This window comes from Dysgonomonas sp. ZJ279, assembly GCF_011039205.1.
Classification (GTDB): Bacteria; Bacteroidota; Bacteroidia; order Bacteroidales; family Dysgonomonadaceae; genus Dysgonomonas.
This window is the reverse complement of sequence record NZ_JAAKEL010000017.1, coordinates 1-56,753: the sequence shown is the minus strand read 5'-3', so window position 1 is coordinate 56,753 and position 56,753 is coordinate 1. Positions and strand designations below refer to the sequence as shown.

Genomic DNA, 56,753 nt, shown 5'->3' with positions numbered 1-56,753 from the left:
ATAATCTCGGATGAAGCAGCAACTATCATTTTAGTTTTTTTGCTCGTATTTATTGCCTTATGCTGGCCAACAACACTATCGGGTATCATTCTGTTTGTAAAAGCCGAATTAAATTCCCCTTCCAGACTTACAGCCACCGGAATATACTGTTGATCGAAATAAGCGGACTGATTCTGTATTTTCTCAACATCAAAGTCTATCATTTCGGGTACTTTTACCAAATGAGTATTTGCTGAACTAGTCAACAATATAGTTTTTTGAATTTGTGGCAAGTTGTTTACAATATCCACCGAACTCGCAAAAGCTGTCTTTACATCCCTTATATTCTTTGTTATCGGATCATCGGGCGAAGGGATCAGTAATGGCATATAATAGAAAGGTAATAAAGTTGCGCTCTGGGTATCATCGCCAGTCATCAAATAAATAGAAGCAGACTGTTTATCCTGCACCAAATCGGAATTAATCCTTACACCATACGAAAACAGTAAATCATCGAGGCTAACATCATTTTTCATGCTTGGCGAAAAACCGTCTCTAGCCAAATCGCTTTGAGAATAGTAAACACCATCGACCAGCCACAAAACTTTGCCTCCCGACATTATATACTGATCGATAATATATTTCTCTTCTTCTGTATATTTTTCAATCGGACCGGCTATAATTATAGCATCGAGTTCATTAAGAATCCCAATTTCTTTCCCTATCTCTCCCCTATTCACAAAATAATATTTAGATAGAGCTTCTTCGGCATCGTAGACATAAGCTCTGGGTAACTCTCCATGCCCTTCTATAAAAGCGATATTTTTAGGATTTTCCTGATTAAGTAAGCGTATAGCATCAATAAACTCAAATTCGAGGCTTTCTATCGAAGCATTCAGATTTTCATCAGCCGTATAGCCTGCAATATTCTTAAGTAAAGGCACTATAAGTGAGCCCTTCGATGTTGTAAGCTCCGCATAAGGATATATAACCTTCTGACTGGATTTACCCTCTCTATCTACCTCATTGAGAACAATACCCGGCATATCGTTTTCGGTCATTGCTTTATACATATCCTGAATAGAAGGATATAATTGATAGGGATTCTTATAAGCTACTTCGATCTTATTATCGGCATATCTGTTAAAATCAGTCAATAACTCGCTTACGGCATCTTGCAAATGCTGAAATCCGGCATTTAAATCTCCGGCTAAATACACATTCACTTTTACAGACTCTTGTTCTCCAACCTTTGCCAGTAAATTTTTAGAATAATCATTTAAAGTATATCTTTTGTCCGCTGTAAAATCAAGTCGCAGATTAGGAACAGATAGAAATACGACATTGAGAACAGCAGCTAAAATAATTAAGACCTTCACTATTCGCCCTTTGCTTCTACGCAAAACTACCAATGTAAAAATAGAGAATATAAATACATAATTGAAGACCACCAATAGGTCTTTAAGTTGTATTACCCCCCGTTGCATCAATTGGTAATGATGCACCAGACCAACAGAAGATATTATTGCCTGTATTTTGCCCGAAAGGAACATACCGGCTAATAATTCAAATCCGTAAAAAGAAAAGAGACTAAGAAACACAGCCAAAACCAACGCTACAATCTGATTTCGACTGATAGAAGATGCGAACAAACCTATACTTATAAATATCTTAATTAGTAAAAGCAATGAAATATATGAAGCAACAATACTTTCAATATCTATATTTCCGACAGGGTTAGCGAGTTGATATAACGAATATACATATATAGCTGTAGGAAGTAGGGTTATCAGAATAAACAGATAAGAAGCCAGAAATTTACTTAAATATATACTTAGTATGCTAACAGGTCTGGACAGAAGAATATCTAAAGTACCATTTCGTTTCTCCTCCGAAAATTGCCGCATTGTCAGTGCCGGAATCAAAATACAGAGTAGAATAGGAGATAAATCAAAGAAACGTCCCATATTTGCATAACCGCTGTCGATAAAGTTGTAACTTCCCCCGAAAGCCCACAGCATAATGCCCATCACAAGCAGAAATGCGAAAGAGAAAAAAGCGCCTGCGGAAGAACAAAAAACAGATTTGAGTTCTTTGATTACTAAAGCTTTCATATATCTTTGTAACAATTGATTAGATTATTTCATGCTGAATAAACGAAATATAAAGATAGTTATTTTATTGATTCTAATGCTTATCGTCATTGTTTGTGGATGGCATATGTATCAACGACTGAATCAAAACAAGCAGTTTTTCGATACAGATATTTACACATGTATCTCACCACAAGCACAAAAGGTGATCCATATTAGTAGAAATCATAGTTTCGATAAGCTGTATCAATACAATGCAGGCTTAAAAGCGATAATAGAACCACTGAAAGAATATATATCTTATCCCATCATAATATATGGAGACAAAACCGACAAAATATTATTGATGAAACTAAGTAAGGAGCAGGAAATAGATATAAAAAATATTTTGGAAACAAAAATAATCTCTGCACACCCTCCAAAAGAAATAAGATATAAAGATTCAATACTATTATTGTATAGTACTTCCGACAATCAGTTTTTAGTCTGTACTTATCATAAAGGTATTCTCGCACTAAGCAAAAACTACAAACTCGTAACCGATTTTATTGATATAGACCCTCAAAACACATTCTTCACCAATTATGAAGACGATAATACAATATATAAATTGAAGAAAAAATCGCCCATAAGCCTGTTTATCAAAGAAAATGACAACTTATTTGCTCTCGACTATACCACCGATAATGACACCATCAAACTAAATGGCTATTTATTTAACTATAAACAAGACATAGACCCTGATATTCCATACAAATTGTTACTACCTGATAGCTTATGCATCGAACAGATACAAATAGCAGATACTAACAGTATAAAAACCATAAAAATGATATTAAACAAAAACCTTTAATTGGTGTTTAAATAGATAGAATAATAATTTAATAGTAATTATAAAAAACAAATAGCATGTCTGTAATAAAAGAGTTGAAAGAGTTCATGATGCGTGGCAACGTAGTCGATTTAGCTGTCGGTGTTGTAGTCGGTGGAGCATTCGGTAAAATAGTTTCGTCGTTAGTGAGCGATATCATTATGCCTCCTATAGGAGTCCTATTGGGCGGTGTAGATTTTGCCGATCTTAAATTTACACTTCAGGATGCTACAGCCGATGTGGCTGCAGTCTCTATCAATTATGGAAGTTTCATCCAGACAGTTCTTGATTTTGTTATTATTTCAACAGCTATCTTCTTTGCCGTTAAAGCGATGAATTCATTGAAAAAAGCACCGGTGGAAGAAGCGCCTGCCGAAGCACCTGCACCAAGTAAAGAAGAAGTATTATTGGGGGAGATAAGAGATCTTTTAAAAGAGCAAAACAAAAAATAATACACCCAACATTATGCTTAAATATATATCCCTTCTTTTTATAGTTTCTGCAATCCTGTTTACCAGTTGCGGAAGCGTTCCTGTTACCGGACGTAAGCAAATGCTTTTAGTGTCCGATCAGGAAGTATTGACTTCGAGTCTAAAACAATATGGCGAGTTTATCCAATCTGCTCCTATATCAACTGATAAAAAAAATACAGAACTTGTAAATAAAGTAGGACGGAATATTGCAAATGCCGTAGAAGCATATCTCAAAAAGAATGGACTCGAAAAAGAGGTTTCACAATTCTCATGGGAATTTAATCTGGTAAAAAGTAATGAAGTGAACGCATTTTGTATGCCCGGTGGTAAGATCGTCGTATACGAAGGAATACTTCCTTACACGAAGGATGAAACAGGTCTGGCAGTTATTATAGGGCACGAAGTAGCGCACGCGGTAGCAAAACATGCCAATGAAAGAATGAGCCAGCAAACTGCTGCAAATTACGGCAGTACAGCTTTAAATGCAGTTTTGGGAGGTTCATCTGAAATCACAAAAACAGTTGCCTCAACGGCTTTTGGCTTAGGTACTCAATATGGGCTTTTGTTGCCATATTCACGCAAGCACGAACTGGAAGCAGATGAATTAGGACTTATATTCATGGCAATGGCAGGATACGATCCTCGCGCAGCTGTTGGATTCTGGGAACGGATGTCTGAAAAATCGGGTAGTAATACAAGTGAATTCTCCAGCACTCACCCTTCGGATGCTAAACGGATTAAAGAGATAAAAGAGGCTCTGCCCAACGCCCTGAAATATTATAATGGAGGAGTAGGAACTGGTACGACAAATACCAAGAACACTAAGGATGCCAAGACATCAGAAAAATGGAAATTCTGATAATTAAAATAATATAAATAGAAAAGAGGTTATTGAATAATAACCTCTTTTTATATAATATATCAACTGTAAAATTATAGTTTATATGTCAGTCCAAAAGTAAAATAGATATTGTACATATTAAACTCTACTGCTCTAAAATCGGAAGGAAAAATCGGTCTTAATCCCCAATCGAGATTACCATAAACACCAAAACGGTCATTTATCCTTCTTTCGGCACCAACTGTCAATCCAAAATCAAACGATCTTAAATCATCGTTAAAATCAAACGTAGCCTTCTCCGTAATTTCAACTTTTTCACCCGTAGGATCACCAAGTCGGATATAACCATCCGATACATGCCCTTTGAACTGTCCGCTAAACAAATAAGAAGCGTATCCACCCAAGCGCATTTCCCAGTTTTCACTAGCCTTATAAGTTGCATATAGAGGTATAGTTACGTAGGCAGTCTTTACAGTTGTTTCATTTTTACCAACGAAGTAACCTTTTAAGATACTATTGCTACCTTCTTGAGGAATCACCTCGGTATACATATATTTCACTCTATCTCGTATGCCCATGCCTTTATAATTGAGTAAGATACCGCTACCCAATCCCCATTTACTCTCTGTTCTATAGACGACATTGTACCCGAGTTGTGGTGTGAATTGAGGCCACCAAGCCTCAACGGACCGCACCTCGGCTGGAATAGACAAAGGAGTTGTAGCTCCAATATTAAAACCGGCTACAATTTTATGTTCAAAAGTACCATTCTTCCATATCTGAGCGAATGAAGGTAAAGTTATCAGTATAGATAAAAGCAGAAAAGCTATATATTTAATTGTTTTCATCTTTGTAGTTATAATTAATTTTCATCGAAAGGTTCGCATTCCACTTCTACTTCATCTACTATAAGAGTACTACCCACAGCCCCTTCGTAGAAATCACCATTTTTACTAGAAGCAAAAACAATAGCCAATTTATAGTCATTTTGAGAATAATCTATATCTCCTTTATAAATAAATGGAAGCTCGAATTTCGTATATTCCTTTTTCGCTGTTCTATCTTCTAATATAGCCGTAGCAACAACCTTGTCCGAAGTCAGTATATTAGTTCCATCCAGATATTCTTTCTGACCTTCGGCTCCTTTAGTTACCTTATACAAAACAGCATAAATGGAACATTCGTCTATCTGTCCCGCAACTTCACCTTGTTTGTTTATCAGTTTTTCACCCGGTGTATATTTATAGTAGCCAGTCATTTTTAGCGGTTTACCGTCCTCCTTAGGATGTATTTGTCCAAATAAAGGTGACTTTGCCGGATTAGACATTTGTAGTTTAAAATCGCCTCTGAAAAGAGATCCGGAAAAAACTGGAACATACCCTACAACAAAGAAATTTCCGCCTACTTGTGTTTCTAGCAAAGCCGCATACTTCCCCCTATAAGCATCAATAGTTGAACGTGTCGGGTATTCTGTTACATTCCCTGCCTTAGCAGTCATAACCCCTTGGTTTGCAGATTTCCAAGCAGGATCGCTCATTGCCGGATATTTCCAATATGCACCTTCCTCTGTCCAATTTTCAAAATCATATTTGAAACCCATTCTTGATGTAACACTTACAGTATATCTTTTACTATAATTTCCATCTTCCGACACAACAGTATAGACTACATCATTCGTGAAATCTTGTGCGACGCCCGATGCAGGAGAAATCGTTGCACCCAGAGATACCTCAATTTCAGGAATTAAATTTGTTTTATCTGCTGCTGATAGTACAAGCTGAACCCGATCTTCTGTCATCGAACTCGATATATAATCATCGCTCTTAATTGTAAACGAAACAATATCAGCCTCTCTGTATAGCGGCTCATCTTTGATACAAGAGGTCAGAAACAATGTCCCGATACTCAATAATATTAATATATACTTCATATTTTTTCTACTAAAAACAGCAACAAAGATAGCCATAATAAATATCTTATAATATTTAAAAAAATGAAAAAATGAATAGGAATCATGTCTCCGGTCGTAAATGTTAATGAACATACCAGAATAAGAACAGTATTAAACTTTTATATTTGAAAAAAAATAACGAAATTTGCAGACCTTAAAAACGATTAAATTATTCAATATAATAAACAACAAAAACGAATGAAAAAAAGCGCGTTACAACTAGCAAGAGCTGCTTACAAGCCTAAAATGCCTAAAGCATTATATGGTTCTGTGAAAATCGAAGAAGGTGCAGCAACACAATCTATCGCTGACCAGGACGAAGTAAAGAGATTATTCCCTAACACATACGGAATGCCTACTCTTAAGTTTGTTGAATCTGCTGAAAAAGCAAATCATCCGGCAATCAATGTCGGTGTTATTTTATCAGGCGGACAAGCTCCCGGTGGTCACAATGTGATTGCAGGTATCTTCGATGGTATGAAGTCTCTTAACGCTGACAGCCGTGTTTATGGTTTCCTTATGGGACCTGGTGGCTTGATCGACCATAAATATATGGAACTTACTTCTGGCATTATCGATGAATATCGTAATACAGGTGGTTTTGACATAATCGGATCCGGTCGTACAAAACTGGAAACAAAAGAACATTTCGATAAAGGTCTTGAGATCTTGAAAAAATTAGATATCAAAGCATTGGTGATTATCGGTGGTGACGATTCTAACACTAACGCTTGCGTGCTTGCCGAATACTACAAAGCTATCAATGCAGGTGTACAAGTAATCGGCTGTCCTAAAACGATCGATGGTGACTTGAAAAACGAAATGATCGAAACTTCATTCGGATTCGACACAGCTTGTAAGGTTTACTCTGAAGTTATCGGTAATATACAACGTGACTGTAACTCGGCTCGTAAATACTGGCATTTTATCAAACTAATGGGTCGTTCAGCTTCTCATATTGCTCTTGAGTGTGCTCTTCAAGTACAACCAAACGTTTGTATCATATCAGAAGAAGTAGAAGCTAAAGAGCTTTCGCTTGACGATATCGTAGCAAATATTGCTGACTCTGTTGCTAAGCGTGCTGCTAATGGCGACAACTTCGGTACTGTACTTATCCCTGAAGGACTTATTGAATTTATTCCTGCAATGAAAACTTTGATCTCTGAATTGAACGATTTCCTTGCACATCATCAAGATGAATTCAACGCTGTAGCTAAAGCTGAGCAATTAGCATATATCAAAAAGAATTTATCAGCAGCTAATGCTACTGTATTCGGAAGCCTTCCGGAAGGTGTTGCTCGTCAGTTAACTCTTGACCGTGACCCTCATGGTAATGTACAAGTATCACTTATAGAAACAGAAAAATTACTTGCCGAAATGGTAGGTAACAAACTTGCTGAAATGAAAAAAGCAGGTAAATATGAGGGTAAATTTGCTGCACAGGTACATTTCTTCGGATACGAAGGTCGTTGCGCTGCTCCTTCTAACTACGATGCTGACTACTGCTACTCGTTAGGATACACAGCATCAGCTCTCATCGGCGCAGGAAAAACAGGTTACATGTCATCGGTACGTAACACGACTGCTCCTGCTAGTGAGTGGATTGCAGGTGGTGTTCCTGTAACTATGATGATGAATATGGAACGTCGTCACGGCGAAATGAAACCGGTTATCCAAAAAGCACTAGTAAGACTTGATGGTGCTCCATTCAAATTCTTCGCTGCAAACCGCGAAGCTTGGGCTGTTGGTACAGAATATGTATATCCGGGTCCTATCCAATACTTCGGACCAACTGAAGTATGTGACCAACCGACTGTTACATTGAAACTGGAACAAGGTAAATAATCTACAATAGATTTTTAATGAAAGGGAGCTGATTTACATCAGCTCCCTTTTTGCTCTTAAAAAAACATATCCTACATTTAGATATATTATATAAACTATAAATAGCGACTAACCAACCCTAATAATACTCTTCTTATTATTATAAAAAATATTATCACTCGAAACACAAACCGAATCTTCAATATCCATCATTGCGTTAATCAAATATACTTTATCATAAAGAGGAATATCTTCTACCCTTATCCTTATTTCTTTTATTACTCCTTTTTGTAAAAGCAGTTGCCGTTTAGTACCATTCAAGAGATAACTATCTGGAGTATATAAACCAGATTCGTTTTCGAACACAACGTTTGAATATGATGTATCAGTAACCAATCCATTTTTTATTATCAGAACTTCGTCCATCTCCCCTTTCTTTAGTAATAATTTTTTTAAATTACCTCTGTCAGTAGACTTATAGCTATAATCGATCTGATCATCTTCAATTAAATATAAACTTCTTATATTCTGAAATATATAGGGTTCAAAAGAAATAATTGCAGTTTTATTTGAATAAACAATCCTGCATTTTACCAGTCCCTTTTGAAACTTAACCGGAACAGATAGAAAAAGCGAATTAATATCTGTAGTAATATTAAAGAAAAGCTGCATCGTCTGCCTTATCCGATCGATATGTGATGGCAAATTATAATAGACACCATCAAGCACCTTAATTGTTTCTATAAATGTCAATCTACTCATACAACGGTAAATATATTTTATTTAATACTTCCTGATACTCTTCTTCACATTTACTATAAGCAGTTATACCCCCACCACTTCTGAAAAATAATTGATCTCCATCTTTTTCTACAAAACGAATTAGTACTGCCGAATCGAGTTCTACACCATCAAAATATCCAAATACGCCTGTATAGTATCCCCGCTTCTCCCCTTCTGCCAATTTTATCAAATCGACAGTGGCTTGCTTAGGTGCGCCACAAATAGAACCTGCCGGCAACATACTAAAAAAGATATCTCCAATCTGCGCTCGATAGTTATGGGGCAGCTGACCTTCGATCATAGAACTTACTTGCAAAATATCAACATTGTTCGTTTTTATCTTATCTATATACCTATACTGCTCCACCTTTACATCATGTGCCGATATACTGAGGTCGTTACGAATAAGGTCTACAATGGTATTATGCTCGGCTGTTTCTTTAAAGTCTGAAAGAATAATGTTTTCCGCATCGGGTATATTCGCATTTATAGTACCCTTCATCGGATTAGAGGATATCCGCCCGTCTGCTATCTTTACAAATCTTTCGGGAGAGAAACAAACAAACCTATCAGGAATACATAGTGAATAAGGCACTTTGCTTTGTGCGAATATATCCTCGAGCGACAGATTGGTTTCAATAGGAGTTTTTATTGTCAGATTCGTTAAGAAAGAATCTCCGCGCCTTAATCCTTTATGAACAATATTAAACTTTTCTTTATAACTATCATAAGAAATAGGCTTCGTTCTGAAAGTGGTCTTCGGATATTCGTTTATTGAATTTAATTTATTGCTAACCGACTTTATTTGGAACAATATCTCATTTTGCTTTAGTGGATCTTCAATAAAAAAGCCCTCTGTCAACTCAAAATTGACACCAAACAAAAAAGGTCGACGGCTATTTGCCGATACGTTCATTTTTGTTCTGATTATATCGATATTGTTGTGAAATGTGGTACTCATTTATCTGTACAGTAAATCCGAGATCAAAATAAGACAAAAATATGCAACTTAGCAAGAATCATATTGTTAAATAAAAAAAGAGGTTGCTGAAACAAGATCAGCAACCTCTTTTATATAATGCAATAGAATATTATTTTATTTGGCAGCTACACACGTTACAACTACCTCGACTTTCTTTACTTCCACCGTAGCCGGATCAACATCAGTCACTTTTTGCTCATCTAAAACAGATTCAATTTTTGCCGGATCTTTATAGATATCTGTTAATGGCACTGTACCGGTAAACGATTGTTTTTCGGAAAGATTCGATATAATTATTTTAAAAGGAAGAAAACCGTTAGCCAATGCAGGAAGGTTTTGAATTACTTCTGGAGTTAATCCCTCAATTGACCCTGGGGGCAATGATCCAATAAGTTCTCCTAATGTTCCCAAATCAATAGATTCAATTTTATTAATAGATAAAACATCATTTTCAAATGTGTATTTTCCTTTAAGCGTTACAGGAGATTTATCTTCTTCTCCAGGATACATATCAAGAACCGCTTCAAAAGTATCACCTTCATTGAAAGTAAGATCAGCTAATTTCAAAAATTCTAAAAACTGAAATTCCTCAATACTTTTTTTGATAGCTGCCGTTGCTTTTTCATTATTAGTCTCAACCCCAGCTTCTAGTGTTGATATCTTCCAAGTACCAGCTATACTTTTTTTGATAACATCATCGTCATCATCACTGCTACACGATGAAAAACCTGGGAGTAACAATCCCACCACTGCGAATAAAATAAATAGATTTCTTAATCTCATAGTAAATTCTTTTAGTTTAAAATCTTAATATGTGCAAAGATAAGAAATACACCCTTAAGAAAACAGAAAATTCGTAAGTACACTTACGAATTTTATTAAATTTAACCTACAATTAACGATTATTTACAGTTTCTTATTTAAGATAAAGTCCTCCATTAAAAAACCATTACCAATATCAATATCTTCGTTTCCAATGACTTCAAATCCCATTCTCTTATAGAAATCAACAGCCTTATTGTATCGGTTTACATTGAGGGATAACTCCAAGTTGCCATATTCTTTAGCTATTTTACCGACAGCCTCTATAAACAAACGCCCCACACCTTTACCTTGAGTAGAAGGCAAAACATAGATTTTATGAACCTTAGTCCAAAGTTTCCCTTTATAATCTAATTCGTAAGATACATATCCCAGATATTCGCCCTGTTCTTCAACCAACAGATAATGATGACCGAGTTCCTTCATTTGCTTTTCGAGCGCCTGATCGGAGTACATCATATCCATCATGTATGCAATCTGCTGTTCGGACAAAATTTCTCTAAATGTATGAGGCCACACACGGCTCGATAATGATTGAATAATCCAGATATGCTCTGCTTTTGCTTCGTGTATTTTCATTATTTATCCATTGTGAATGATTTGGAACCGATACGGCTACCATCAGCAAATATGTCTATACGATATGTTCCCGGCATAAGATATTCTTCTACATTCCAGTACATAGTTACAGGAACTTCTTCACCTCCATACTCGATTATCTTCCTCATCGAGTAGTTGATTTCACCATTTTCGAAAGGGAAAACATTTGTCCTGCTCTTAACCAACACGTCATCATCCGGCTTCATTATTCGTATATAGATAGTACGTTCACCCGGTTCGGCTGTAATATTTTTTGTGATTGTGAAATTCACAATAAGCTGTTCAACCTTATCTATTTTCTTTTGAACTTTCCCTTTTTTATTTGTAGCAGAGACACTAATACCTGTCGCATCCAGCTTAGCAGCCAAAGTAACTTTCTCTGTCAGGTTATTTTTTTGTTGCGAAACCTCATTCAGAGTCCTGTTAGTTGCCTGATATTTATCAGTTATTTCTTTATTTTCCTGTCTCAATTGTGCATTTGCGCGATTCAGTGAATCTATCTGGGCAATATATGACTTAAGAATCTTACGTAAACTAGCCAATTCATTATTCAGACGACTGATTTCTGCCTTATTATCAGCTTTTACCGTTTTCAGCTCGTCCAATAAGCGTTGAACTTTAGCTTGTTCGTTATTTAATTGATGAAGTAAAGAATCGTTTTTCAGATTGATTTTAAATCCTTCATACTGCATCGTCATGCTCTCATACTCATCTTCGAGCTGCTGCTTAGTAAGTAAGCTTTCTTCCTGCATCTCATCCAGTTGAGTCTTCTGATGGAAAATAAAATAACCGGCTACAGCCATGCCTATTATTAGTACAACTATAATTCCTATTAATAATTTAGTATTACTTTTCGATTCTGTTTCCATATAATTTTCGACTATATAACTTTGGGTACAAATATATATGTTTTAAATAGATTGTACAAAATGATAAAACTCTTTCGTTTTTTTTAATACTTCAAAAGAATTTTACATTCAAATATCTTCATTATTTCAGAATAAGCATGTACATTTGTTAGAATAAAAAGCATCATAGATAGCATCTATATAACAGCTACAGCTATCTTAGTATACCAAAAAAGAAGAAATTATTATATTATATAAAAATCAAAAACTAAATTATTATGTCTAAAGTAACAGTTGTTGGTGCTGGTAATGTAGGAGCAACATGTGCAAACGTACTTGCATTAAACGAAGTAGCAGACGAAGTAGTAATGCTTGATGTAAAAGAAGGAGTATCGGAAGGTAAAGCTATGGATATGAATCAAACAGCTCAATTACTGGGTTTCGATTCTCGTATCGTAGGTGTTACAAACGATTATTCGGCAACAGCAAACTCTGATGTAGTTGTTATCACTTCGGGTATACCTCGTAAACCGGGTATGACTCGTGAAGAACTAATCGGTGTAAATGCAGGTATTGTTAAAACTGTATCTGAAAATATTCTAAAACATTCTCCGAATGCTATCCTTGTGATTATCTCTAATCCGATGGATACTATGACTTATCTGACATCTAAAGTTACAGGCCTTCCTAAACACCGTGTAATCGGTATGGGTGGAGCATTAGATAGCTCTCGTTTCAAATACTATTTGACTCAGGCTCTAGGTTGCAATCCTAACGAAGTTGAAGGAATGGTTATCGGTGGACACGGTGACACTACAATGATTCCTGTTACACGCCTTGCTACATATAAAGGTATTCCTGTATCTGAATTCTTATCTGAAGAAGTGCTTGATAAAGTAGTTGCTGATACTATGGTTGGTGGTGCTACCCTTACAGGTCTTCTTGGAACATCAGCTTGGTATGCACCCGGTGCTGCCGGCGCTTATGTAGTAGAATCTATTATTCACGACCAAAAGAAAGTAATCCCTTGCTGTGTTGCTCTTGAAGGAGAATACGGACAAAATGATATTTGTATTGGTGTACCTGTTGTTCTTGGTAAGAACGGATGGGAAAAAATCATCGATATCAAACTGACTGCTGACGAAAAAGAAAAATTCGAAGCGTCTGCCGCTGCTGTACACAAAACAAACGCTGTACTGAAAGAAACAGGAGCTATCTAAAACAGTTAGTATCTTAATAAAACTCAAAGCACATATTAATTATAATATGTGCTTTTTGCATTTATATGTTAATAAATTATTTTACTAACCTAAAGAATTATATATTTGCAAAAGCTAAATTAAAAACCTTTTTACGCCCATGAAAAAATTAATACCAATGGTTTCTATGGCATTAGCATTGCTAGTATCATCGTGTGGAAATAACGAGCCACTTGTGCAGAAACCTTACAATGAGGGTATAAACGTAACACCTACCCCACTGGAACTGACCCAAAATGAAGGAATTTTCAACTTATCGAAAGGTACAGTATTTGTATCAGGAGATGAAAACGTAAACAAAGTAGCTGCATTTTTTGCTGCTAAAATCAAAAATTCAACCGGCTTCGATCTTAAGATAGAAAAAGACAAGCCTGCGATGAACTACATCACTCTATCTATCGATGCCAATGCTCCTGTTAATAACGAAGGCTATTTGCTGGAAGTAACAGCTAACGGCATCGACATACAGGCCAAAACGCCACAAGGCATTTTCTATGGTATGCAAACTGTTCTGCAATTGCTCCCTGCCGAAATAGAAAGTCCTGTACGTATCAAAAACATTGCATGGAACATTCCTGCTGTAAAAATTAAAGACGAGCCCCGTTTCTCTTATCGCGGTATGCATTTAGACGTTTGCCGCCATTTTGCAGATATTGATTTCATCAAAAAGCAACTTGATGTGCTGGCAATGTTCAAAATTAACAAATTCCACTGGCATTTGACCGAAGACCAAGGCTGGAGAATAGAGATAAAAAAATATCCTAAGCTCACCGAAATCGGAGCAAAAAGAGTAGAAGGAGAAGGCAATACTGTAGGGCCTAACTTCTATACACAAGATGAAGTGAAAGATATTGTAGCTTATGCTAAAGAACGTTTTATTGAAGTTATACCCGAAATAGAATTACCCGGTCATGGTGTTGCCGCTATAAGTGCATATCCTGAACTTTCGTGCACAGGAAAACAAATAGATGTACGCAACTATTGGGGAGTAGCCACAGATGTATACTGTGCTGGCAACGATTCTGTATTTGCATTTCTTGAAGATGTACTGACAGAGGTTATTCCTTTGTTCGAAAGTGATTATTTCCACATCGGAGGCGATGAGTGTCCTAAAGATCGTTGGAAAGAATGCCCTAAATGTCAGGCACGTATTAAAGAACTGTGTTTAAAATCGGATAAAGATCATTCTGCTGAAGAAAGACTTCAAAGCTACTTTGTTCAACGTATCGAAAAATTCTTATTAACGCACAATAAAAAAATGATAGGTTGGGACGAAATTCTTGAAGGAGGATTAGCTCCTACAGCTACAGTTATGAGTTGGAGAGGTGAACAAGGCGGTATAGATGCAGGAAACATGGGGCATGATGTGATTATGACTCCGGGCGGTTGGTTGTATTTCGACCATTATCAAGGCGATTCTAAAGTACTTCCTGTTACAATCGGAGGACTTACTACCCTAGCTAAAACATACAGCTATGAGCCTATCCCTGATAAATTGGATGCTGATAAGACAAAACATATACTTGGTGCGCAAGCAAACATGTGGAACGAGTATAATTATACGCAGGATTATATGGAATTTGATATTTATCCACGTATTATAGCACTTGCCGAAGTAACATGGTCTGCTAAGGACAGAAAAGATTATAAGGACTTCGAGCGTCGTATCGAAAACCAACGTGTGCGCCTCGATATGCACAATATAAATTATTATATACCGATGCCTGAGCAAGTTGGAGCGCCTTCGAGCAACTTCGTAGCGTTTACCGACAGTGTTACACTTGAGTTTAAGACTACCGAGCCTGCAAGAATGGTATATACAACAGATGGCAGTGAACCGACTTTGGAATCGGCACCATACGAAAAACCTTTAGTATTTACTGAAAATACGACATTGAAGATACGTTCTGTTCTTCTATCTGATAAGATGAGCAAGACTCGTGCTATTACATTAGAAAAACAAACTTATGCTCCAGGTGTAGAAAAAGCTAAAGATGCCAAACCGGGTCTTGTTGTAGAATATTACAAAGGAAATGCATTAAAAGTTAGTGATCTGGATGGAAAAACTCCTGATGAGACTGGCGTTGTAGCTTCTCCTCAAGAATCTAAGTACCGTATTAAAGGCTATATGGAAGTATATCCTGAAGATTTATATTCAACTATATTGACAGGATATATCAATATTCCTGAAGATGGTGTATATTATTTCAGTACTGATGCAGAGATGTGGCTTGGTGACAAACAATTAATCACGAACGATGAAGGCACACCTACTGCCCGAAGATTTTCTCGCAACGATAAATCGATTGCTTTAGCAAAAGGTTACCATCCTGTGAAGATTGTAAGACTGGGTGCTGTACTAGGTGGATGGCCTACGCAATGGGATAACGTAAGTGTATCTATTCGCAAAGCCGACGAACCTGAATTTAAAATAATGGATGCTTCTTATTTTAAATAAGAACTAGATTATAAAAAGCAAAACGCGTATATCTCAAAAGATATACGCGTTTTTATTTACAAGTAATTTATTTTGTGCTACCTACTAACTCTTGCAGATGTTTAATTTGCTCCGATTGCACTTCTATTAATTTTCTCTGTTCTTTATTTTCCTTATCTTGCTCTATCATATACAATGTCAATTCTTCTATCTTTTGCAGTAATTTCGCTTGCATATCACCTAGGTCTACACCTTTCTCTTTTACCTCAGTTTCGGATGGAATATTAGGTAAATGATTATATTCTTTGATGTGTTCTTCCACCTCTTTCAAAGTCGGCAAATTATATTCTTTATTAAAAACATAATCAGGCCAGTTAGTTGCTTCTATTTTTACTTCTTTAGCACGAATAACACCATTAACTTCTAGATTCCCTCCTAAATCCTGCGATCCAACTGTCACTACTCCTGAGGTCTGCACAGTTAAGAAGCCCCTCCACTTACCATCTGTATGGTAACTATTACCTACTACAAATCTATCACTTTTGTCATCTCCAACATTTATCCTTAATTCTGATTCATCAGCCGCTAAATTATATCTGGAAATCCATATAGCATCATTATTATCATTAGATCCACTACCGAAATAGAGTTTTTTGCCGTATTCACCTAGTGGTGTGGAATTATTTACTCCTGTTTGTATTATAAAATCGTCCTGAACGACCAATCCTCCATTTATTATTTGTGTACCCTGATCATGTAGTACTTTTGCCCATAAACCTAATCCTTCTTTATTAGTACTTCGTATATACATGGATGGTAATCCCGCTGCATGCGAATTTATTCCCATTAGTATCTGAGCATTATAATAGTATGGTATCGTAGAAACACTTTTATCTATATTAACTGAATGCCCGATATTTAATCCCCAAAACCAATTAAAGTTCTTATTTGGTGCATTTGGCGTTTTGGTGACGTCACAATCGTAAAATCCCGATCTACGAAGTGTATTCCAATCTGTTATTTGACTGGTTTGAATAACAGGTGTTTCAGGTGCAGTTTGTGACTTGCCATCTATTGCAAAAAGGCTGATGAATATCAATATCAGGAAAGATGTCTTTTTCATAATATATTATTTAAGTAATTTTCTTATTTCTAAATTCTCTTCTTTCAATTCTTTTATTTGTTTATTTTGCTCTATCATATACAATGTCAATTCTTCTATCTTCTGCAATAGCTTTATTTGCATATCTGTTACATTTACGCCTTCTTCAATCATTTGCTTCTCGGATGGAATTTCGGGAAGATGTTTATTTGTCTTTACGAATTGTTCGACTTCTGATAAGGGTTTGAGATTATAATCGGGCTGAAAAACAAAGTCCGCTCCTGCATCTACTCTTATTTCAACTGATCTGGCAGTAATAGCTCCTCCCACATCAAGTCCTTTGGGTGAGAACTTGAACAATTCTTTACCATCAGATACAGATATAGTAATAAACCCTCCAGTTTTACTTGCTCCTCGATAAAAATTGATACTGCTGTTTATATCACCATAAAAAGCATGCTCAATTGCAAATGACTTCGCATATAGAGGCTGGCTGGCATATGATTTTACACCTAAATAAGTTCCGTCGCCCACATTATACCCCTCGGGTAATCTTGCTAAAACCGATTTTAGTGAATTAGGACTATAATCGTTAACATCAAAAATAGCTAGTGGAGCAGAGGCTCCCACACCAACTTTACCATCCGGCGCGATTGTCATCCTAACCGCACTAAAAGTTGCATTTTTTTGAGCTGTGAGAAATTGAAGATTTCCTCCAAGGGATGTATATTCACTTTTTATCATAGCCTTCTCTACACTATTATACCGGAAAGCAAGCTCTCCTAAAGCACCTTCTTCTTTCAATAAATGAAAATATAACTGACCCAGTTTAGTTTTATTCTCCGTCCCTAACAAAATATATCTATCACCTACAGTCAGATTTCCGGTAGTAGCATTATCTCCTGTATTGCTCCATTGGGCAGAAAGACTTAAGGAGAAAGAGAGTGAAATTAAAAATAATATTCTTTTCATATTTTATTTATTATTTAGTTGTTCTTTTAACTCTTCTATTTTCTTATCCTGTTCTATCATATACAGAGTCAATTCTTCTATCTTTTGCAATAGCTTTATTTGCATATCTGTTACATTTACGCCTTCTTCAATCATTTGCTTCTCGGATGGAATTTCGGGAAGATGTTTATTTGTCTTTACGAATTGTTCGACTTCTGATAAGGGTTTTAAATTGTATTCGGATTCGAAAACAAAATCTGCACCCGTATTTACTTTGATTTGTACTTCATCGGCGATAATTTTTCCTCGTACATCAAGTTTTGATTGTGGAGTTAATGTTCCGATACCAATATTACCAACTCCATCAATGGTAAGGTCATCTCCAAAATACCATTGGCTTCCAGAGTTATATTTATTAAACATCCTTCGGGTACCGAATACCATTTTTCCCGTGGCATTACGTGTATAAGTATTTCCAGGAACTGTCATTATTCTCCCAAAGCTCCAAAAATTACTACCATCAGTGTCTGCTGGTAATGCAAATTCTAATCCGACACCTTTATCCAAAAATTTCCCTCCAGTCGAACCTTTCAATAAAAATCCCGACATTTGAGAACTATTTCCCACAGATAGAGCACTACCTTCATTTAGAAATGTCAGACTATTTGTATTCATAGTTATAGTTCGATTTCCAATAAGAATACCATCTGTATTATAAATATTCTGAGCCTTGCCTGCTAGTGTGAAAAATATAATTGCAACAGCTATAATTAATATTTTCTTCATAATTCTTTATTTTTTAAGGTATAATTCTTTCTTTAATTCTTGAACTTGTTTGTTGAGATCTATAGTGTACAATGTCAATTCTTCTATCTTCTGCAATAGCTTTATCTGCATATCTGTTACATTTACGCCTTCTTCAATCATTTGCTTCTCGGATGGAATTTCGGGTAAGTGCTTATTTGTTTTTACAAATTGTTCGACTTCTGATAAGGGTTTGAGATTATAATCGGATTCAAAAACAAAATCGGCTCCTGCATTGATTTCTATTTTCACTTGACGAGCATTGATATCGCCGGCGACAGTTAGTTTATCAGCTTTTATCTCTCCTTTAACATCTAGTGCACAATTGGGATATGCAACACCTATTCCGACTGTTCCTGATGCTGTTACAATAAATCTCTCATACCATTTTCCATCACCATAATAACGCCCTCCAACAACAAATCTGTCACTATTTGCAATATCATCGGCAATATTCACTCGTAAATCAGTCTGATTAGTGGCAACATTATATTTTGCAATCCATATATCATCAGAGTTAAGTGCATTTCCTGCAAAATAAAGTCTAGTACCCCATCCTAAAGGTAATGACTCATCGTTCGTACCAACAAACTGATTTCCTTGTGCTAATATGTTTATGCAAGAAAAAATAAGCACAATTAATAAAAATGTCTTTCTCATACTATTTCAATTAAATTAATTTTTAAAACCAAAATGTAAAATTAAGTTAAATTAACTGACATTGCAATAGACCATCAGACATTATCCAAACAATAATAAATTAGAACAGAAAGAGACTAATCAAATGATTAATCTCTTTCCACATGTCTTTTGCTAGCAAAGACTTCATACAGGTAAGGTTGGTGTAGTGAATGTTTTGGCGATGCTTAATTAAAATTTCAACAAAGAAAAAAAGATTTTTTATTTAAGACTACCTATAAAGTATTGTAAAGTACCATGCAAGGCGTAGTAATTACTACGCCTTTAACTTTTTTGTTTACTTTTGCTATCAACTCAATATTTCATTTGTATATTTGTTATTATAAAAAAATTACACCAATGGAAACGAAAGACATAACAGGAAAGAAAGTACATCACGGTCATAATGTAAAACGACTGCGTCAGTCGCGTGGCATTAAACAACAAGCCATAGCTCACGAATTGGAATTAAGCCAACAGGTTATATCTAAGTATGAGCAAATGGAAGAACTGGATGAAGAGATTCTGCAAAAGTTTGCAAAGGCTCTGGATATTTCCGTAGATGTGATTAAGATGCTCGAAGAAGACCCTGTTGCTGTCTATATCGAAAATAATACATTCGAGAGTGTTAACGATAATGCTAAAATTAATGTTGCATCAGATGATTCCAGCACAAATACTTTTAATGAATTAGACAAAGTGATTGAACTTTACGAACGTTTATTAAAAACCGAACAGGAAAGAAATACAGCCTTAGAAGACAGGTTGTCTAAATTAGAAGAAAAACTAAACGGTAAAAAATAATAGCCAAAGCATATAAGAAAAACGCATATCTTTTAAGGATATGCGTTTTTTTATTTTAAGAATAGATCTCTCACTACGTTTCGGGATGACAAAGTAAAATTACAATGCAAGCCCTCAATGACAAGAGAGAGTGTGTGTGAATCTTACAGTGAATTCTCGGCATGATAAGAAGAACGTACAAGCGGACCACTCTCTACATGTTTAAAACCTTTGCTGTAAGCTACTTCTTTCAACTCTTTAAACGTATTCGGGTGTATATATTCTACTACCGGAAGATGCTGGCGTGATGGCTGAAGATATTGCCCCATAGTTAGTACCGAGCAATCGACAGCACGAAGATCGTCCATCAGTTGAAGTACCTCATCGATGGTCTCCCCCAGTCCGAGCATAACGCCCGATTTGGCTTTACATCCTCTCTCTGCTATTCGTTTCAATACTTTAAGGCTTACATCATACTTAGCTGCACTTCTCACCTGAGGTGTGAGGCGTCTTACGGTCTCCATATTGTGTGATATAATATTCGGAGCAGCGTCGCAAATCATATCAACAAGCTCAACCCTACCTTTAAAATCAGGAACAAGCACCTCTAATGTCGTATTCGGATTTTCTTCTTTAATCTTTTGGATGGTCTGCACCCAATGATCTGCACCCAAATCGCGAAGGTCGTCTCTGTCTACAGAAGTTACTACTGCATGGCGTAAACCCATCAATCGTATAGATTCGGCTACATTGGCAGGCTCGTTTTTGTCCAAAGCTAATGGTCTACCCGTTTTTGTATTACAAAATTTACACGAACGTGTACAGATATCGCCTGCAATCATAAAGGTTGCTGTACCACGTTCCCAGCATTCGCCCATATTAGGGCATCTGCCGCTGGTACAAATCGTATGTAATTTATGAGACTCTACAATATTTTTTGTTTGGGTGTATCGTTCGTTCCCACCCAGCTTTATTTTAAGCCAATCAGGTTTTTTTACGTGTTCCATTGATAATTATTTGTTACATATTTGTTTTGAGGAACTTAGTTACCTTTTCAAACAAATAAGTTCGATTGGCAGCTCCTCCTATAGAATGATCCTTGTCTGTAAAAACAAACATATCAAATTGTTTGTTCGCTTTAACAAGGGCATTAACATAGTCCATCGAATTCTGAAAATGCACATTATCGTCTGCCGAACCATGTATAAGTAATAGATTTCCTTGCAGTTGACTTGCCAATTTGATCGGAGAACCTGCATTATATCCGTCCATATTTTGTTGCGGTGTACGCATAAAACGTTCAGCATATACCGTATCATAAAATTTCCAGTCTGTAACAGGTGCGATAGCCACACCCGCCTTAAATACTCCATTGCCACGGCTCATACTCATCAGTACATTATATCCGCCATAACTCCATCCCCAGATGGCAATTTTATCTTTATCGATATACGACAGCGACCCGAAATACTGTGCGGCGGCAACCTGATCGTCAGATTCTTTAATACCCAGATTCAGATAAGTACACTTGCGGAAATCTTCGCCACGAGCACCTGTACCACGACCATCTACTGCTGCAACGATGAAACCTTGTGTTGTAAGATAATCCGTCCAGTCGATACCGAATTTGTCTTGTACTTCCTGCGAGTTAGGTCCGCTATATTGTACCATTACTAATGGATATTTGCGCGAAGCATTGAAATCGGCCGGCTTCACGATATAAGCATTCAGGTCTGTACCGTCAGTAGCCTTCACTGTTATAAATTCTTTTTTAGGTATACGAAGAGCTGCCAATGAATTCTGCAAATTGGTATTTGCTTCGAGAACCCGTAATTCTTTTCCTGCTGCATCATTCATCGTAATCTGTGCAGGTGTGGTAGTATTCGAATATCTGTTGATAAAATATTTCCCATTTTGACTGAAAGTAGCACTATTAGTTCCTTGCTTATTTGTCAGCTTTGTTTTGATTCCTTTCACCATATCAACTTTATATATCGAACGGTACAGAGCCCCTTCCTCTGCCGATTCGAAGAATACCGCTTTAGTTACAGGATCGACAGCCAGAAGTTTTGTCACATCGTAATTGCCTGAGGTCAGTGTTTTTTGCAACACACCAGTACTTTCGTATAAATAGATATGGCTATAACCACTCTTTTCGCTGATATAAGTAAACTGGTTACCAAAAAACTGTATCGTATTTAGCAGTTCAGAGTCGATATAACGATCGTTCTTCTCGTGTAGTATCTGACGGGCAACAGCCGAACGAGCATTCGCATAATACATGCTAAAATCGTTTTGTTCACGATTGAGAGTCATTACGGCCAATTCGTCTCCTGCGGGCAGAAATTCTATACGTGGAATGTATTCTACATTATTAGTAGGGAGATTCATTTTGCGAATAGTCTTTGCATCTATATCGAATACGTTACACGATATTTTAGAGTTTGCCTCACCTGCTTTTGGATATTTGAATGAGAATAAATCAGGGTATAGTCTATCTGCATACAATTGGAATGAAAATTCGGGAACTTCCGTTTCGTCGAAACGAACAAAAGCGAGCAAACGGCTGTCAGCAGAGAAATCCATCAGACATGTTGTCCCGAATTCTTCTTCATAAACCCAGTCAGTACCTCCATTAATGATTTTTCCTATTGCACCATCTTTTGTTACCTGCGATTCGGTATCGAAGTCAAATTTCGCCAGCCATATATTATTATCCGACATATAAGCCAGCATTCGCCCATCGCGCGAAAATGTAGGTATGGATTGCTTCGACGGATTTTGAGTCAATTTCCGTACCAGATTCCGACGAATATCATAGTAATAATAATTAGCCTTGAACGAATGTCGATAAAGAGATTCGTAATCGTTGTAAACAAGCAAGCGCTTTTCATCAGGACTCATCACAAAACCCTGAAAGGATTTGAACGTGCAATCGCGAGCCTTATTGACATCGAACACTGTGTCCGTAGGTAATCCGGTCTTGTAAGAATATTTTATAATCATCGTATTCTTACTATCTACCTGAAAATAGGATTCACCGTCAGCAGACGAGGTTACAGGCTGTACACTACGCTGGGCATATTTTCCGGCTGTTATATCTTTAAGTTCCAATCTCTGTGCACACAGGCTTGCTGTTAACAAACCAATAGCGAATAAACTGAATATCTTCTTCATAGGTTATAATTATATTTTATATGACAAATATACCTATTTTTTGATGATAGATTTTATCGGTTCTTAGAAGAAATAGGAAAAAGAGTAATTTTAGAATAATTAAATTTTGTACATTTACTCCATGTTTATACATAAAACTATGAGAATCATTACACTAAAATCACAAGAATGTTAATTAACAGAGACTACATTATCCAACGAATGACTCAGCTTATCGATGAGAAACAACTATTGAATCAACAAGCGAGAACATCGGCCGATAAGCTATATAAAATAAAACAATGTTTTCCTAAATGGATACGGCAGATAATATTCCACCCGTTCAATCCTGTATACTCCGTCTACATACAATATAAGCAGAATAAAAGAAAAAAAGGTAAGTTCCCTTTACAGCCTTTATACCCATTTGCCACAGATTTTGTAAAATACTGTACCGAAAACAGTATCGGTTTAGATACAAAACATTACTATCCGCAAGAGGATGAAAGCACAATTGTTTCATTTATTGATAACCGACTGAAATCTATTATTCCGGGATATGAGCAAACAGTTGCTACAAGTGAACAAACAGAAATGTTTAAAAGAAGGAATTATTTGTACCAATCCTCAACTAAAATAGCCGGTGGATATACTCTTTCGTTAGATGATAAGAATTATTTTTTACCTCATAATTCGTTTGAAGAACCGGTATTCATTCACGAATATGGGTTGAAATATTTGCCTGAAAGTGTAATCAGATATATTGCAGGAAAAGATTTTCTTGATGTGGGTGCCTTCATTGGGGATACTGCATTGTTGTTTGCCAAGAAATATAGTCCCAAACAAGTCTATGCTTATGAGCCTGTGAAAGAAAATATTGAATTGCTGGAAAAAACAATAGCAGGTAATAAATCGGAATTGATTGTTCCTGTAAAGAAGGGTTTGGGTGACAAGAACTCTTCTCTCGAAATATTTGTAGACATCGACCATCTGTCGGGCAGCTCTACAAACCAGACGACTATCAATAATCAACGGATGAAACAGACTATAGAAGTAACGACTATCGATAGTGAATGCAAATCGCGTACAGTGGGATTAATAAAAATGGATATTGAAGGAGCAGAATATTCAGCAATAACAGGTGGCTTAGAAACAATAAAAAGAGATAAACCTGTATTACTAATATCGATGTATCATACGGGGAAAGACTTTTTCGAAATACCACCGATACTAAAGGAGGCGGTTCCTGAGTACATTTTCAGATTTATGAATATTGAGATCGTCAATCCTTTTTCGGAAAAAATATTAATAGCATATCCTAATTTTACAGATAAGTAAGAGCCGATTGGAACCAATCGACTCTTGCTAAAATACACTTACCTACAAAAAAATAAAGGGTTTTATTTCTCAGGCTCTACCTCTTTATACCATTTGTTAAGAGAATTGTCTATAAAAGAAAAAAACCAGTGGTTCTTAAACATATCTTTATATTCGATAGTTTCATAATCTTTGTTCTCTACAGTTATCTTCTCAACTGTTGTATAGTCGTCACCCATCAGAGACACAACTTGTTCTTTCGTCATTCCCAACTCTATTTGTTTAAGAGCAGAATTATACCTTTTCAGATTCACTGATCCACAAGCCGAGAGCAAAGTGACAATAAGTACTGTAAAAATTACTTTTTTCATAATACAATTATTTTTATTCTATTTATTGAACGATTAAAGCGGTTGATTAGTTCAAAGCAATGCGCATATTAGTTATATTTGGAAATAAAGAAACAAGCATGAAATATTTATTCGCCATATTTATAGTATCCATAAATCAATTAAACCTCTTCGGACAAATTTACGATAAACCCATGAAGATGGAATACGAAGTTTATCATATTCTGGAAAATGATACCGTAAAAAGCAAATTACATCTCAATTGTAGTGGTAAACCATGGAAGATTCCTAATGGTAAGAATCAAAAATTCACACCACAATATCATTGGTCTATAACATGGACTTCAACAGATAAATCACACATTGAAACTACGGGAGTGAAAATAACATCGGAAGAAATATTTTTGCATCCACCACGCCTTCTCGAATATTCAATTTTAGAATTCTGTCCGTTTCCTCTCGTGCATTTTCCTTTAAAAGTTGGACATTCCTGGGAATGGGAGCTGAATAACATCGGCGATTATTATCATAGAGTGCTTAAATCTAAAACGAAAAGTAAAATTACTGTAAAAAATAAATATACAGTAAATAGAAAAATTTCATGGTTTTCGAAGGCTACAAACAAATATATTGAGTGTTTTGAGATTACTGCTATCGGTAAGACTGCTATTGGTGAAAGCAAATCAACCTTTTATTACTCGCCACCGTATGGTTTTGTTTATCTCAATTTTGAGACTTTAAATGGTGATAAATATGTAATGACTTTGACTAAACAGTCAATAAATTTTGAGGAGAAACGATTGTTATTACCTCAGCATTAGATTAATAAACTCTAAAGTATTTTAGTTGAGTCCCCAGATATATTTTTTAGTTGAAGTATTCATATTGGAATATTTTCCTCTATTATCAGGTTTGATAATTCATCATAATATGTACACTTTTTCGCAAAAGTATCTACAATTCCTGCTTCGGCTGCATCTTTGCAAAAAGTAAAATAATCGGTTTTTCCTTGTTGATGTATCTTTAAAGAATGTTTGAATCTTTCGATATCAACTTTCGGATTGATTTCCAACGCAAAATATTCTGCATCCGACACAACATGTGTATCAGCTCCAATATACTCGCTATGCCCATCTACTACATAAACAGTATATTTTCGAACACCCAGTTATATTAAATTTCTTATGTATTGAGGAAAATCAGCTCCGCTCTTTACTCTGGCATGAGAGCCCTGTATCTGAGTTAATGTAAACATCGTTTATACCAAATTAGTTAATAAGATATTAAAGAAACATTTGAAACATTGTAATGTTTAGCGGACTTAGTATAAAAGAGAAAAGCAATCGATTTCTAGATTGCTTTTCTTTAGTTGAACACTCTATCTAATTATTGAACGATTTTATAGAGGGTTGGAGGACGATAGTTATCTTTAATCGTCTTCTTTTATCTGACTTATATACCATTCTTCTTTCTTGACTCTAGCAGTAGATGCATTTCTAAGATTTGCATCTTTTACTTGACTTGTATACCATTCGTCATCTTTAACTTCAGCTAATATGGCATTTTGCAAATCCGTGTTCTCTATCTGACTTGCATACCACTCATCTTTCTTTATTTTTGCTAATGTTGCATATCTTAAGTCTTTATTTTCTATTTGACTTGCATACCACTCATCATTCTTTATTTGTGCTAGCGTTGCATACCTTAAGTCTTTATCCTCTATCTGACTTGCATACCATTCATCATTCTTTATTTTTGCTAATGTTGCATACCTTAAGTCTTTATCTTCTATTTGACTTGCATACCATTCATCACTCCTCATTTCGGCTAATGACGCATTTTGCAAATCTTTTGCTGAATAATTCTGTGCATTAATGCATATTGTTGAGAATGCACTACAACAAATAAATATTAATATAAATCTTTTCATGGCTTAAAAATTTAAAAAAGTTTATAATCTTACTTATTAGATATTAAAGTCTACAAAAGGTTTAATTTGCATATAAACAAAAAAGCAACCGATAATTCGATTGCTTTCCTTTCTTTAGTTGCGGAGGCTGGATTCGAACCAACGACCTTTGGGTTATGAGCCCAACGAGCTGCCACTGCTCCACCCCGCGATATTGTGAGTGCAAAGATATAGCTTTTTAATAACATTCCAAATAAAATAGGACTTAATTATCATTATTATTTTCATCTTCACACTTAGATTCTGACAACAAACCACTTAGGTATATAAAATAATTACCATTTATATTTCAATCCGAAACCTAGTCTATGGTTATATTGGAAATATCCCCAGCCATCAACTTTACTATCTACTCCGATTCCATCATCGAAGCGCATAAATAGATTTATGGAAGTTGTAAAATATCGGCTAACATCAAAACTCAACCTATTTTCCGATTCTGCTATAACCCTGTCATAAGTTGTAAAGTAGTTAAAGCGGGAGTAAAGCTTTGTGAATCGATTAAAACTATAATCCAATACAACATTAAACGTTGATCCGAACTCTGTATTAGCTTTCTTCCCTTCATCTATAGCGAACCTTGTTTCATCGACACCTTTGTCTCCAACAAAAGTATAATTGACTGCCAAAGGCGATATATCTGCTGATAATTTGGTTTTACGATGTTTATCCGTAGGCGATACTTTTTCCAGATTATAACTCATACCAATACCGGTTCTGATTATCAATGGAGAAAACAAAGCTTCTCTCTTATTCTCTGAGTTAAGTGGGTAATTATTAAATAAAGGAGTTCTAACTTCCAATTTCACAGTATAAGACCACTTCTTGAAGGCAGCATCTAGCCCTAGTACACTGTATACTCTCACCATATCCTCCAATACATTTATATTATGCATCGTATCAGCAGGAGTTTGTAGAAGACTAAGTCTCCATTCAAATGTATTATCGAATCGAATTTTACCTTTCTTATAATTGAGGTTTATTCTATGTTCATTTCTCAGACTTAAATTGTTGTCTCCACCAGTACCGTTCCAGTTATCGGTGAATTGATTTTGAGAAATTTCTACTGTATGTTCTCCATTTTTAATCCAGTAAACTTTTTTTATTTCGATTTTTTCGACCTCAGGAGTAACATAGTTTATAGCGTCATCTGTAGTTAACAATTCATTGAAAATATTCCTTTTTTCAACCACTTCCTTATTGATTACAGGAGCATCACTAAATGCAAATCTATTCAACTTTATTTTAAGCGGATAGTTCATATAATAGGCTCTTCGCATATTCTGTATTTTATCAATACGAGCCAATTGAGGAGCAAAAGTACTATCCGGATCGATCAAATGATAAGGTACTCGCTGATTAATAGTATCTTTCGATATAAAGTTAAGATCCTGAGGTAGTATTCTACCATCGAAAATAACAGGTAAAAAAGACGGGTCGAAAATAACGGTATCTTCAAACGAGACATTATCTTTGAAAGGCGACCATTGATTCTGAACAATCAACAAACCATTCGTATCTCTTTGCTCAAAATTAGGTTGAATATGTGTTCCGGGAACATAGGGCGTCACATTCTTTCCTTCTATCGAGTCAAGCAACTGACGAATAGAATAGCCACTAGTAGTATCCTTTACCGAATACTCTTTTAAACGTTTATTAATATCTGTTATTTCATTCAACAGACTATCTTTTCTAGGTAGGTTAGTCTCTGAATTTATCTGTGCAACGATAGTATTAGATAGCATAGATAAAGAAACAATCAGACTGAAACAGAAGCGATTAATCCTCATTTTTTATCTTATTCCGAAAAAAACATTATTACTTTTTTCCAATCAATTGGATTACAAAGTTAATAATTAAATCTTTATCTTTATTTTAATTTATATTAATATAGGGCGCATTCTGCAAATAGCCTGAATAAAATAATATTTTAGTTGAAACTTCTTAGCCAATAAACTATCTTTGTGTAAAATGTAAAATTGTACAAAACCTATATTAAATTATGAAACCGACACTTTTTATTTTGGCAGCCGGAATGGGCAGTCGTTATGGAAATCTAAAGCAAATCGACGGACTGGGTCCCAATGGGGAAACAATTATGGATTATTCGATCTATGATGCTCTCAGAGGTGGATTTGGCAAAGTAGTATTTGTTATCAGAAAATCTTTCGATAAAGAATTTCGTGAAAAAGTAATCTCTAAATATGAGAATCATATACCGGTAGAAGTTGTTTATCAAGAGCTGGATAATCTACCCGAAGGATTTGAATTACACCCCGATCGTGTAAAACCTTGGGGAACAAACCATGCCGTATTAATGGGGAAAGATGTTATTAAAGAACCTTTCGCTGTGATCAATGCGGACGATTTCTATGGAAGAGAAAGTTTTGGTATTCTGGCTGATAAGCTAAAAGAACTGGAAGGGAAAGAAAATCATTATTGCATGGTTGGTTACCGCTTGCACAATACCTTATCCGAAAGTGGAGCAGTAGCTCGCGGAGTTTGTGAAAAAGATGAGAACGACTACCTGACAAGTATAGTTGAACGGACACATATAGAACGTGTAGACGGTGTTATAAAATATAAGGATGCTGAAGATTATTGGTTCGAATTAGGCGAAAACACTCCTGTATCGATGAATATGTGGGGATTTACACCAGAATATTTTAACTATTCTGAAAAATATTTTGAGAAGTTTCTTGAACTGAATCAAGGGAATCTCAAAGCTGAATATTTCATACCATTAATGGTAGATCACCTTATATCGACCAAGACGGCCGATGTGAAAGTATTAGACACTCCGTCCAAGTGGTTTGGTGTAACATATGCCGAAGACAGAGCTTCCGTAGTCGACAAACTTCAAAAGCTGGTAGATACGGGAGAATACCCGACTCCTTTATGGCAATAAGAGCGGATAAGGCTATTTTATATTAAATTAAGCAACCTTATATCGTATAATTTTGTTATTTTTGTAGAGGATTTAAAGATTATCTAATTTTATTATAACTATTAATTATAAAAACAATGGTAAGTTACAAAGATTTAGGATTAGTAAACTCAAAAGAGTTATTCAAAAAAGCTATTGATGGCAAATACGCTATCGCTGCTTTCAATTTCAATAACCTAGAACAACTACAAGCTATCGTAGGTGCTGCAGCAGAATCAAAATCTCCTGTTATTCTTCAAGTATCTAGCGGTGCTCGTAAATATGCAAACCAAACACTTCTTCGCTACCTTGCACAAGGAGCTGTTGAGTATGCAAAAGAATTAACTGCAGGTGCCGGTGTGCCTATCGTACTTCACTTAGATCACGGTGATTCATTAGAGCTTTGCAAATCATGTATCGATATGGGATTCTCGTCTGTTATGATCGACGGATCTCACCTTCCATACGAAGAAAATATAGCTCTTACAAAAAGCGTTGTAGAATATGCTCACAAACATGATGTGACTGTAGAAGGCGAGCTTGGAGTATTAGCAGGTATCGAAGACGACGTAGTTGCAGAACACCACACTTATACTGAACCTGACGAAGTAGTTGATTTCGTTACAAGAACAGGTGTAGACTCTCTGGCTATTTCAATCGGTACTTCTCATGGTGCTAACAAATTTACACCTGAGCAATGTACAAGAGACGCAAACGGTGTACTAGTTCCACCTCCATTACGTTTCGACATCCTTGAAGAAATCGAAAAAAGAATCCCTGGATTCCCTATCGTACTTCACGGTTCTTCTTCTGTTCCTCAAGACCAAGTTGCTCTTATCAACAAATATGGTGGTAAATTAAATGATGCAATTGGCATCCCTGAAGAACAACTTCGTAAAGCTGCTGCTTCGGCTGTATGTAAAATCAACATCGATTCAGATGGTCGTTTAGCTATGACTGCTGCTATCCGTGAAGTATTTGCAAACAAACCTGAAGAGTTTGACCCTCGTAAATACTTAGGTCCTGCTCGTGATAGCCTAAAAGCTCTTTACAAACACAAAATTGAAACAGTATTAGGAAGCGCTGGAAAAGCATAATTCTGATATTAATCATAAAGAGAAAAGGCAGTCGATTGACTGCCTTTCTTATTTATAGTAAGTTGAGTGAGAAACTTAGTTAATTAAATCTCAGGAATATACTGTTCAGCTGTATTCATCAACTCCAATACCTCTTCCTTCGTTCCGTTAAATGGACCTGAAGCCTCTATCTTCATTGTAGCCATGGCAGCTGCAAATCTTGCAGAATCAGCTAAACTTGCACCTTTGGCACGCTGGTACAAATATCCTGTCATATATGTGTCACCACAACCCGTAGCATCTACAACTTCCTTAGGCTTGTAAGCAGGTATCTGATAGAAATCTTTACCATCATATATCACCGATCCCATACTTCCCAGAGTGATTAATACTTCCTTCACACCCCAGTTGTAAAGTTGCTGAGCTCCTTTTTTAATATCGGTGTGCCCTGTCAATACTTCCATTTCGTGCTCATTAGCTTTCAGTATATGGATATATTTTAATGCTTCTTCTTTATTAGCCCAATCTATAGCATATACATTCTCATCTCTCACTTCGCGTAGATAACCTTGTGAATCGACCGAGATAAGTCCCTTTTTCGATAATTTTTCAACAAGTTCGATAGAAAAATCATCTGCCAAAAGAGCTCCTAGATGAAATATTTTAGCTTCAATAGTATCCAAATAATCTATTGTAAAAGGATCAGCCTTTGCCAATACACGTTGTGTACGATTATCCTGATTTTCGCCATATATATTTTCGAAATAAACGGAATGTTTACTTGGCATTACATGTACATCGACTCCTTTGGAGCGTAAGTCATCCACTACAGACATTTCCGACTCTGCCAATGCTGTCACCAATACATAGTCTACGTCGTCGAAGTGGCGTAGTGCATGAGAGCAATAAAAAGAAGTACCTCCCGGCATGTGAACTGTGTTCTTTGGTGTTACTATTTTATCGAGTGTGATGTGCCCAACGCAACAAAGATCATGTTTCTGCATTATGTTTTATTTTCTTTAAAATGAAGTGCAAAGGTAATAAATCAATCATATAAATACCATAGTAAAAAGAAGTATTAGACGAAAAAGCAAACATTTATACCTAAATGCATTAAACAGTTAATATACACATACAGATTAATAGAAATTGTTAGCTTTGCATATCGTTTAGCTTAAAATAATCTATTCTATGAACTATCGAAATATCACATTACAAGAAATCGAGGTATTGACAAAACAAAATTGTTCGGCCGAAAGTTGGAGCAATATAACAGTACACAACAATTTTGAGCCGTCGCATATTAAAAACACCAATTTCTCGGGAAATATAAAACTAGGAGTTTTCGAAAAAGACTTTATCTTGCCGGGAGGATTGAAAAAACATTCGGGTATTAACAATGCTACACTACACAATTGTGAACTCGGTGACAACGTCTACGTTGCTAATGTGCAGAATTATATTGCTAATTATAAAATCGGAAACGATACATTTATCCAGAATATACATCAAATGCACGTGGAAGGAGAATCTTCTTTCGGTAACGGCGTAGAAATATCAGTGCTCAACGAAACGGGCGGTCGTGAAGTGATGATATATGACAAGCTAAATGCCCATTTCGCTTATATCTACTCTTTTTACCGACATCGACCCCTGCTTATAAGCAAAATGAAAGAGATGGTAATGCGCTACACCCAAAAACAAACTTCGGATATAGGTACAATCGGCAATAACGTAAAGATAGTAAATTGCGGAGCAATCAAAAATGTATATATTGGTGACTATGCGACAATAGAGGGTACTCGTCATTTAGAAAATGGAAGCATAAATAGTAATCAATACGACCCTGTACATATAGGATATAGTGTTATAGCCAACGACTTCATAATAAGTTCGGGCTCGAATGTCGAAGACGGTACGATGCTTACACGTTGCTTTGTAGGACAGGCTTGCCAACTCGGACATACCTATTCCGCCAGCGATTCTTTATTCTTTAGCAATTGTCAGGGTGAAAATGGTGAGGCATGCGCTATATTCGCCGGTCCATATACAGTTACGCATCATAAATCTACTTTACTGATTGCAGGAATGTTCTCGTTTATGAATGCCGGCTCAGGTTCAAATCAGAGCAATCATATGTATAAACTAGGCCCCATACATCAGGGAATAGTAGAAAGAGGCGGTAAAACAACCAGCGACTCGTACATCCTTTGGCCTGCTAAAATAGGTGCATTCTCATTAATTATGGGAAGACACTATCAGAATTCGGACACATCAAAGCTTCCTTTCTCATATCTGATCGAGGAAAACAGTGAGTCAGTACTTGTTCCCGGAATCAATCTCCGAAGTGTGGGAACAATAAGAGATGCCCAGAAATTCCCGAAACGTGATAAACGAAAAGATCCGAATAAAATGGATCACATCAATTTTAATCTATTGAGTCCCTATACTGTTCAGAAGATGTTTAAAGGCATCGAAATATTGAAGGAACTGCAACGTACATGTGGCGAGACTTCAGGCTGCTACACATATCAGAGTTGTAAAATAAAGAATAACTCGTTACGAAAAGGATTGAAGCTATATAACATGGCTATCAATAAATTTTTAGGCAATTCTATTATTTCCCGACTATCCGGATGCCCATGCAATAATGATGAAGAAATAAGGGGTTATTTAAAGCCTGATACATCGGTAGGATTATGTGAGTGGCGCGATCTGGCAGGATTGCTTGCTCCACGAACAGAAGTAGATAGATTAATCGAAAATATTGAATCGGGAAGAGTTACCCAAATAGAAGAAGCAAATATCATTTTCGAGAAACTGCACAACGATTACTATTCTCTAGAATGGACATGGGCTTGGGATAAGATAGAACAATACTACAATCTTTCGCTCGATACTATTACGGCAAACGATATAATCCGAATTGTGGAGCAATGGAAGGAGTCTGTCATCAATCTTGATAGAATGATTTATGAAGATGCCAAGAAAGAATTCTCGCTATCTTCACGTACAGGCTTTGGGCTCGATGGAAATAGGGAAGCACAAAAAGTTGATTTCGAACAAGTACGGGGTATATTCGAAGAGAATGCTTTCGTAAAAGCCGTCATTACACATATCGATGCAAAATCAAAACTCGGAGATGATTTAATATCAAGGCTTGAGAAAGTTAATAACTAGCGAATCATTTCTTTTTATCTTTAACTGACAAATTCGAAATAATTTCTTCGAGCATCTGAACCTGTATATTTTGTATTTCGAACAATTTTTGCTGTTGGGTGAGTATAAGGTGATCTATTTTTTCGTGTAACATCTGAATCTCTAACTCCGATTTTAGGTTTATCTTATAATCTTCTTTAGCTCTTTCTCTATCCTTCTCTTCTACCCTGTTTTGGCTCATCATAATTACAGGGGCTTGAAGTGCTGCGAGACACGACAAAAGCAGATTTAGCAATATAAACGGATATGGATCGAAGCTCTTGAAAAAGATTGAATAGACATTTAAGGCAATCCAACACAGAATAAATAATAAAAATATTATTATGAACCGCCAGCTCCCACCAAAAGATGCTACTTTATCAGCAATCTTTTGCCCGAAAGTGATGCGTTTATTCCAGTCCCTATCAACATTTGCAGATACTAATTCATTCTTTTTCAACTTATCGAGAACGTCTTCTTCCAACGAAGTCAGATCTTTAAATTCCTCCTTCAATGATTTCTCTATATACTTTTGTCTATATAAATCCAACTCCTCAATGGCAACACTACTCGTTTCGTCAATCGAAGGATAATCCTTCTTTATCAAATCTATTACTGATGCTCTTACTGAGTATAAAGGTATGCGTTGATTAACAGGGTACTCTTTACCCGACATATCACTTTTAAAATATTTCATAATTTATTGCTGTTTATGATTCTATAAAAGATAGGATTGTATTTGTTTTTAACAATTAATAGCTGATAATGTTTTATAAAGGAAAAGAGATCGACTTTTACAGTTGATCTCTTTTCCTTTATCTCATATACAAAATACATACTAGCCTAATGATAATATAACAACAAAAAAGCTAAACCGATCGGTTTAGCTTCCTTATATATATGTTTAATTAAATCTTCTTATAGAGACTTCAAGTGAGCAGCTAATTTAGATTTCAAGTTACCAGCTTTGTTTTTGTGGATAACATTCTTCTTAGCTAGCTTGTCTAACATAGAGCAAACACTTGGATATAATTTATCCGCCTCAGCTTTGTCTGTAGTAGCACGAAGCTTTCTAACTGCATTACGAGTAGTTTTTGCTACATATCTATTTCTCAAGCGTTTTACATCTGCTTGTCTGATTCTCTTTTCTGCTGACTTATGATTTGCCATGTTGACTAATCTTATATTGTTATTTGATAATTTTTACAGTAGTCCATAGGGGAGTCGAACCCCTCTTTCCAGGATGAAAACCTGGCGTCCTAACCGATAGACGAATGGACCATCTTAAGAGCGCTTTTTTGTTGTTTTCACAACTTGCGTTATCTCTCGATTGCGGATGCAAAGGTAAGGCATTTTTGAATATGTGCAAATATTTCTATACTTTTTTTTCAAAAATATTTCTTTTTAATTCCCCCCATCCGTCTACACATCTGATTTTCAAGACTATTTATACGCAATTGTTAGAGTCATATTATTTGCATATTTTTGTACTCTACTCATATTATTAAAAAATCCGCATGAAAAAAATACTTTTATCAATCGCTCTTACATTTACATTAGGTGCAAATGCACAATCACAATATAGATATCCGCTAGACGTTCCGGCAATATTAAGTGCCAATTTTGGTGAATTAAGACCTAATCATTTTCACTCCGGCATCGATCTTAAGACAGAAGGTGTTGTAAACAAACCTGTATATTCCATTATGGACGGATATGTTTCGCGCATAGCCGTTTCGCCTTCCGGGTATGGACTTGCTCTTTATATAGCGCATCCAAATGGACAAACAAGTGTATACGGTCATTTAAACAAATATGCGCCAAAGATAGCTGAATACATAAAGGAACGCCAATATGAGCAAGAAAGATATAGTATTGATATAACTGTAGACAAAAATGCGCTGCCTCTAAAAAAAGGTGACCTAATTGCATATAGTGGAAATACCGGTTCGTCGATGGGCCCTCATGTACATTTCGAAATAAGGAAAAGCAATACGCAAGAAGCACTCGATCCACTTGTATTTTATAAAAATCAGATAAAGGACACTCAGAAACCTATCGTCAAAGGGATTGCCGTATACCCTATTTATGGCAAAGGCGTTGTAAATAAGAAAGACATTCCGTTTCGTCGTGCAATAACTATATTGAAAAATGGCACCTACTCTCCTATCAAAGACTCTATTTATGTATGGGGTACAATAGGATTAGGCATCAATTCTGTTGATAAAATGGACGGTATGACAAATATTTATGGTGTGAAAAAAGTACGATTATTATGTGACAACAAAGAGGTATTTTCTTCCGATATATCATCCTTTTTATTCGAACAGACCAGAATGATAAATAGTCTGATCGATTTCGATTACTGGTACAACAAGAAATCGTTCTACATGAAATCATTTATAGAACCGGGCAACAAACTTCCTATCTACAAATCAGTTAACAGCGGATACATAAATATAGATAAGGAGAAGACTTATGACATGTGTTATGAACTCGAAGATTTGTACGGCAATAAGAACACATACAAATTCACCGTCATCGGTAAGAAGCAGAATATACCTGCGCCCAAAGCATGTTCGCAGGCTATGATGTGGAATCACAACAATCACTATATCACAGAATCGTTTTCGCTAATCATACCTAAAGATTATCTATATACAGATATATGCTTCACACTCAAAGAAACTGCCACAAGCAACTATTTATCGAAACAATACGTCGTAAATGATTCGTATGTGCCCCTCGATGGCTATTCGGATATGAAAATAAAGTTAACTAACGACTCCATTGCTAACAAATCGCAATACGGCATCGTTCGCCTTGTAGGAGCAAAAGAGTATTGGGTGGGCGGAACATATACCGATGGCTACATGACTACCAAAATACGCGAACTGGGAAATACATATACCGTCAGCTTCGACAACGAAGCCCCTACCCTGACAGCTGTTGCTCCCGAAAAATGGGTTACACGAGGAAAGATAACCATGAGAGCATCTGATAATAAGAGTGGAATCAGCTCATATAGAGGAACAATAGATGGAGAGTTTGTCCTTTTCGAACATGATACAAAATCACCAACTTATACTTACACATTCGATAATAAAAGGTTGAAAAAAGGACAAACACATGCGTTTGTTTTCACTGTTACCGATGCTTGTGGCAACAGCAAGAGTTACGAGCAAACATTCTAACAGCTCCCTAAATATCCCTATAGGGGACTTAAGTCTCCCCTTCGGGGAGGTTGGAGGGGCTACTGTTTCGGGATGACAAAGATGCAATATTATGAATATCGCTTCGGATAACGGAATATAATAGCTATTGTAGCCACTATGCCCAATAAGAAAGGATAATACAGGTAAGGAATTATTTCCATCGGATTAACGCCCGACAAGCCCGCTGCAATAAGCAATTGAGCACCATAAGGAATAAGACCTTGCACAAAGCACGAATAAGTATCGAGCAAACTGGCAACTTTACGTTTATCCAACCCAAAGTTATCACTTATCTTCTTGGCTATCGGACCACTGATAATTAAAGCAATAGTATTATTAGCGGTGCATAGATTTGTAAAAGAAACCAGCCCTGCGATAGAAAACTCCGCCTTTCGTTTGGACTTAATATTTTTTGTAATCTTCGTTATTAGCCAATCTATACCTCCATTGAAACGGATAAGCTCGAACATACCGCCAGCCATTAACGAAACAATAATCAGTTCGCCCATATCGCTCACAATACCGGTACTCATCGCCCCTGTCCAGTCCCAGATACCGAAACTGCCTGTAGCGAGTCCGATTATCCCCGAAAGAACGACACCAAGCACCAAAACAGCAATCACGTTAACTCCTGCCAAAGCCGCAACCAATACCGCTATATAAGGAATAACTTTTACCCATTCCACATCACCGCTTGCAACTGTCGCGCTACCTGTCAGCTCCAATCCCTGATAGATATACACTAGTAGGATAGCAATAACAACAGGAAATACAATCTGTATATTGACTTTAAACTTATCGAGCATATTGCAACCTTGCGTACGAGTCGCCACGATAGTAGTATCTGATATAAACGAAAGATTATCGCCAAACATAGCCCCTCCTACTACCACACCGAGCATGGCAGGAAGCCCGATTTCGGTCTGAGACGATATACCGACTGCAATAGGTGCAAGAGCGGCAATTGTTCCGCAAGATGTACCCATCGACATGGAGATAAAACAGGCGGCAATAAACACACTTGCCAATAACGCTTTCTGCGGCAAAAGATAGAGTACCACATTTACCGATGCATCTACAGCCCCCATAGCCTTAGCTGTTCCGGCAAAAGCTCCTGCCAGAATAAAGATAACAACCATGAGCATTATTGTATCATTGGCACATCCTTTACAAAAGAGATTGATCCGTTCGGTGAGCTTACTTCCTCTCGAACATACAATAGCAACAACCGATGCCGACAGAAATGCCACCGAAATAGGCATCTTACTCAAATCGCCGGTGAATATGAATGTAAGTATATACAGCAGAAAAAATACTACTAGTGGCAATAATGCCCAACCATTGGGATGACGTGTAACTTCTTTATCTAAATCCATTATTTTATGATTATGAATAAAATACGATGCAAAATTAGTAAAATAACGTGAGTCCGATATAAGGAAAGAAACAATAAAAAACGTTATTCAACTTTGTCATCCCTCACGGCGTATCGGGATGACAGAATAGATGAAGGACAGATACTAATCACAACTCATGTATGATGCTTATATCGGACTCACGTTAAAATAAAGTATAGATGGAAGATTCGAAGAAACACAAGTTACAATCCGCCGGTTATTATCCGAATATCATGGTATAATTCGTAACCGGACTTAACAAAAAATTAATTTCAGAAGAAATATATATAACAAATTTAAGTCTACATTTGTTATAGAATTGCGAATGTTATATTATAAACACTTTTTTGTTGCATGAATACTATTAAACGCATCTTTTTCATCATTAATTTCCTGACGTTAACCGGGTTGACCTTCGCCCAACAAGATACTACAATAACCGATACCCAAAAATTGGAAAAACGGTTGGATAACTTAGAAAAAGTTGTTAATAAACTCAGCAACGTTAAACTGAGCGGATACTTTCAGGCACAATATATATATGCCGAGAAAGACGCAGTTTTGAGAATAGGTGCTCCGAATGAAAATCCGAACGAGAATTTCAGCCGTATCGGTATTCGTCGTGCCCGTATAAAAACAACATACGAAGAAGGGCTTGGCTCTGCCGTTTTCCAACTGGATATTACCGAAAGAGGAATCATCGTGAGAGATGCTTATCTGAAATTCAAAGACCCTTTTTTCAAAACCAACTTTGTGCAAGCAGGGGTATTTTTCCGTCCGTTCGGTCACGAAGTACGTTATTCCTCTTCTCGCCGTGAGATGCCCGAACGTTCGAGAATTGTCAATACCTTATTCCCCAACGAACGTGACTTGGGTGTGATGCTCCAATTTCAGGCAAAAGAAACCTCTCCCCTACACTTTATGTTTCTCGAAACAGCTCTTATCGCAGGAAACGGCGTGGTTCGCGAAACCGATAGCCGGCGCGACTTTATCGGTCATATCAGTGCTTCGCCTAAAATCAGTAAAGATATCAACCTAAGTATAGGGGCATCTTATTATCTGGGTAGTGTGTATCAAGGCAGTGAAAATGTATATAGCATGAGGGATAATGTGTTTGTTGTAAATAGCAATCCTAACAATATCGGTAAATATGCCAAACGCGAATATTTCGGTGCCGAAATCTTAGCGAGTACAAACTCGAATGCACCAATCGGCAGAACACAATTAAGAACTGAATATATCTTCGGGCAACAGCCGGCATCATTAACTTCATCAGGCAGCCCCAACAGTCCTAATCGCCCGACTCATGATACTTATCTTCGCGATTTCAAGGGAGGGTATGTAATCCTTATACAAGACGTTGGCAAACATCCTTTCTCGGGTGTATTCAAATATCAATGGTATGATCCGAATACTAAAATATCGGGCGATAATATTGGTCTGAATGCTACTACGGACACTGAAATTTCATACAATGCAATAGGCTTGGGAGCTATCTGGAAAGTGTACAAAAACACTCAATTGCAAGCTTATTATGAGATAAATAATAACGAAACATCTAAAAACCTACCGGGTTTTGAAATAAACAGACCGGATAATACATTTACGTTCACATTACAATATGTATATTAAACCTCTTTTGTAGAGAGATGAACTAATCAGCTACTGAAGGGTACAACCTTAAAATGAGATTTAATAAACGGACGGTCGGAATTTTTTCCGACCGTCCGTTTATTTTTAATTATTAAAAAGATTGCTGCCCAAAACACACTTCACAACAATAATAAAAGCAACAATATTTATCATACCCATATATTATATTTATTTTTAAACTAAAATACTAGCCAATTATTTATTTAACGACATCAAAAGCTGCATGTTAATTAATTATTTTATATATTTATATCAAATAGTGTGTTTTTAACCCAATACAATCATTTTTAAACTAAAACATTTAACATCATGAAAAGAATTTTATTATTAGTTATTATCAATCTTGGTATTGCGTGTAGCCAAATGCAGGCACAAACTTATGAGTATATATACCCTCAATATAAAGAGATGGTTGGGTATTATTATGCTACTCCGACTAGCGGACCGCTCTATAATCAATCCTCTGATATAAAAGTTAAAGCTAATACCACTTTGCAATTCGACTTATCTTCGGCTACATTCTGGAACGGCTGCACCAATTTCACATGGTACGTAAATCTACCCGGAGGCGCTACACCGGTTATATTGGGACGAGATTGTAAAGTAGAACTTAGTGGTGCAACAGGATGGGCTGTGATATCGGTCGATGCCTTAGATAAAGATGGGTATCGCCATAGAAGTTCCTCATTTATGATTGAAGTAATAAAGTAACAATCTGAAAAATATTTAAAACCATGAAGAAAATTTTATTATTAGTTATTATCGGTTTAGGTATTACATGGAGCCAAATGCAGGCACAGACGTATATATTTCCTAAGAATAATGAGCTCATTGCAAATTATTATAGTACTCAGTCCAGCGGCTCACTCTATTATCAATCCGGAAATATGAAAGTTAAACCTAACTCTACTTTTCAGTTTAACTTGTCTTCAATTCCATTTTGGTCGGGTTGTACCAATTTTACATGGTATTTAAATTTGCCGGGTAATACATCAACTGCGTACGAACGGGATTGCAAGATAGAATTTAATAATGCAACAGGCTGGGCGATGATAACCATTGATGCCATAGATAAAGATGGATATACTCACAAAAATTGCTCGTTTATGGTTGAGGTATCAAACTAAAAACATTGAGGTTCGCACGTAAATGAATAGAGGGGCTTAAAAGCCACCAGCGAATAAAACATATAATAAAGACCGATAAGCACTATCGGTCTTTACTGGTTCTCCCCTCCATACTATCACCTGTCAGTATTAGGTGAGCTTCTAGGTAAAACATATACATTTTTTATATCCTTAAAAAAAGCATGAAGGGGAGTTAAATGTTCAATTATAATTACAAATTAAATAACATAATATGAGTTCATCAATTTTTTACAAATAGTAGTTACTACCACTGCTATATTTTATTTTGTACATTTGTTATCAACTCAATATTTCATAGTATATTTGTCGTAAATAGTAAAGAATACACCATGGAAACAGGCAATACAACAACAAAAAGAGTGCATCACGGACATAATATTAAACGTCTAAGAGAGTCGCGTGGCATGAAACAGGAAACAATAGCTCATGTAATGGATTTGGCACAACAAACAATTTCTAAATACGAATCGAAAAGGACACTTGACGATGATATTCTAAAGAAATTCGCAGAAGCACTAAATGTTTCAGTTGATACTCTTAAAGAAATGGAGGAAGACCCTGTTACAATTATTTTCGAGAATAATATTATTGAAAATAATAATGGATCTATTAAGGCTTATGTAGAGGAAGATAATAGCACAAATACATTTAATCCCGTAGACAAAATCGTTGAACTTTGCGAGCGTATGCTTCAAGCCGATCAGGAAAAGATTGCTTTATTGGAGCAATTATTGAAAGAGAAGAAATAACATATATAATATTAATACAAGAAGGCTCATGCTATTTGCTATGAGCCTTCTGTACAAATAACCTTTTAGATATAATGAATCACACACCAGCTATTGCACCCAAGAAACGTAATTTCGGGCTTCACCTTGCTATACTACAACACAAGGCTACGTAGCGGCATGGACAGGATGGCTCCTGTGGGGCGCATGAGTGTGACAAACTACATGGCACAATCGATAATAGGTGTAACACTGTTCTATGGGTTCGGTGCTAACCTTGCCGTAGAATTGAGTTTCTTGCAATGTCTGCTGGTAGGTTTGGTGGTATATACTGTGCAAATACTATATAGCAACTGGTGGATGAAACGGTATTATTACGGTCCGGTGGAATGGCTGTGGAGAGTATTGACATGGTTTAAGCCAATCGCTTTCCGTCGTAAATAAAAATAGATAAACAGATAACAAGCTCATGGTGAAAATCATGGGCTTTTTTTAAGCTATTATTTTAACTCATACTAAACATTAACCCTATCGAGTATGTTAAAGAGATATACAACAACTTTAAAATCTATTGAGTCATGAATAATAAGAAAGATAATAAATCGCCGGAAGAAGCTATCGGTTACGAAGATGCAAGAAACGAAAAAGGTCAAAGCAAAACCCCAACTGAGGTAAGTGATAAAAATGTGGAGGGCGTAAATAAAAGGCTCAATCCCGACAAACACAGTATGGAAAGCAGAGGGTAATCTCTCTCTTCACTATTTCACGAAAATAAAAAGTAAATCCCTACATCTTCATGTAGGGATTTGTTATTTAATGAGAAGCTATCGATTATTTAGATAGCAAATAAAAAACAGACCAATAGTTTAGATTATCGGATAATTTTTCGTTTTTGAATAACTCCCGATATGAGCAAAACAAATCCTATACCCAGTGAAAATCCCTGAAAAAAGGCAATTACAGATACAGAATGGTCGGGGCAAATATGTTTTAAAACAAGCGAAATAGAAAGTAAAAACATGCCCAGACCTATTTTTTGATCGAAGTTTAGTTTTTTCATTGTTAGCAATATTTTATCAGATAAATTAATGAATTTATAATTGCCAAATATAAAAATAATATTTTGAAATAAAGACTTCCGCAATCTGATTGCGGAAGTCTTATTCTAAAAGTTAATTGTTTTCCTCGTTTACAGCAGCCGAGACTCTGTCATAGATGCTATCATAGCTTATCGAATAACTATCGCTATCCATCAATGCTTTTACATCTCTTAAAATGGAAAGTAACTCGTCACATCTTTTACAATTCGTCATAATTTAATTTGTTAATTGAACACTAATACCCTCTTATGTCTATTTGACGCATTTGTATCGTAATGGTTTAATAGAAAAGATGTTGAATAAAAATAAAGAAAGTTAATCGACCAATTAATTTAAAATACAAAGCATATATATTGAGAATTTTGAGAAAGTGATTAATTTCGCTGACTTTATCTTTGATGTAGAAAGAGAGTATTATATATTACAGTTGTAAACAATAATTGATATCAAACCTCAAACTCCTGTATGGAAGAATTCAAAAAAATGTTGGCTTTACCATACCTGCTTTAAATAACCTTCTTATACTATTAGTGCAATAATTCTAAATAGGCAGAACAAATACGACTCAAACTATGTTACACTTTCTATTACCAATACAAAAATGTCATGATAAGATTAGTATTATTCGTATCTCTGCTTATTGGATTATTGTTTATGTCATCATGTAAAACAGTACATACCAATAAAAACGGAATTCCTCCAGGACAAGCAAAAAAAATTACGGGAAGTCAGTCTGCTAAGCATTATGCCCCCGGACATAATAAGTAAAGGTTAAGACAAATTACTAAATTAATGACTAATAAAAATCCTCGAACATTTTCTGTTTGAGGATTATATTTTTTGTGGAATATCGCACCAAAGTCTTGAACTATTTTTTGAGGATTTTGAGAAATTTATTAGCTTTATAAAAAACGATTAATAAATGGAAATTAAATCCCTTAGTAAAATAAACTTTGATACAATATTTCAGGCTTTCAGTCAGGCATTTGCCGATTATGAAATTCAACTGGACAAAGAGCAACTTCAAATCATGTTGAAACGACGAGGCTTTGATCCTGATATATCATTTGCTGCATTTGACCGAAATGAAATAGCAGCTTTTACTCTTAATGGAACAGGATATTTCAACGGAATCTTAACAGCTTACGATACAGGAACAGGAACATTAAAGAATTATAGGGGGAAGGGGTTAGCTACCAAAATTTTTGAATATTCCATTCCTTATTTGAGAGAAAGGAACATTGAACAATATCTTTTGGAAGTTTTACAACACAATACGAAGGCTATTTCTGTTTATAAAAACATCGGTTTCGAAGTAACTCGTGAATTCAACTATTTTATTAAGACCCCCCAAACGAGATATACAATAGATAGAGGACCGATAAACAAGCGTGAACCCTTTATGTAGAAAGGAAAGCAGTGTAAATACAACCCGAACGCGCCGCAAAACGAAAACTATTATACTATAATAACGGGTGCATCGCGGGTGCATTATTTAGAGGCCATATTTGAGCCTCTTTTTTATTTCGAATCAATTCTTAAATGCAGTTTAAATACCGTTTAAATAAAGACAATAGAGGGTGTTCTACACATGAGATAAGGTTCGTAATAACGAATATTGTAGGCAGTGCCATTAAAAATAGAAAAACACAACAAAAACATAGCGGGCGAACTAACGGGCGAACAACGGACGAACAAAACAATATTAAAAAGTAACCGCAAAACATATATATAGCTATTACAAAATAACGAATACATATAATTATATATACTAAAACATACCCTTTACAACATGATTTGTATTTGCCGAATAGCAACTATATGTCTTATTACTAGTCAAATATGAAATATAAATACGGATATAGATGTATAAAACGTGTGTGAACACTCAATAGCGCCTAATCATACCAATAACAAGTGCTACATTATAAAACTCTGATTTGTGAATACGAAAGTCGGGATAGTCTAAATTGTCAGATTTACATATAATAGAATCCCCACCATCAAATATGCGTTTTACCAATATACCTTGTGCCGTGTCTATTACGTGAATACGGCCCCATTGGATAAAACTTGTATTTCTTATATAAATACATGCAAGCTCATCACCGGAATGGTATTCCGGGTCCATACTCTCACCCCGTGCAAATATTGTAAAATCGTATCGAGGAAAAGCGCGAATAACCGGGAGTTGCTCGCAATTATTCATAGTTATACCATCGGAGGAAACCGTTAATGACCCAGCCGCCGCGTCCATTGGGATGCGAGGGCGTGTTTCTTCATTAGCAATCTCTTTATTTCTTAATGTTTGTGACGAATTATCAATGTTCGTTTTTGACATCACACCCTTTCCAGTAAACAACCACTCAATATTGATATTGAAATTAGATATAATTCGACTAATGATATCAACTGATATTTTCTCTCCTTTATTTTCAATATGTGATAAATTAGCCTGTTTTATACCAATTCTTTCAGAAAATTCAGTTTGAGTCAGTTTATTAACCTCTCTCAACTCCTTTATTCTCAAGCCAATACCTTTTGACATAATTTAATTATTAAAATTAGATATATTTTATTTCTTTTATATTGAAATAAGATATATATTTGTTGCTGTAACTATGACAAAGATATGTATAACTAAATAAATATGTAGAGAAAATGCAGACAAAAAAGTTTACAACGAATGAACTACGCGATTTAAAAATAGCCACAATTGCTCGCAAACATAATTGTTCAGCGGATTACGTGACTAAAATATTAGTAGGAGATAGGGCACGCAACTCTGTACTTGCGGCTAAAATTCTAACAGATGCAATTGATATGCTGGAAATTATTAATCGCGAAACAAAAGTAACCCTATGAAAATAAAACTCAATGAAAAGGTTAAAGCAATCATCGCAATGATAATAATGCTGGCTCTTTTTGCTTTGGCTTCACACTTGGAGCAAACGAACCTAATAGAAGACAGACAAGCTCAATCGGATTGCATGGTTAAAGACACAGTATATAGTAACATTCAAAAAAAGTAAAATTATGGCAACTAAAAAAGTAAAGAACATCACAGATCAAATTAAGACGTACGAAGACTCATGTGTGTATAACAAAACTCAGCCGCTCAATGAAGAGGAGTTAACAAGATTGGGATTCACACGAAAAGAGATTGTAGGTCGTATGCTAGAATCTATCACTAAAGCATTAAATGAAGGCAAAGAGATTGACATCCACAACAGAGAGCCTCGCTATTATCCTTACTTCAGAACCAACGGCTCTGCTGCGGCTTTCGCCTTCCGCTATTCGTATTACGGTTCTACGGATGCGTCCGCGGCGTCCGGTTCTCGTTTTGCTTACCACGAAAGCGATATCTCTGACTATTCAGGCATTCAGTTCCTAGACCTTTGGAGAGAGTACATATCATAACAGTATAGGTTATTATAATGACTAACCCGATAGGCAAACATGCCGGTTCGAGTCCGGCACGGGAGCAAAAGAAAAGAACGATAGTATATGCAAAAATATAATCCTTACGAATATTGCAACGGAAAGTTAGGCGTACAAGGTCGCGCTATTTTTAGTGGCAAAAATGCACATTCTGAAAGTTTATGTTTGATTGGTGAGCGAGGTCTTCAAATGAAAGTTGATCGCGAGCAAGTTATAAGATTGCGAGTTACAGCAATAAATACACCGATGCTTGTTCAATTTGATACTTTGCCATCAAAATGGCAAGAAGCAATAGTGAGAATGTGGGGCAATCCGCCAAAGTTAATTCAACAAACATTATTCGAAAAAAATTATGTTCGGGATATGGCGGCATTTGATTTTTATTCTATGTTCCGCTTTTCCGACGACACAAGCCTAGATAATAACAAGGTTTCTGAATATACACTTAATGCCTCTACTCTTAACACTATCGATCGAATCTATGGTATGCGCTATAAATTACGTAAAGAAATGGGACATGGGGTTCGTGACATTTGGAGTATAATTACAAATGAATCGAATCGTTTCAAACTTGAATCGGGTCACTCTCTCCCAGAGAATGAGCAATACCTCCGCAAACTTTACGGAAAATATAAAAAGAACGGTTATTCAGAAATTATATCGAAAAAACATAAAAATGCCAACGCACGCAAAGTATTTGATACAACCGAACAATTACTTAATAATGTGTTTTCGGGTATGGATACAAAACCAACGGTAGCCGAGGTGGCCGGATTATATGGCGGTTTTCTTGATGGCTATGTTGAAATAATAAACAATGCAACCGGCGAACTTTACAACCCTAAAGAATTTAAGGATATAAGCGAGGGTACCATACGCAACTACTTAACAAAATGGAGTAACGAGATAGGTACACACGCGAAAAGAAGCGGTGACCGTCAAAAGTATATGGCGAGGTTCAAGCCTTATCACTCACTCAATCAACCCGAATTTGCCGGTTCTATTATATCTATTGATGACCGTCAACCGGTATTTGAGTATGCCCCACAAACTCGCATGTGGTTTTATAATGGTATTGATCTAGGGAGTGAAGCTTTTACTTGCTGGGTGTATGGGAAATCAAAGGCAGGTATTATCACAGAGTTTTATAGACAAATGGTACGCAATTATGCACAATGGGGGCTTAATCTCCCGGCGGAACTGGAGGGCGAGTCAAACCTTAACGCGAGTTTCAAAGATACTTTCTTAAAAGAGGGTAATATGTTTCAGTATGTGCGCATAGAAGCAAATAACGCGCGCGGAAAACGTATAGAGCAATATTACAGGCCTCTAAGATACAAGTATGAAAAGAAACGCACCGGTTGGCTGGCCCGCCCGTTCGCGCTAAGTGAAGCAAACCAAGCAGGACCCGGAGAAAAAACCATAATACCATACGATGAGATTGTTGCGGGTTGTTTGCGCGACATTGAAACATGGAATAATTCGGAGCACTCGAAAATAAAAGGCATGAGCCGTTGGGATGTATTTATTGCTATGCAAAACCCAAATACTCGCCCTATCAACTATCACGGCATATTGCCATATCTCGGAGAAAAAACAGCAACGTCGGTACATGCCGGAATTATCCGTTTTCGTAATACTGAATTTTTACTTGGTATGGATGGCGTTATTGCCGTTGGCAATCGCCTTGTAAATATTATGGAGCAATGCGAAAACCGAGATGTGGATATTTACTGGCTTGATGACAATTTCGGTAACGTGTTAAAGGCTCATATTTATATTGGAAATCAGTTTATTTGTGAGGCCGTCGAAAAACCACGCTACAACAAAGCCCGCATAGAACAAACCGACGAGGACATGATAAACCGCGAGTTAATGAGCAAATATGTTTCGACTATTGAAGCATTCGGACGCGGACAAAAAAAGCAACTAGATAATGTAACAATTATAGATAATCGCCCGGTTACAATTGGCAATTCATTTGTTATGCCCGGTTTGTATCAACCGACGACAATCATAAACGAACGAGCCAAGGTATTGGAGGACATAACCGAGGAAAGCGACCTTGTTTTAAACGTTACTCAAACTTCATTTAAACGCTCTTTAAAAGATAGATATTAACAATTTAACAATTATAGATTATGGAACTAAATGACGGATATAGACAAAAGGTTTTAGATGCCCTTTTTGCGCAACGTGTGAATTTTGGAGGCAACGACCGTGCATTTGCTTTGTCAATGGATATTAACCCGGCCGTTTATAGCCGGTTGAAAAAAGGAGAACGTGACGGATTGCTGAGTGATGCCAAATATTTGATGCTTGGACGTTCGTTTCAAGTAGTCAATAAAAAACGCACACTAAAAATAGTTCAAACGGACGTTTTCGATATAATTAAAGAGGAAATTTTATTCTGCAAAGAACATTCTATAAGCCGGATGTTTGTGGATAATGCCGGAATCGGTAAAACCACAACCGCCAAATATATGGCGAAAACTGAAAAGAATATTTTTTATGTTGATGGAACTCAATGTAAAAAGAAAAATGCATTTATAAAGGCTTTGGCTCGCGTTGTTGGGGTTCCAATCAAAGGAACATTCGACGATATAAAAGACACTACAAAATATTATTTGAACGCCTTAGAAAATCCGGTTGTAGTTGTTGACGAATGGGGTGCGTTGGATAAGGACGCGTTCGGACTTGTACAAGAATATTGGAACGGAACCGAGGGCATGTGTGCATGGTATCTCATAGGAGGAAACGCCGCCCGTGAGAAAATGGAAAAAGGAGTAACAAACGACCGAGACTATTTCGCCGAAATGTTTTCCCGCATGTCGGAAAATTATAGTAGTGCGGTACCTAAAGACGAACAACAGCAACAAGCATTTTATGACAAACTTATCCGTGATGTTTTAGAACCGAACCTAAAAAACAAATCAAAACTTAATGGATTAGTAAAAAAATGTATGGTGAAAATTAACGGCCGAACAACCGGTTTGAGACGTGCTGATGCTCTTTTACTATTACATGATAATTAAGGAGGCATAATGGCGCGGAGTTTATCAACACAAAACCTATTTGACAAAAAGCCAAAACGCCTTTTAAAATTAACTAACCCGGTATTACGAGAAGCTATCGGCCCAGCCGAAAGAAAAGGATGTTGGATATTATACGGCCTCGAAAAGAACGGGAAAACGTGGTTAGCTGGGATATTAACAAAGGATTTGGCAATTAATGAGAAAGTATGGTATATATCTGCCGAGGAAGGTACCGACGAAAGTTTTAAAGACGGTATGCGTCGCGCGGGTGTAACACGATCTGTCAAAGTGCAATGGGATGAGTACTTGCCAATGGAAGATATTATATATGAACTTGGTGAGGGGACAAAAAAACGAGCGGGGGTTGTTATTATCGACAATTTAACAATGTATGTAGATGAAATAAAACCCTCGCACTTAAAGAAAAATCTAATTGATGCATTCCCGGATAAATTATTTATTCTGATTGCTCATGAAGAAAGAAAAGAACCGGATGGAGCACTAGCCCGAATGGCTAAGAAAATAGCAAAAGTTATACTTCATACAAAAGGATTAACAGCATTTATAACCAGTCGGCATTCTCGTGGCGGGGCATTAGTAATAGACGAAGAAAAGAGCATAATTTTTTGGGGCGATAATAATTAAAACATTGATGATATGACAACAAAATCACAAAATAAAGTTTCTCACGGTACCTTTTGGGGTCGACTGAAAAAGACGGCCAATTATAACGATGCTTACAAGGAGAACATAAAGGCGGCATGGGTGCGCAAATATTCAGACGAAAAAACGCAAAGTCTAAACGAGTTGTACTATATGAGCCGCTCCGATTATTTCTCCATGCTAGACGCAATGAAAAAAGAGGCCAAAACAACGGTCGATCGTAACGACGCCCAGCGCAAAAAGTTGTTCTCCCTCATTTATCATTTTTGCAAGTATGCTGGGTATAAGTGCGACAAGGAGCAAGCCAAAAAGATAGCGTGCCGAGCATGTGGCGTTCAGCAGTTGAACAATGCCCCGGAACATAAGCTAATAGCAGTAATTAAAGCATTTGAAAATAACGAGGCTGATGCGTGGGTATCGTCGGTACTCAAAAAAGTAGCAGAGGGTGAAGTATGAAAAAGGAATTGACAATAACAGAAGTAGAGGCGCAAATAGAATGGCATGAGTTTATGTTATCTGATTCCCTCGGTATGAGTAGTTGGAAAGTAGTAGTTGGCAGATACAATGCACTAAAAATAAAGTTGGCACAAATGAACGGCGAACGACCGGTTGTGACACATGGCAAAACAGATCATATAATTTAATAAACAATCAGTTATGGCAAAAAGAGAGAAAAAACAAGTTATCACCGGTGTAACACCGGAACAAGCAGAGCAAGCATTTGCAGACTTTGCAACATCCGACGCTCGCATTGTGAAAATAAATGCAGATATGGACGTACAGTTTACCAAAATACGCGAAAAGTATGCGGATGATCTTACTCAGTTGGAAGCGGACAAAAGCAAAGCATTTGAAACAATACAAGTGTATGCAACCGAGAATAAAGATACCTTATTTCCAAAGAAAAAGAGCATAGAAACGGTGCATGGCATTTATGGATTTCGCACAGGAACCCCGAAGTTAAAAACATTAAAGGGCTTTACTTGGCCATCGGTTACCAAACTATTGGAAAAGCTAATGCCGTCTTATGTGCGTAAGGTTGTGGAACCGGCAAAAGACAAACTTCTTGCCGATCGTGAAAAAAAAGGAGTTGCCGAAAAATTGGCGGATGTTGGTATTGAGGTTGTGCAAGATGAAACATTCTACATTGAACGAAAAACTGAGGAGACGGCTTAATATGGCAGATGTAGTTTATACAGTCGAACGACGGTCGAATAGTTATGCCGTCTATAATTCTCAAGGTCGAAAGGTCGAATCATTCAGAACAAGAAGTGAGGCACAGGAAAAGGCGGACGAATTAAATAAAGAGTTAGAAACGAATAATAAATAACATTCTAAAATTTAAAATTATGCACAATTGGTTTGAAGTAAAAGTTAGTTATGATAAAATGCTTGAAAATGGCATGCAAAAGAAAGTAACAGAGCCATACTTAGTAGATGCTCTATCTCATACAGAAGCCGAAGCGAGAGCAACAGGAGAACTTAGACCGTACATAACAGGTGAGTTTTCTATTGATTCTATTCGCCGAATGAAGTTGAGCGAATTGTTTTTTAATGATGCTGGTGATCGTTTTTTCAAAGCAAAAGTTTCTTTCATCACACTTGATGAAAAAAGTGGTACCGAGAAAAAAACAGGTGTGCAAATGTTAGCACAAGCATCGGGTATTAAAGAGGCTTTGTCTGTTGTTGAAAAAGGTATGGACGGCACACTTGCTGATTATACTATCACCGCTTTATTAGAAACACCAATAATGGATGTTTTTCCATATCATGCACCAGATGAAATTAAAGATTAATTAAAAATGATATGGGACGAATAAAAGAGGTTTATATGAGAGAGTTATTAAGAAAGGTCGTTATGGGAGAGGTTTCTGTCAACCAAATGACAGAGCTAATAAATGAAGAGGTTGACACTGTTATTTTTGAAGCAGAAAAATTACTAGACTTCAAATCTAAGATGAAATTCCTTAGAAAAATAAGAGGCTTTTCACTGCAAGATCTAGCTAATAAAATGGACAATATTGTTACTCGCCAAGCTTTGCATCGTTACGAAAAAGGAGATGTTCAGCCTACCGAAGAAATGAAAAAATTGATTTTAAGAGAATTATGATTATAGCAGTAGATTTTGACGGAACTCTCCACACTGGTGAGTTTCCGAATATAGGAAGCCCAGCGCCTTATGCCATTGATTATATGCAGAAACTAAGTAATGATGGTCACTATTTAATAATATGGACATGCCGATGCGGTGATAAGCTAACAGAGGCTATTAATTGGCTCTTATCGCGTGGTATTCCTTTCGATCGTATAAATGAGCATGAGCCCGGTAATCTTGCGAAATATAACACTAATTCGCGTAAAGTATATGCTCATTTATATGTTGACGATAGACAGGTGGGAGGGTTGCCTACTTGGGAGGAAATTTATAGTTATGTATGCAACAAAAATAAAGAATTACAAAAATGAAAACAGAAAAAGTAACATTACAATTAGCCACAAAAGAAGCAAGGGAACTTTATAAAACAGGTTCAAAAGAGATACAAACAATTTTGGAATCTACTTTAGGAAAAGATTTCTTTTCTCAATCTGTTTGCGATCGTGTGAATACAATGGATGATGTATTTAGGGAAACAGGTCGTCCACATACCCCTGCTTTCAATGATGTCCCGGAAGACCTTAGACCATATTTTAAAGAAGTGTACGACAATGTAATCATTGTAGAGGCTCTTAATGAAGGTGAGAAAATGGATATCTACAATAGCGATAAAGCTCGCTACTATCCTTGGTTTATAACCAACGGCTCTGCTGCGGCTTTCGCCTTCCGCTATTCGGCTTACGATTTTACGGCTGCGAGCGCGGCGTCCGGTTCTCGCCTTTCGCTTAAAAATAGCGACTTGGCAAAACACTATGGTGTGCAATTCAAGGATAAAGTTCGTAAAATGTTAGAGTTATAAACTATTAAATAATACAACAATGAAAAATTTAAAAGAACAATTACAAGAAAGAATCCCAACGTTAGAGGCAGCATTTAGCGAAACAAGTCGCCCAAAAGTAGACTTCTCTGTCTACCCGGAAGATTTAAGAGAGAATCGTGAGGCAGAATACAATGCTATTGTTATTGTAGAAGCAGCTAGAAAGATAGAGCGTGAAAATGGGCTTGGCGAGATTGATTGGGATGATTATAACCAACGAAAATGGACTCCTTGGTTTCTTATGTCTGCTGCGGCTTTCGCCTTCTACTCTTCGAATTGCGATCGTACGTCTGCGCACGCGGCGTCCGGTTCTCGCCTTCGAGTTTTATCGGAAGCGTCCTCTGATTATATCGCCGAAACGTTCCCTGATATTTGGAAAGCGATTCAAATAGGATAAAAATATAGGTTGTTTGCCTTTGAGATTGCTCTGCTGCAGCTTTCACCTTCAACTATTCGAATTACGATAATACGAATGCGAACGCAGCGTCCAGTTCTCGACTATGCTTATAATATAACAAAGGCAGAAACCTCACCCCTAGGTGAAAAATAACAATTTAGAAGGTGTTGGTAGGGAAACCGAAAACGCTGAGAAGAAAGCAAAGGCATGAAACGAACAGGAAATTTATACAACAAAGTATCTGATCTCGACAATCTTTACCTAGCTTATAGGAAAGCGAGACAAGGAAAACGCAACTCTTATGGTGTATTGCACTTTGAAAAGAATCTAAGTGAGAATATTCTGCAAATTCAAAAGGAATTAATCGAAGAAACTTATAAAACGTCCGAATATGAAATATTTACAATTTACGACCCAAAAGAACGGATTATTTACCGTTTGCCCTTTCGTGACAGAGTAGTACATCATGCTATTATGAATGTGTTGGAGTATATATGGACATCGACACTAATATCACACACATACTCTTGCATCAAAGGCAGAGGCATACATAAGGCTTTAAAAGACCTCAAGCGTGATTTAAGAGACAAGGAGGCTACTCGGTATTGCTTAAAAATGGATGTCAGAAAGTTTTACCCATCTATTGATCATGAGATATTGAAAGCCATTGTCCGAAAGAAAATAAAGGATGTAAAGCTTCTTAGCTTGTTAGATGGTATAATTGATTCAGCCCCCGGCGTTCCTATTGGTAATTATCTTTCTCAGTTCCTTGCAAATCTATACCTCTCATATTTTGATCATTGGATGAAAGAAGAAAAGCGCGTAAAATACTATTACAGATATGCAGACGACATAGTTATCCTAAATGATAGTAAAGAGAATTTACACGAACTATTATCTGAAATCAGAAATTATCTAACAAGCAAGTTAAACCTCGAACTTAAGAGTAATTATCAGATTTTCCCTGTTGAAACACGAGGTATTGATTTTGTTGGTTATGTCTTTTACCACTCTCATATTCTGTTGAGAAAAACGATTAAGAAAAACTTTTGCAGACGCGTAGCAAAGCTAAATAAGAGGAATGTAGAGGCAAAAGAATACATGAAACAAGTATGTTCTTGGAAAGGATGGGCAAAGCATTGCAATTCTAAAAACCTTATTAAAACCATAATTAAAAATGAAGAACTTCTCCGACTTTGGGATTAATACCCTTAATGATAAAAACATATTCCCTGTCCCTTCGATATCAATAACAGATGTAATAAATTTTGAAATAGAAGTTATTGACTATGAATCGGGAGTAAAGACAAGGCACGGCGATGGTCGGTATGTGGTAAAAATCAAACAGAATGGAATAGATTGTAAGTTCTTCACCAATGCTACACCGATTAAAGAGGCTTTAGATAAAATTCCAAAAACTGATTTTCCATTTAAAACCACAATCAAACAACAAAAGTTCGGCGCAGGAAGTGGAAAGACTTTTTACTTCACTTAATAAAAATAATAAAAATGAAAATTGAAATGGCAAATAGAAAGATTAAGGAGTTTATCCTATTAATGTTGGGAAAAGAATAAGCCTCAAATATTCCGAAGAACGTCCAAGGCTTTGTGGGTGGTATCACAAAGATAAAAACTTTTTCCGGATATGGCATACAACAAACGTAACTTATATTTGAAAGTAATTGAAATTCAAGACATCGTCCGCAAAGGACAAAAAAGAGGAGATTCGCAAAAACAGATTTTTTACAATGAGATCGAAGCGGAGTATTTCATTTCAATTAGAACATTTTATCGTTATTTAGAAATGCCGGCTCATGCGGAACTCAAAAAGTTGGATAATAACAAAGCAGCAAAAGAAGCGGCACAAAAAGCCCAAATGATGCTAGCGTTTTAAACTAAGATAGAAAGGCGAGCGGAAACGTTCGCCTTTTTTGTTTATTAAACAGAATTTAAATCAAAAGCCTTGCATTTCCGTAAGGCTTTTAGTTTCTTTGATGAAAAGTTAAAGAATATGAGAAATTATCTGTTATTATTATTTTTTCTGATTCCCATTATATCAGCCGCCCAAATAGTAAGAAGTGTTACAATTGGTGATCAGACCATAGATGTATATAGGTTAGATAAAAATCAGAAAAATAAGCTGGTGACAACAATATACACAAAGGATAAAAAGAAAAATATTCAATTGATAAATGAATTAACTGCATCCTACACAAATTTAGAGCAAAATCTTAATCTTTTATCTAACAATATTGATCTATACAACGACGAGATAATGAAAGAAATATCTGATTCGTGGAAATTAATAGATTTCAGACTTGGTTCTGATGCCCCCAATTATAAACAATTACTCACTGAATATAGAACAATTACAAGTTATTATTGGAGCATAAAAGAACGTAAAGCACGAAAAAAAGCTATCGAAAATGAGATAAGCAAATCAAAATAATTATAACACATCAAATATAGGCGGCGTTTCCTCAATCGGGGGGCGTTCGCCTTTTTCTATTTCTAATTCTCTGTATGGGTCTTGACTCTCAATAAACAGATGTTGAGCCGAATAATCAGTGACAATACATTGAAATGAAATACGGTATAAATTGCCTGACCCTCCACTTTCCTCACGTGCCATATATACACGGCGCATACCGCTGTAATTATTGCCCTTTTTGCCATGAAACAAGGCGTGTAAGCGCGTTAAGCTTTCTAGGTATACAAGTGCTTGGTCTTGGTTTGCACTCTCTAAATAAGTATCTGAAAAGGTTTCATAAAATAGGTACATATCTACTTGAGTGTCGCATTCCTGTATAATATAATTGAAAAGTAGTCCACTTAGTAATTGAAAAGTATACCACTAAGTGTCTCGGATGAGATTGGCTAAAGATATTTATTCTTCATCAGGTTGTAACATTTTTTTAGTTTCTTTAACTC

Annotated in this window: 64 protein-coding genes, 2 tRNA genes and 1 pseudogene (1 of these 67 running past the window's edge); 39 read left to right on the top strand and 28 right to left on the bottom strand. The window is 36.3% G+C overall.

The window, feature by feature from the left end; translation table 11 throughout:
- Positions 1–2,093, bottom strand: the 5' portion of a protein-coding gene (gene gldG, locus G7Y57_RS14115) for a gliding motility-associated ABC transporter substrate-binding protein GldG (protein WP_165025421.1). Its footprint begins 301 nt before the window's first position; 2,093 of the gene's 2,394 nt are visible here — the first part of the coding sequence; the start codon lies at positions 2,091–2,093; its stop codon lies beyond the left edge, outside the window.
- Positions 2,094–2,124: 31 nt separating this feature from the next.
- Between gldG and G7Y57_RS14110 the strand changes: the two genes are divergently transcribed.
- From G7Y57_RS14110 to G7Y57_RS14100, 3 genes are read left to right on the top strand one after another with little or no spacing between them, the layout of a single operon-like run.
- Positions 2,125–2,925 carry a hypothetical protein gene (locus G7Y57_RS14110; RefSeq protein WP_165025418.1) on the top strand — a complete coding sequence of 267 codons (801 nt, stop codon included), beginning with the start codon at positions 2,125–2,127 and terminating at the stop codon, positions 2,923–2,925.
- 56 nt (positions 2,926–2,981) lie between these two features.
- On the top strand, positions 2,982–3,395 hold the full coding sequence (mscL, locus tag G7Y57_RS14105; protein ID WP_165025416.1) for a large-conductance mechanosensitive channel protein MscL: 414 nt from the start codon (positions 2,982–2,984) through the stop codon (positions 3,393–3,395).
- 13 nt (positions 3,396–3,408) lie between these two features.
- Complete coding sequence (locus G7Y57_RS14100) at positions 3,409–4,275, top strand: M48 family metallopeptidase (protein ID WP_165025413.1); 867 nt, start codon at positions 3,409–3,411, stop codon at positions 4,273–4,275.
- Positions 4,276–4,349: 74 nt separating this feature from the next.
- Here G7Y57_RS14100 and G7Y57_RS14095 read toward each other — a convergent pair whose 3' ends face one another.
- Both G7Y57_RS14095 and G7Y57_RS14090 read right to left on the bottom strand, forming a co-directional pair.
- Positions 4,350–5,105: a porin family protein gene (locus G7Y57_RS14095; protein ID WP_165025410.1), complete on the bottom strand. Its 756-nt coding sequence runs from the start codon at positions 5,103–5,105 to the stop codon at positions 4,350–4,352.
- 14 nt (positions 5,106–5,119) lie between these two features.
- Complete coding sequence (locus tag G7Y57_RS14090; protein ID WP_255491465.1) at positions 5,120–6,187, bottom strand: PCMD domain-containing protein; 1,068 nt, start codon at positions 6,185–6,187, stop codon at positions 5,120–5,122.
- A gap of 219 nt (positions 6,188–6,406) precedes the next feature.
- Between G7Y57_RS14090 and G7Y57_RS14085 the strand changes: the two genes are divergently transcribed.
- Positions 6,407–8,053 carry a diphosphate--fructose-6-phosphate 1-phosphotransferase gene (locus G7Y57_RS14085; protein WP_165025404.1) on the top strand — a complete coding sequence of 549 codons (1,647 nt, stop codon included), beginning with the start codon at positions 6,407–6,409 and terminating at the stop codon, positions 8,051–8,053.
- 108 nt (positions 8,054–8,161) lie between these two features.
- Here the strand turns inward: G7Y57_RS14085 and G7Y57_RS14080 are convergent, their stop codons facing one another.
- The 5 genes from G7Y57_RS14080 to G7Y57_RS14060 all read right to left on the bottom strand — a co-directional run bounded on the left by G7Y57_RS14080 (position 8,162) and on the right by G7Y57_RS14060 (position 12,088).
- The gene (locus G7Y57_RS14080; RefSeq protein WP_165025384.1) at positions 8,162–8,794 is read right to left on the bottom strand and encodes an aminotransferase class IV; all 633 of its coding nucleotides are present in this window, start codon (positions 8,792–8,794) and stop codon (positions 8,162–8,164) included.
- Complete coding sequence (locus G7Y57_RS14075) at positions 8,787–9,776, bottom strand: aminodeoxychorismate synthase component I (protein ID WP_165025380.1); 990 nt, start codon at positions 9,774–9,776, stop codon at positions 8,787–8,789. The genes G7Y57_RS14080 and G7Y57_RS14075 overlap by 8 nt, the downstream gene beginning before the upstream one ends.
- A gap of 135 nt (positions 9,777–9,911) precedes the next feature.
- Positions 9,912–10,580, bottom strand: a complete 669-nt coding sequence (locus G7Y57_RS14070) for a hypothetical protein (protein WP_165025377.1) — start codon at positions 10,578–10,580, stop codon at positions 9,912–9,914.
- A gap of 123 nt (positions 10,581–10,703) precedes the next feature.
- Positions 10,704–11,198, bottom strand: a complete 495-nt coding sequence (locus G7Y57_RS14065; RefSeq protein WP_165025374.1) for a GNAT family N-acetyltransferase — start codon at positions 11,196–11,198, stop codon at positions 10,704–10,706.
- A complete protein-coding gene (locus G7Y57_RS14060; RefSeq protein WP_165025371.1) occupies positions 11,198–12,088 on the bottom strand; it encodes a hypothetical protein in 891 nt (296 codons plus the stop codon). The genes G7Y57_RS14065 and G7Y57_RS14060 overlap by 1 nt, the downstream gene beginning before the upstream one ends.
- A gap of 257 nt (positions 12,089–12,345) precedes the next feature.
- Here G7Y57_RS14060 and mdh point away from each other — a divergent pair, with 257 nt between their 5' ends.
- Both mdh and G7Y57_RS14050 read left to right on the top strand, forming a co-directional pair.
- On the top strand, positions 12,346–13,287 hold the full coding sequence (gene mdh, locus G7Y57_RS14055; protein ID WP_165025369.1) for a malate dehydrogenase: 942 nt from the start codon (positions 12,346–12,348) through the stop codon (positions 13,285–13,287).
- Positions 13,288–13,426: 139 nt separating this feature from the next.
- Positions 13,427–15,784, top strand: coding sequence for a family 20 glycosylhydrolase (locus tag G7Y57_RS14050; RefSeq protein ID WP_165025366.1), 2,358 nt, complete (start codon positions 13,427–13,429; stop codon positions 15,782–15,784).
- 67 nt (positions 15,785–15,851) lie between these two features.
- Here G7Y57_RS14050 and G7Y57_RS14045 read toward each other — a convergent pair whose 3' ends face one another.
- The 4 genes from G7Y57_RS14045 to G7Y57_RS18045 are packed head-to-tail and all read right to left on the bottom strand — an operon-like array spanning position 15,852 to position 19,280.
- Positions 15,852–16,886, bottom strand: coding sequence for a hypothetical protein (locus G7Y57_RS14045; RefSeq protein ID WP_165025363.1), 1,035 nt, complete (start codon positions 16,884–16,886; stop codon positions 15,852–15,854).
- Positions 16,887–16,892: 6 nt separating this feature from the next.
- Complete coding sequence (locus G7Y57_RS14040; RefSeq protein WP_165025360.1) at positions 16,893–17,837, bottom strand: hypothetical protein; 945 nt, start codon at positions 17,835–17,837, stop codon at positions 16,893–16,895.
- A 3-nt stretch (positions 17,838–17,840) separates the two neighbouring features.
- Positions 17,841–18,602 carry a hypothetical protein gene (locus G7Y57_RS18050; protein WP_255491464.1) on the bottom strand — a complete coding sequence of 254 codons (762 nt, stop codon included), beginning with the start codon at positions 18,600–18,602 and terminating at the stop codon, positions 17,841–17,843.
- A 6-nt stretch (positions 18,603–18,608) separates the two neighbouring features.
- Complete coding sequence (locus G7Y57_RS18045; protein WP_255491463.1) at positions 18,609–19,280, bottom strand: hypothetical protein; 672 nt, start codon at positions 19,278–19,280, stop codon at positions 18,609–18,611.
- A 378-nt stretch (positions 19,281–19,658) separates the two neighbouring features.
- On the opposite strand from G7Y57_RS18045, the gene G7Y57_RS14025 reads away from it, so the two are divergent.
- Complete coding sequence (locus G7Y57_RS14025; RefSeq protein ID WP_165025357.1) at positions 19,659–20,102, top strand: helix-turn-helix domain-containing protein; 444 nt, start codon at positions 19,659–19,661, stop codon at positions 20,100–20,102.
- Between the two features lie 143 nt (positions 20,103–20,245).
- On the opposite strand, the gene lipA is transcribed toward G7Y57_RS14025, so the two are convergent.
- The gene (lipA, locus tag G7Y57_RS14020) at positions 20,246–21,088 is read right to left on the bottom strand and encodes a lipoyl synthase (RefSeq protein ID WP_165025354.1); all 843 of its coding nucleotides are present in this window, start codon (positions 21,086–21,088) and stop codon (positions 20,246–20,248) included.
- A gap of 13 nt (positions 21,089–21,101) precedes the next feature.
- Positions 21,102–23,258 (bottom strand): S9 family peptidase, encoded by a 2,157-nt coding sequence (locus tag G7Y57_RS14015; RefSeq protein ID WP_165025351.1) that lies wholly within the window; start codon positions 23,256–23,258, stop codon positions 21,102–21,104.
- A gap of 168 nt (positions 23,259–23,426) precedes the next feature.
- Here G7Y57_RS14015 and G7Y57_RS14010 point away from each other — a divergent pair, with 168 nt between their 5' ends.
- On the top strand, positions 23,427–24,575 hold the full coding sequence (locus G7Y57_RS14010; protein WP_165025349.1) for an FkbM family methyltransferase: 1,149 nt from the start codon (positions 23,427–23,429) through the stop codon (positions 24,573–24,575).
- 62 nt (positions 24,576–24,637) lie between these two features.
- On the opposite strand, the gene G7Y57_RS14005 is transcribed toward G7Y57_RS14010, so the two are convergent.
- Complete coding sequence (locus tag G7Y57_RS14005; RefSeq protein ID WP_165025346.1) at positions 24,638–24,925, bottom strand: hypothetical protein; 288 nt, start codon at positions 24,923–24,925, stop codon at positions 24,638–24,640.
- A gap of 98 nt (positions 24,926–25,023) precedes the next feature.
- On the opposite strand from G7Y57_RS14005, the gene G7Y57_RS14000 reads away from it, so the two are divergent.
- Entirely contained in the window at positions 25,024–25,725 is a 702-nt protein-coding gene (locus tag G7Y57_RS14000) for a hypothetical protein (protein ID WP_165025343.1), read from the top strand.
- Between the two features lie 59 nt (positions 25,726–25,784).
- On the opposite strand, the gene G7Y57_RS13995 is transcribed toward G7Y57_RS14000, so the two are convergent.
- The 4 genes from G7Y57_RS13995 to G7Y57_RS13980 all read right to left on the bottom strand — a co-directional run bounded on the left by G7Y57_RS13995 (position 25,785) and on the right by G7Y57_RS13980 (position 28,663).
- Positions 25,785–26,072 (bottom strand): DUF1398 family protein, encoded by a 288-nt coding sequence (locus G7Y57_RS13995; protein WP_255491466.1) that lies wholly within the window; start codon positions 26,070–26,072, stop codon positions 25,785–25,787.
- A gap of 261 nt (positions 26,073–26,333) precedes the next feature.
- Positions 26,334–26,834, bottom strand: a complete 501-nt coding sequence (locus tag G7Y57_RS13990; RefSeq protein WP_165025339.1) for a hypothetical protein — start codon at positions 26,832–26,834, stop codon at positions 26,334–26,336.
- Between the two features lie 118 nt (positions 26,835–26,952).
- A tRNA-Met gene (locus G7Y57_RS13985) sits at positions 26,953–27,024 on the bottom strand.
- Positions 27,025–27,148: 124 nt separating this feature from the next.
- On the bottom strand, positions 27,149–28,663 hold the full coding sequence (locus tag G7Y57_RS13980) for a DUF3078 domain-containing protein (RefSeq protein WP_165025336.1): 1,515 nt from the start codon (positions 28,661–28,663) through the stop codon (positions 27,149–27,151).
- A 212-nt stretch (positions 28,664–28,875) separates the two neighbouring features.
- On the opposite strand from G7Y57_RS13980, the gene G7Y57_RS13975 reads away from it, so the two are divergent.
- Together G7Y57_RS13975 and G7Y57_RS13970 are read left to right on the top strand one after the other, a co-directional pair.
- A complete protein-coding gene (locus G7Y57_RS13975) occupies positions 28,876–29,781 on the top strand; it encodes a sugar phosphate nucleotidyltransferase (RefSeq protein WP_165025334.1) in 906 nt (301 codons plus the stop codon).
- Between the two features lie 116 nt (positions 29,782–29,897).
- Positions 29,898–30,896 (top strand): class II fructose-bisphosphate aldolase, encoded by a 999-nt coding sequence (locus tag G7Y57_RS13970; protein ID WP_165025332.1) that lies wholly within the window; start codon positions 29,898–29,900, stop codon positions 30,894–30,896.
- Positions 30,897–30,979: 83 nt separating this feature from the next.
- Here G7Y57_RS13970 and G7Y57_RS13965 read toward each other — a convergent pair whose 3' ends face one another.
- The gene (locus G7Y57_RS13965) at positions 30,980–31,879 is read right to left on the bottom strand and encodes a carbohydrate kinase family protein (protein WP_165025331.1); all 900 of its coding nucleotides are present in this window, start codon (positions 31,877–31,879) and stop codon (positions 30,980–30,982) included.
- Positions 31,880–32,066: 187 nt separating this feature from the next.
- Here G7Y57_RS13965 and G7Y57_RS13960 point away from each other — a divergent pair, with 187 nt between their 5' ends.
- The gene (locus tag G7Y57_RS13960) at positions 32,067–34,055 is read left to right on the top strand and encodes a DUF4954 family protein (RefSeq protein ID WP_165025329.1); all 1,989 of its coding nucleotides are present in this window, start codon (positions 32,067–32,069) and stop codon (positions 34,053–34,055) included.
- Positions 34,056–34,059: 4 nt separating this feature from the next.
- Here G7Y57_RS13960 and G7Y57_RS13955 read toward each other — a convergent pair whose 3' ends face one another.
- The 3 genes from G7Y57_RS13955 to G7Y57_RS13945 form a co-directional block, all read right to left on the bottom strand.
- Complete coding sequence (locus G7Y57_RS13955; RefSeq protein WP_165025327.1) at positions 34,060–34,770, bottom strand: DUF1003 domain-containing protein; 711 nt, start codon at positions 34,768–34,770, stop codon at positions 34,060–34,062.
- Between the two features lie 221 nt (positions 34,771–34,991).
- Complete coding sequence (gene rpsT, locus G7Y57_RS13950; protein ID WP_165025325.1) at positions 34,992–35,243, bottom strand: 30S ribosomal protein S20; 252 nt, start codon at positions 35,241–35,243, stop codon at positions 34,992–34,994.
- Positions 35,244–35,282: 39 nt separating this feature from the next.
- Positions 35,283–35,354, bottom strand: a tRNA-Glu gene (locus G7Y57_RS13945).
- A 236-nt stretch (positions 35,355–35,590) separates the two neighbouring features.
- Between G7Y57_RS13945 and G7Y57_RS13940 the strand changes: the two genes are divergently transcribed.
- Positions 35,591–37,267: a M23 family metallopeptidase gene (locus tag G7Y57_RS13940; protein WP_165025323.1), complete on the top strand. Its 1,677-nt coding sequence runs from the start codon at positions 35,591–35,593 to the stop codon at positions 37,265–37,267.
- An 89-nt stretch (positions 37,268–37,356) separates the two neighbouring features.
- Here the strand turns inward: G7Y57_RS13940 and G7Y57_RS13935 are convergent, their stop codons facing one another.
- Positions 37,357–38,664, bottom strand: a complete 1,308-nt coding sequence (locus tag G7Y57_RS13935; protein ID WP_165025321.1) for a Na+/H+ antiporter NhaC family protein — start codon at positions 38,662–38,664, stop codon at positions 37,357–37,359.
- Between the two features lie 375 nt (positions 38,665–39,039).
- On the opposite strand from G7Y57_RS13935, the gene G7Y57_RS13930 reads away from it, so the two are divergent.
- From G7Y57_RS13930 to G7Y57_RS13905, 6 genes are all read left to right on the top strand, one after another.
- Entirely contained in the window at positions 39,040–40,317 is a 1,278-nt protein-coding gene (locus G7Y57_RS13930; protein ID WP_165025319.1) for a porin, read from the top strand.
- A 330-nt stretch (positions 40,318–40,647) separates the two neighbouring features.
- Positions 40,648–41,049: a hypothetical protein gene (locus tag G7Y57_RS13925; protein WP_165025316.1), complete on the top strand. Its 402-nt coding sequence runs from the start codon at positions 40,648–40,650 to the stop codon at positions 41,047–41,049.
- 23 nt (positions 41,050–41,072) lie between these two features.
- A complete protein-coding gene (locus G7Y57_RS13920) occupies positions 41,073–41,465 on the top strand; it encodes a hypothetical protein (RefSeq protein WP_165025313.1) in 393 nt (130 codons plus the stop codon).
- A gap of 350 nt (positions 41,466–41,815) precedes the next feature.
- Positions 41,816–42,235 (top strand): helix-turn-helix domain-containing protein, encoded by a 420-nt coding sequence (locus tag G7Y57_RS13915; protein WP_165025310.1) that lies wholly within the window; start codon positions 41,816–41,818, stop codon positions 42,233–42,235.
- A gap of 93 nt (positions 42,236–42,328) precedes the next feature.
- Positions 42,329–42,658, top strand: a complete 330-nt coding sequence (locus tag G7Y57_RS13910) for a DUF418 domain-containing protein (protein ID WP_255491462.1) — start codon at positions 42,329–42,331, stop codon at positions 42,656–42,658.
- Between the two features lie 134 nt (positions 42,659–42,792).
- Entirely contained in the window at positions 42,793–42,960 is a 168-nt protein-coding gene (locus G7Y57_RS13905) for a hypothetical protein (protein ID WP_165025307.1), read from the top strand.
- Between the two features lie 125 nt (positions 42,961–43,085).
- On the opposite strand, the gene G7Y57_RS13900 is transcribed toward G7Y57_RS13905, so the two are convergent.
- Both G7Y57_RS13900 and G7Y57_RS13895 read right to left on the bottom strand, forming a co-directional pair.
- Positions 43,086–43,274: a hypothetical protein gene (locus G7Y57_RS13900; protein ID WP_165025304.1), complete on the bottom strand. Its 189-nt coding sequence runs from the start codon at positions 43,272–43,274 to the stop codon at positions 43,086–43,088.
- Between the two features lie 112 nt (positions 43,275–43,386).
- Positions 43,387–43,527: a hypothetical protein gene (locus G7Y57_RS13895; protein ID WP_165025301.1), complete on the bottom strand. Its 141-nt coding sequence runs from the start codon at positions 43,525–43,527 to the stop codon at positions 43,387–43,389.
- Positions 43,528–43,920: 393 nt separating this feature from the next.
- On the opposite strand from G7Y57_RS13895, the gene G7Y57_RS13890 reads away from it, so the two are divergent.
- Both G7Y57_RS13890 and G7Y57_RS13885 read left to right on the top strand, forming a co-directional pair.
- A complete protein-coding gene (locus G7Y57_RS13890; RefSeq protein WP_165025298.1) occupies positions 43,921–44,082 on the top strand; it encodes a hypothetical protein in 162 nt (53 codons plus the stop codon).
- A 154-nt stretch (positions 44,083–44,236) separates the two neighbouring features.
- A pseudogene (locus G7Y57_RS13885) lies at positions 44,237–44,689 on the top strand (GNAT family N-acetyltransferase); the annotation flags it as partial.
- A 513-nt stretch (positions 44,690–45,202) separates the two neighbouring features.
- On the opposite strand, the gene G7Y57_RS13880 reads toward G7Y57_RS13885, so the two are convergent.
- The gene (locus G7Y57_RS13880) at positions 45,203–45,862 is read right to left on the bottom strand and encodes an XRE family transcriptional regulator (RefSeq protein ID WP_165025295.1); all 660 of its coding nucleotides are present in this window, start codon (positions 45,860–45,862) and stop codon (positions 45,203–45,205) included.
- Positions 45,863–46,175: 313 nt separating this feature from the next.
- Here G7Y57_RS13880 and G7Y57_RS13875 point away from each other — a divergent pair, with 313 nt between their 5' ends.
- The 18 genes from G7Y57_RS13875 (at position 46,176) to G7Y57_RS13790 (ending at position 56,271) form a co-directional block, all read left to right on the top strand.
- Complete coding sequence (locus G7Y57_RS13875) at positions 46,176–46,346, top strand: hypothetical protein (RefSeq protein WP_165025293.1); 171 nt, start codon at positions 46,176–46,178, stop codon at positions 46,344–46,346.
- Between the two features lie 4 nt (positions 46,347–46,350).
- Positions 46,351–46,734, top strand: a complete 384-nt coding sequence (locus G7Y57_RS13870; RefSeq protein WP_165025290.1) for a hypothetical protein — start codon at positions 46,351–46,353, stop codon at positions 46,732–46,734.
- Positions 46,735–46,821: 87 nt separating this feature from the next.
- Positions 46,822–48,876, top strand: a complete 2,055-nt coding sequence (locus G7Y57_RS13865; RefSeq protein ID WP_165025287.1) for a hypothetical protein — start codon at positions 46,822–46,824, stop codon at positions 48,874–48,876.
- Positions 48,877–48,896: 20 nt separating this feature from the next.
- Positions 48,897–49,790: an AAA family ATPase gene (locus G7Y57_RS13860; RefSeq protein WP_165025284.1), complete on the top strand. Its 894-nt coding sequence runs from the start codon at positions 48,897–48,899 to the stop codon at positions 49,788–49,790.
- A gap of 9 nt (positions 49,791–49,799) precedes the next feature.
- Positions 49,800–50,435 carry a hypothetical protein gene (locus G7Y57_RS13855; RefSeq protein ID WP_165025281.1) on the top strand — a complete coding sequence of 212 codons (636 nt, stop codon included), beginning with the start codon at positions 49,800–49,802 and terminating at the stop codon, positions 50,433–50,435.
- 12 nt (positions 50,436–50,447) lie between these two features.
- The gene (locus tag G7Y57_RS13850) at positions 50,448–50,909 is read left to right on the top strand and encodes a hypothetical protein (RefSeq protein WP_165025278.1); all 462 of its coding nucleotides are present in this window, start codon (positions 50,448–50,450) and stop codon (positions 50,907–50,909) included.
- A complete protein-coding gene (locus G7Y57_RS13845; RefSeq protein WP_165025274.1) occupies positions 50,906–51,097 on the top strand; it encodes a hypothetical protein in 192 nt (63 codons plus the stop codon). Before G7Y57_RS13850 ends, G7Y57_RS13845 begins: the two co-directional genes overlap by 4 nt.
- 13 nt (positions 51,098–51,110) lie before the next feature.
- Complete coding sequence (locus tag G7Y57_RS13840) at positions 51,111–51,629, top strand: host-nuclease inhibitor Gam family protein (RefSeq protein WP_165025272.1); 519 nt, start codon at positions 51,111–51,113, stop codon at positions 51,627–51,629.
- The gene (locus G7Y57_RS13835; RefSeq protein ID WP_165025243.1) at positions 51,586–51,783 is read left to right on the top strand and encodes a hypothetical protein; all 198 of its coding nucleotides are present in this window, start codon (positions 51,586–51,588) and stop codon (positions 51,781–51,783) included. Before G7Y57_RS13840 ends, G7Y57_RS13835 begins: the two co-directional genes overlap by 44 nt.
- 19 nt (positions 51,784–51,802) lie before the next feature.
- Positions 51,803–52,249 (top strand): DUF4494 domain-containing protein, encoded by a 447-nt coding sequence (locus tag G7Y57_RS13830; protein WP_165025269.1) that lies wholly within the window; start codon positions 51,803–51,805, stop codon positions 52,247–52,249.
- Between the two features lie 11 nt (positions 52,250–52,260).
- Complete coding sequence (locus G7Y57_RS17900; protein WP_221412137.1) at positions 52,261–52,563, top strand: helix-turn-helix domain-containing protein; 303 nt, start codon at positions 52,261–52,263, stop codon at positions 52,561–52,563.
- A complete protein-coding gene (locus G7Y57_RS13820; RefSeq protein WP_165025266.1) occupies positions 52,560–52,919 on the top strand; it encodes a hypothetical protein in 360 nt (119 codons plus the stop codon). Before G7Y57_RS17900 ends, G7Y57_RS13820 begins: the two co-directional genes overlap by 4 nt.
- Positions 52,916–53,407, top strand: a complete 492-nt coding sequence (locus G7Y57_RS13815) for a hypothetical protein (protein ID WP_165025264.1) — start codon at positions 52,916–52,918, stop codon at positions 53,405–53,407. Before G7Y57_RS13820 ends, G7Y57_RS13815 begins: the two co-directional genes overlap by 4 nt.
- Before the next feature lie 19 nt (positions 53,408–53,426).
- Positions 53,427–53,822 (top strand): hypothetical protein, encoded by a 396-nt coding sequence (locus tag G7Y57_RS13810; protein WP_165025261.1) that lies wholly within the window; start codon positions 53,427–53,429, stop codon positions 53,820–53,822.
- Positions 53,823–54,029: 207 nt separating this feature from the next.
- A complete protein-coding gene (locus G7Y57_RS13805) occupies positions 54,030–55,028 on the top strand; it encodes a reverse transcriptase/maturase family protein (RefSeq protein ID WP_165025258.1) in 999 nt (332 codons plus the stop codon).
- Positions 55,000–55,317 carry a hypothetical protein gene (locus tag G7Y57_RS13800; protein ID WP_165025255.1) on the top strand — a complete coding sequence of 106 codons (318 nt, stop codon included), beginning with the start codon at positions 55,000–55,002 and terminating at the stop codon, positions 55,315–55,317. Before G7Y57_RS13805 ends, G7Y57_RS13800 begins: the two co-directional genes overlap by 29 nt.
- Positions 55,318–55,467: 150 nt before the next feature.
- Positions 55,468–55,716 carry a hypothetical protein gene (locus G7Y57_RS13795; RefSeq protein WP_165025252.1) on the top strand — a complete coding sequence of 83 codons (249 nt, stop codon included), beginning with the start codon at positions 55,468–55,470 and terminating at the stop codon, positions 55,714–55,716.
- A 117-nt stretch (positions 55,717–55,833) separates the two neighbouring features.
- Positions 55,834–56,271 carry a hypothetical protein gene (locus G7Y57_RS13790; RefSeq protein WP_165025249.1) on the top strand — a complete coding sequence of 146 codons (438 nt, stop codon included), beginning with the start codon at positions 55,834–55,836 and terminating at the stop codon, positions 56,269–56,271.
- On the opposite strand, the gene G7Y57_RS13785 is transcribed toward G7Y57_RS13790, so the two are convergent.
- A complete protein-coding gene (locus G7Y57_RS13785) occupies positions 56,272–56,469 on the bottom strand; it encodes a hypothetical protein (RefSeq protein ID WP_165025246.1) in 198 nt (65 codons plus the stop codon).
- Between the last annotated feature and the right edge of the window lie 284 nt (positions 56,470–56,753).

Excerpts from the sequence above, each read along its gene's own strand:
- G7Y57_RS14110 (WP_165025418.1), top strand. The coding sequence starts at position 2,125 with ATGCTGAATAAACGAAATATAAAGATAGTTATTTTATTGATTCTAATG.
- mscL (WP_165025416.1), top strand. The coding sequence starts at position 2,982 with ATGTCTGTAATAAAAGAGTTGAAAGAGTTCATGATGCGTGGCAACGTA.
- G7Y57_RS14100 (WP_165025413.1), top strand. The coding sequence starts at position 3,409 with ATGCTTAAATATATATCCCTTCTTTTTATAGTTTCTGCAATCCTGTTT.
- G7Y57_RS14095 (WP_165025410.1), bottom strand. The coding sequence starts at position 5,105 with ATGAAAACAATTAAATATATAGCTTTTCTGCTTTTATCTATACTGATA.
- G7Y57_RS14090 (WP_255491465.1), bottom strand. The coding sequence starts at position 6,187 with ATGAAGTATATATTAATATTATTGAGTATCGGGACATTGTTTCTGACC.
- G7Y57_RS14085 (WP_165025404.1), top strand. The coding sequence starts at position 6,407 with ATGAAAAAAAGCGCGTTACAACTAGCAAGAGCTGCTTACAAGCCTAAA.
- G7Y57_RS14080 (WP_165025384.1), bottom strand. The coding sequence starts at position 8,794 with ATGAGTAGATTGACATTTATAGAAACAATTAAGGTGCTTGATGGTGTC.
- G7Y57_RS14075 (WP_165025380.1), bottom strand. The coding sequence starts at position 9,776 with ATGAGTACCACATTTCACAACAATATCGATATAATCAGAACAAAAATG.
- G7Y57_RS14070 (WP_165025377.1), bottom strand. The coding sequence starts at position 10,580 with ATGAGATTAAGAAATCTATTTATTTTATTCGCAGTGGTGGGATTGTTA.
- G7Y57_RS14065 (WP_165025374.1), bottom strand. The coding sequence starts at position 11,198 with ATGAAAATACACGAAGCAAAAGCAGAGCATATCTGGATTATTCAATCA.
- G7Y57_RS14060 (WP_165025371.1), bottom strand. The coding sequence starts at position 12,088 with ATGGAAACAGAATCGAAAAGTAATACTAAATTATTAATAGGAATTATA.
- mdh (WP_165025369.1), top strand. The coding sequence starts at position 12,346 with ATGTCTAAAGTAACAGTTGTTGGTGCTGGTAATGTAGGAGCAACATGT.
- G7Y57_RS14050 (WP_165025366.1), top strand. The coding sequence starts at position 13,427 with ATGAAAAAATTAATACCAATGGTTTCTATGGCATTAGCATTGCTAGTA.
- G7Y57_RS14045 (WP_165025363.1), bottom strand. The coding sequence starts at position 16,886 with ATGAAAAAGACATCTTTCCTGATATTGATATTCATCAGCCTTTTTGCA.
- G7Y57_RS14040 (WP_165025360.1), bottom strand. The coding sequence starts at position 17,837 with ATGAAAAGAATATTATTTTTAATTTCACTCTCTTTCTCCTTAAGTCTT.
- G7Y57_RS18050 (WP_255491464.1), bottom strand. The coding sequence starts at position 18,602 with ATGAAGAAAATATTAATTATAGCTGTTGCAATTATATTTTTCACACTA.
- G7Y57_RS18045 (WP_255491463.1), bottom strand. The coding sequence starts at position 19,280 with ATGAGAAAGACATTTTTATTAATTGTGCTTATTTTTTCTTGCATAAAC.
- G7Y57_RS14025 (WP_165025357.1), top strand. The coding sequence starts at position 19,659 with ATGGAAACGAAAGACATAACAGGAAAGAAAGTACATCACGGTCATAAT.
- lipA (WP_165025354.1), bottom strand. The coding sequence starts at position 21,088 with ATGGAACACGTAAAAAAACCTGATTGGCTTAAAATAAAGCTGGGTGGG.
- G7Y57_RS14015 (WP_165025351.1), bottom strand. The coding sequence starts at position 23,258 with ATGAAGAAGATATTCAGTTTATTCGCTATTGGTTTGTTAACAGCAAGC.
- G7Y57_RS14010 (WP_165025349.1), top strand. The coding sequence starts at position 23,427 with ATGTTAATTAACAGAGACTACATTATCCAACGAATGACTCAGCTTATC.
- G7Y57_RS14005 (WP_165025346.1), bottom strand. The coding sequence starts at position 24,925 with ATGAAAAAAGTAATTTTTACAGTACTTATTGTCACTTTGCTCTCGGCT.
- G7Y57_RS14000 (WP_165025343.1), top strand. The coding sequence starts at position 25,024 with ATGAAATATTTATTCGCCATATTTATAGTATCCATAAATCAATTAAAC.
- G7Y57_RS13990 (WP_165025339.1), bottom strand. The coding sequence starts at position 26,834 with ATGAAAAGATTTATATTAATATTTATTTGTTGTAGTGCATTCTCAACA.
- G7Y57_RS13980 (WP_165025336.1), bottom strand. The coding sequence starts at position 28,663 with ATGAGGATTAATCGCTTCTGTTTCAGTCTGATTGTTTCTTTATCTATG.
- G7Y57_RS13975 (WP_165025334.1), top strand. The coding sequence starts at position 28,876 with ATGAAACCGACACTTTTTATTTTGGCAGCCGGAATGGGCAGTCGTTAT.
- G7Y57_RS13970 (WP_165025332.1), top strand. The coding sequence starts at position 29,898 with ATGGTAAGTTACAAAGATTTAGGATTAGTAAACTCAAAAGAGTTATTC.
- G7Y57_RS13965 (WP_165025331.1), bottom strand. The coding sequence starts at position 31,879 with ATGCAGAAACATGATCTTTGTTGCGTTGGGCACATCACACTCGATAAA.
- G7Y57_RS13960 (WP_165025329.1), top strand. The coding sequence starts at position 32,067 with ATGAACTATCGAAATATCACATTACAAGAAATCGAGGTATTGACAAAA.
- G7Y57_RS13955 (WP_165025327.1), bottom strand. The coding sequence starts at position 34,770 with ATGAAATATTTTAAAAGTGATATGTCGGGTAAAGAGTACCCTGTTAAT.
- rpsT (WP_165025325.1), bottom strand. The coding sequence starts at position 35,243 with ATGGCAAATCATAAGTCAGCAGAAAAGAGAATCAGACAAGCAGATGTA.
- G7Y57_RS13940 (WP_165025323.1), top strand. The coding sequence starts at position 35,591 with ATGAAAAAAATACTTTTATCAATCGCTCTTACATTTACATTAGGTGCA.
- G7Y57_RS13935 (WP_165025321.1), bottom strand. The coding sequence starts at position 38,664 with ATGGATTTAGATAAAGAAGTTACACGTCATCCCAATGGTTGGGCATTA.
- G7Y57_RS13930 (WP_165025319.1), top strand. The coding sequence starts at position 39,040 with ATGAATACTATTAAACGCATCTTTTTCATCATTAATTTCCTGACGTTA.
- G7Y57_RS13925 (WP_165025316.1), top strand. The coding sequence starts at position 40,648 with ATGAAAAGAATTTTATTATTAGTTATTATCAATCTTGGTATTGCGTGT.
- G7Y57_RS13920 (WP_165025313.1), top strand. The coding sequence starts at position 41,073 with ATGAAGAAAATTTTATTATTAGTTATTATCGGTTTAGGTATTACATGG.
- G7Y57_RS13915 (WP_165025310.1), top strand. The coding sequence starts at position 41,816 with ATGGAAACAGGCAATACAACAACAAAAAGAGTGCATCACGGACATAAT.
- G7Y57_RS13905 (WP_165025307.1), top strand. The coding sequence starts at position 42,793 with ATGAATAATAAGAAAGATAATAAATCGCCGGAAGAAGCTATCGGTTAC.
- G7Y57_RS13900 (WP_165025304.1), bottom strand. The coding sequence starts at position 43,274 with ATGAAAAAACTAAACTTCGATCAAAAAATAGGTCTGGGCATGTTTTTA.
- G7Y57_RS13895 (WP_165025301.1), bottom strand. The coding sequence starts at position 43,527 with ATGACGAATTGTAAAAGATGTGACGAGTTACTTTCCATTTTAAGAGAT.
- G7Y57_RS13890 (WP_165025298.1), top strand. The coding sequence starts at position 43,921 with ATGATAAGATTAGTATTATTCGTATCTCTGCTTATTGGATTATTGTTT.
- G7Y57_RS13880 (WP_165025295.1), bottom strand. The coding sequence starts at position 45,862 with ATGTCAAAAGGTATTGGCTTGAGAATAAAGGAGTTGAGAGAGGTTAAT.
- G7Y57_RS13875 (WP_165025293.1), top strand. The coding sequence starts at position 46,176 with ATGAAAATAAAACTCAATGAAAAGGTTAAAGCAATCATCGCAATGATA.
- G7Y57_RS13870 (WP_165025290.1), top strand. The coding sequence starts at position 46,351 with ATGGCAACTAAAAAAGTAAAGAACATCACAGATCAAATTAAGACGTAC.
- G7Y57_RS13865 (WP_165025287.1), top strand. The coding sequence starts at position 46,822 with ATGCAAAAATATAATCCTTACGAATATTGCAACGGAAAGTTAGGCGTA.
- G7Y57_RS13860 (WP_165025284.1), top strand. The coding sequence starts at position 48,897 with ATGGAACTAAATGACGGATATAGACAAAAGGTTTTAGATGCCCTTTTT.
- G7Y57_RS13855 (WP_165025281.1), top strand. The coding sequence starts at position 49,800 with ATGGCGCGGAGTTTATCAACACAAAACCTATTTGACAAAAAGCCAAAA.
- G7Y57_RS13850 (WP_165025278.1), top strand. The coding sequence starts at position 50,448 with ATGACAACAAAATCACAAAATAAAGTTTCTCACGGTACCTTTTGGGGT.
- G7Y57_RS13845 (WP_165025274.1), top strand. The coding sequence starts at position 50,906 with ATGAAAAAGGAATTGACAATAACAGAAGTAGAGGCGCAAATAGAATGG.
- G7Y57_RS13840 (WP_165025272.1), top strand. The coding sequence starts at position 51,111 with ATGGCAAAAAGAGAGAAAAAACAAGTTATCACCGGTGTAACACCGGAA.
- G7Y57_RS13835 (WP_165025243.1), top strand. The coding sequence starts at position 51,586 with ATGAAACATTCTACATTGAACGAAAAACTGAGGAGACGGCTTAATATG.
- G7Y57_RS13830 (WP_165025269.1), top strand. The coding sequence starts at position 51,803 with ATGCACAATTGGTTTGAAGTAAAAGTTAGTTATGATAAAATGCTTGAA.
- G7Y57_RS17900 (WP_221412137.1), top strand. The coding sequence starts at position 52,261 with ATGGGACGAATAAAAGAGGTTTATATGAGAGAGTTATTAAGAAAGGTC.
- G7Y57_RS13820 (WP_165025266.1), top strand. The coding sequence starts at position 52,560 with ATGATTATAGCAGTAGATTTTGACGGAACTCTCCACACTGGTGAGTTT.
- G7Y57_RS13815 (WP_165025264.1), top strand. The coding sequence starts at position 52,916 with ATGAAAACAGAAAAAGTAACATTACAATTAGCCACAAAAGAAGCAAGG.
- G7Y57_RS13810 (WP_165025261.1), top strand. The coding sequence starts at position 53,427 with ATGAAAAATTTAAAAGAACAATTACAAGAAAGAATCCCAACGTTAGAG.
- G7Y57_RS13805 (WP_165025258.1), top strand. The coding sequence starts at position 54,030 with ATGAAACGAACAGGAAATTTATACAACAAAGTATCTGATCTCGACAAT.
- G7Y57_RS13800 (WP_165025255.1), top strand. The coding sequence starts at position 55,000 with ATGAAGAACTTCTCCGACTTTGGGATTAATACCCTTAATGATAAAAAC.
- G7Y57_RS13795 (WP_165025252.1), top strand. The coding sequence starts at position 55,468 with ATGGCATACAACAAACGTAACTTATATTTGAAAGTAATTGAAATTCAA.
- G7Y57_RS13790 (WP_165025249.1), top strand. The coding sequence starts at position 55,834 with ATGAGAAATTATCTGTTATTATTATTTTTTCTGATTCCCATTATATCA.
- G7Y57_RS13785 (WP_165025246.1), bottom strand. The coding sequence starts at position 56,469 with ATGCGCCGTGTATATATGGCACGTGAGGAAAGTGGAGGGTCAGGCAAT.